General features: G+C 74.5%; 50 protein-coding genes (2 of these 50 cut by a window edge). 28 read left to right on the top strand and 22 right to left on the bottom strand.

Annotation, left to right across the window (positions count from 1 at the left end; translation table 11 throughout):
• A protein-coding gene (locus OG774_RS11755; RefSeq protein ID WP_328309593.1) for an ABC transporter ATP-binding protein crosses the window boundary here: on the top strand, positions 1-219 show its end. The gene continues 633 nt to the left of window position 1, outside the view; the window shows 219 of its 852 coding nt (coding positions 634-852); its start codon lies beyond the left edge, outside the window; it ends in the stop codon at positions 217-219.
• Between the two features lie 12 nt (positions 220-231).
• On the top strand, positions 232-1,500 hold the full coding sequence (murA, locus tag OG774_RS11750) for a UDP-N-acetylglucosamine 1-carboxyvinyltransferase (RefSeq protein WP_328309591.1): 1,269 nt from the start codon (positions 232-234) through the stop codon (positions 1,498-1,500).
• Between the two features lie 40 nt (positions 1,501-1,540).
• Here murA and OG774_RS11745 read toward each other — a convergent pair whose 3' ends face one another.
• Positions 1,541-1,837 (bottom strand): hypothetical protein, encoded by a 297-nt coding sequence (locus tag OG774_RS11745; protein ID WP_328309589.1) that lies wholly within the window; start codon positions 1,835-1,837, stop codon positions 1,541-1,543.
• Between the two features lie 168 nt (positions 1,838-2,005).
• Between OG774_RS11745 and OG774_RS11740 the strand changes: the two genes are divergently transcribed.
• Positions 2,006-4,021 (top strand): protein meaA, encoded by a 2,016-nt coding sequence (locus tag OG774_RS11740; RefSeq protein ID WP_328309587.1) that lies wholly within the window; start codon positions 2,006-2,008, stop codon positions 4,019-4,021.
• Between the two features lie 22 nt (positions 4,022-4,043).
• On the opposite strand, the gene OG774_RS11735 is transcribed toward OG774_RS11740, so the two are convergent.
• Positions 4,044-4,415, bottom strand: a complete 372-nt coding sequence (locus OG774_RS11735; protein ID WP_328309585.1) for a nuclear transport factor 2 family protein — start codon at positions 4,413-4,415, stop codon at positions 4,044-4,046.
• 115 nt (positions 4,416-4,530) lie between these two features.
• Between OG774_RS11735 and OG774_RS11730 the strand changes: the two genes are divergently transcribed.
• Both OG774_RS11730 and OG774_RS11725 read left to right on the top strand, forming a co-directional pair.
• On the top strand, positions 4,531-4,992 hold the full coding sequence (locus tag OG774_RS11730; protein WP_328309583.1) for a PaaI family thioesterase: 462 nt from the start codon (positions 4,531-4,533) through the stop codon (positions 4,990-4,992).
• A 94-nt stretch (positions 4,993-5,086) separates the two neighbouring features.
• Positions 5,087-5,767 carry an alpha/beta hydrolase gene (locus tag OG774_RS11725; RefSeq protein WP_328309582.1) on the top strand — a complete coding sequence of 227 codons (681 nt, stop codon included), beginning with the start codon at positions 5,087-5,089 and terminating at the stop codon, positions 5,765-5,767.
• 7 nt (positions 5,768-5,774) lie between these two features.
• On the opposite strand, the gene OG774_RS11720 is transcribed toward OG774_RS11725, so the two are convergent.
• Both OG774_RS11720 and OG774_RS11715 read right to left on the bottom strand, forming a co-directional pair.
• The gene (locus OG774_RS11720) at positions 5,775-6,878 is read right to left on the bottom strand and encodes a methyl-accepting chemotaxis protein (protein WP_328309581.1); all 1,104 of its coding nucleotides are present in this window, start codon (positions 6,876-6,878) and stop codon (positions 5,775-5,777) included.
• 106 nt (positions 6,879-6,984) lie between these two features.
• Positions 6,985-7,470: an NUDIX hydrolase gene (locus tag OG774_RS11715; RefSeq protein WP_328310923.1), complete on the bottom strand. Its 486-nt coding sequence runs from the start codon at positions 7,468-7,470 to the stop codon at positions 6,985-6,987.
• Between the two features lie 94 nt (positions 7,471-7,564).
• Between OG774_RS11715 and nucS the strand changes: the two genes are divergently transcribed.
• The 9 genes from nucS (at position 7,565) to OG774_RS11670 (ending at position 17,157) form a co-directional block, all read left to right on the top strand.
• The gene (nucS, locus tag OG774_RS11710) at positions 7,565-8,224 is read left to right on the top strand and encodes an endonuclease NucS (protein WP_328309580.1); all 660 of its coding nucleotides are present in this window, start codon (positions 7,565-7,567) and stop codon (positions 8,222-8,224) included.
• Positions 8,225-8,229: 5 nt separating this feature from the next.
• A complete protein-coding gene (locus OG774_RS11705) occupies positions 8,230-8,721 on the top strand; it encodes an HIT family protein (RefSeq protein WP_328309578.1) in 492 nt (163 codons plus the stop codon).
• Between the two features lie 108 nt (positions 8,722-8,829).
• Positions 8,830-10,338: an aldehyde dehydrogenase family protein gene (locus OG774_RS11700; RefSeq protein ID WP_328309576.1), complete on the top strand. Its 1,509-nt coding sequence runs from the start codon at positions 8,830-8,832 to the stop codon at positions 10,336-10,338.
• Between the two features lie 16 nt (positions 10,339-10,354).
• Positions 10,355-11,158: an alpha/beta fold hydrolase gene (locus tag OG774_RS11695; protein WP_328309574.1), complete on the top strand. Its 804-nt coding sequence runs from the start codon at positions 10,355-10,357 to the stop codon at positions 11,156-11,158.
• Positions 11,159-11,206: 48 nt separating this feature from the next.
• The gene (locus tag OG774_RS11690; RefSeq protein WP_328309572.1) at positions 11,207-12,355 is read left to right on the top strand and encodes an MBL fold metallo-hydrolase; all 1,149 of its coding nucleotides are present in this window, start codon (positions 11,207-11,209) and stop codon (positions 12,353-12,355) included.
• Complete coding sequence (locus OG774_RS11685; RefSeq protein WP_328309570.1) at positions 12,352-13,812, top strand: DHA2 family efflux MFS transporter permease subunit; 1,461 nt, start codon at positions 12,352-12,354, stop codon at positions 13,810-13,812. The genes OG774_RS11690 and OG774_RS11685 overlap by 4 nt, the downstream gene beginning before the upstream one ends.
• Before the next feature lie 60 nt (positions 13,813-13,872).
• Positions 13,873-15,657 carry a 3-hydroxyacyl-CoA dehydrogenase family protein gene (locus OG774_RS11680; protein WP_328309568.1) on the top strand — a complete coding sequence of 595 codons (1,785 nt, stop codon included), beginning with the start codon at positions 13,873-13,875 and terminating at the stop codon, positions 15,655-15,657.
• A gap of 14 nt (positions 15,658-15,671) precedes the next feature.
• A complete protein-coding gene (locus OG774_RS11675; protein WP_328309566.1) occupies positions 15,672-15,950 on the top strand; it encodes a hypothetical protein in 279 nt (92 codons plus the stop codon).
• Between the two features lie 88 nt (positions 15,951-16,038).
• Positions 16,039-17,157: an IS110 family transposase gene (locus OG774_RS11670; protein ID WP_328309564.1), complete on the top strand. Its 1,119-nt coding sequence runs from the start codon at positions 16,039-16,041 to the stop codon at positions 17,155-17,157.
• Between the two features lie 322 nt (positions 17,158-17,479).
• Here the strand turns inward: OG774_RS11670 and OG774_RS11665 are convergent, their stop codons facing one another.
• From OG774_RS11665 to mce, 3 genes are all read right to left on the bottom strand, one after another.
• Positions 17,480-18,637 carry a DivIVA domain-containing protein gene (locus OG774_RS11665; RefSeq protein ID WP_328309562.1) on the bottom strand — a complete coding sequence of 386 codons (1,158 nt, stop codon included), beginning with the start codon at positions 18,635-18,637 and terminating at the stop codon, positions 17,480-17,482.
• Between the two features lie 64 nt (positions 18,638-18,701).
• Positions 18,702-20,033, bottom strand: coding sequence for a crotonyl-CoA carboxylase/reductase (gene ccrA, locus OG774_RS11660; protein WP_328309560.1), 1,332 nt, complete (start codon positions 20,031-20,033; stop codon positions 18,702-18,704).
• 115 nt (positions 20,034-20,148) lie between these two features.
• A complete protein-coding gene (gene mce, locus OG774_RS11655) occupies positions 20,149-20,598 on the bottom strand; it encodes a methylmalonyl-CoA epimerase (protein WP_328309558.1) in 450 nt (149 codons plus the stop codon).
• Positions 20,599-20,713: 115 nt separating this feature from the next.
• On the opposite strand from mce, the gene meaB reads away from it, so the two are divergent.
• Positions 20,714-21,667, top strand: coding sequence for a methylmalonyl Co-A mutase-associated GTPase MeaB (gene meaB / locus OG774_RS11650; protein WP_328309556.1), 954 nt, complete (start codon positions 20,714-20,716; stop codon positions 21,665-21,667).
• A 23-nt stretch (positions 21,668-21,690) separates the two neighbouring features.
• Here meaB and OG774_RS11645 read toward each other — a convergent pair whose 3' ends face one another.
• Positions 21,691-22,590 carry a M56 family metallopeptidase gene (locus OG774_RS11645; protein WP_328309554.1) on the bottom strand — a complete coding sequence of 300 codons (900 nt, stop codon included), beginning with the start codon at positions 22,588-22,590 and terminating at the stop codon, positions 21,691-21,693.
• A 67-nt stretch (positions 22,591-22,657) separates the two neighbouring features.
• Positions 22,658-23,092: a BlaI/MecI/CopY family transcriptional regulator gene (locus tag OG774_RS11640; RefSeq protein ID WP_328309552.1), complete on the bottom strand. Its 435-nt coding sequence runs from the start codon at positions 23,090-23,092 to the stop codon at positions 22,658-22,660.
• A gap of 86 nt (positions 23,093-23,178) precedes the next feature.
• Here OG774_RS11640 and OG774_RS11635 point away from each other — a divergent pair, with 86 nt between their 5' ends.
• The 3 genes from OG774_RS11635 to cydC all read left to right on the top strand — a co-directional run bounded on the left by OG774_RS11635 (position 23,179) and on the right by cydC (position 28,966).
• Positions 23,179-24,612, top strand: a complete 1,434-nt coding sequence (locus tag OG774_RS11635) for a cytochrome ubiquinol oxidase subunit I (RefSeq protein ID WP_328309550.1) — start codon at positions 23,179-23,181, stop codon at positions 24,610-24,612.
• Between the two features lie 86 nt (positions 24,613-24,698).
• Entirely contained in the window at positions 24,699-25,661 is a 963-nt protein-coding gene (gene cydB / locus OG774_RS11630; RefSeq protein ID WP_328309548.1) for a cytochrome d ubiquinol oxidase subunit II, read from the top strand.
• Positions 25,658-28,966: a thiol reductant ABC exporter subunit CydC gene (gene cydC, locus OG774_RS11625; protein WP_328309546.1), complete on the top strand. Its 3,309-nt coding sequence runs from the start codon at positions 25,658-25,660 to the stop codon at positions 28,964-28,966. The genes cydB and cydC overlap by 4 nt, the downstream gene beginning before the upstream one ends.
• Here the strand turns inward: cydC and OG774_RS11620 are convergent.
• Complete coding sequence (locus OG774_RS11620; RefSeq protein WP_328309544.1) at positions 28,942-29,445, bottom strand: MarR family winged helix-turn-helix transcriptional regulator; 504 nt, start codon at positions 29,443-29,445, stop codon at positions 28,942-28,944. The two genes, cydC and OG774_RS11620, sit on opposite strands and share 25 nt — an antisense overlap.
• A gap of 46 nt (positions 29,446-29,491) precedes the next feature.
• On the opposite strand from OG774_RS11620, the gene OG774_RS11615 reads away from it, so the two are divergent.
• Positions 29,492-29,809, top strand: a complete 318-nt coding sequence (locus tag OG774_RS11615) for a thiamine-binding protein (RefSeq protein WP_274193240.1) — start codon at positions 29,492-29,494, stop codon at positions 29,807-29,809.
• Positions 29,810-29,899: 90 nt separating this feature from the next.
• Complete coding sequence (locus tag OG774_RS11610) at positions 29,900-30,856, top strand: tetratricopeptide repeat protein (protein WP_328310921.1); 957 nt, start codon at positions 29,900-29,902, stop codon at positions 30,854-30,856.
• 70 nt (positions 30,857-30,926) lie between these two features.
• Here OG774_RS11610 and OG774_RS11605 read toward each other — a convergent pair whose 3' ends face one another.
• The 6 genes from OG774_RS11605 to OG774_RS11580 all read right to left on the bottom strand — a co-directional run bounded on the left by OG774_RS11605 (position 30,927) and on the right by OG774_RS11580 (position 40,608).
• A complete protein-coding gene (locus OG774_RS11605; RefSeq protein ID WP_328309542.1) occupies positions 30,927-32,309 on the bottom strand; it encodes a neutral zinc metallopeptidase in 1,383 nt (460 codons plus the stop codon).
• A 47-nt stretch (positions 32,310-32,356) separates the two neighbouring features.
• Positions 32,357-34,585, bottom strand: coding sequence for a 1,4-alpha-glucan branching protein GlgB (glgB, locus tag OG774_RS11600; RefSeq protein ID WP_328309541.1), 2,229 nt, complete (start codon positions 34,583-34,585; stop codon positions 32,357-32,359).
• Positions 34,582-36,030, bottom strand: coding sequence for a maltokinase N-terminal cap-like domain-containing protein (locus OG774_RS11595; RefSeq protein WP_328309540.1), 1,449 nt, complete (start codon positions 36,028-36,030; stop codon positions 34,582-34,584). Before OG774_RS11595 ends, glgB begins: the two co-directional genes overlap by 4 nt.
• Positions 36,030-37,838, bottom strand: a complete 1,809-nt coding sequence (treS, locus tag OG774_RS11590; protein WP_328309538.1) for a maltose alpha-D-glucosyltransferase — start codon at positions 37,836-37,838, stop codon at positions 36,030-36,032. The genes OG774_RS11595 and treS overlap by 1 nt, the downstream gene beginning before the upstream one ends.
• Before the next feature lie 66 nt (positions 37,839-37,904).
• A complete protein-coding gene (locus tag OG774_RS11585; RefSeq protein ID WP_328309536.1) occupies positions 37,905-38,414 on the bottom strand; it encodes an FxsA family protein in 510 nt (169 codons plus the stop codon).
• Positions 38,415-38,511: 97 nt separating this feature from the next.
• The gene (locus OG774_RS11580) at positions 38,512-40,608 is read right to left on the bottom strand and encodes an alpha-1,4-glucan--maltose-1-phosphate maltosyltransferase (RefSeq protein ID WP_328310919.1); all 2,097 of its coding nucleotides are present in this window, start codon (positions 40,606-40,608) and stop codon (positions 38,512-38,514) included.
• 1,853 nt (positions 40,609-42,461) lie between these two features.
• On the opposite strand from OG774_RS11580, the gene glgP reads away from it, so the two are divergent.
• Both glgP and OG774_RS11570 read left to right on the top strand, forming a co-directional pair.
• Positions 42,462-44,999, top strand: coding sequence for an alpha-glucan family phosphorylase (glgP, locus tag OG774_RS11575; protein WP_328309534.1), 2,538 nt, complete (start codon positions 42,462-42,464; stop codon positions 44,997-44,999).
• A gap of 119 nt (positions 45,000-45,118) precedes the next feature.
• On the top strand, positions 45,119-46,030 hold the full coding sequence (locus OG774_RS11570) for a DUF559 domain-containing protein (RefSeq protein ID WP_328309533.1): 912 nt from the start codon (positions 45,119-45,121) through the stop codon (positions 46,028-46,030).
• A 52-nt stretch (positions 46,031-46,082) separates the two neighbouring features.
• Here OG774_RS11570 and glgX read toward each other — a convergent pair whose 3' ends face one another.
• The gene (glgX, locus tag OG774_RS11565; RefSeq protein WP_442873978.1) at positions 46,083-48,134 is read right to left on the bottom strand and encodes a glycogen debranching protein GlgX; all 2,052 of its coding nucleotides are present in this window, start codon (positions 48,132-48,134) and stop codon (positions 46,083-46,085) included.
• A 154-nt stretch (positions 48,135-48,288) separates the two neighbouring features.
• Between glgX and OG774_RS11560 the strand changes: the two genes are divergently transcribed.
• Genes OG774_RS11560 through OG774_RS11540 form a run of 5 tightly spaced genes read left to right on the top strand, consistent with a single transcriptional unit; the run spans position 48,289 to position 52,401 of the window.
• Positions 48,289-49,053 (top strand): ABC transporter ATP-binding protein, encoded by a 765-nt coding sequence (locus OG774_RS11560; protein ID WP_328310915.1) that lies wholly within the window; start codon positions 48,289-48,291, stop codon positions 49,051-49,053.
• A gap of 54 nt (positions 49,054-49,107) precedes the next feature.
• On the top strand, positions 49,108-49,887 hold the full coding sequence (locus OG774_RS11555) for an enoyl-CoA hydratase/isomerase family protein (protein ID WP_328309531.1): 780 nt from the start codon (positions 49,108-49,110) through the stop codon (positions 49,885-49,887).
• Positions 49,884-50,825: a class I SAM-dependent methyltransferase gene (locus tag OG774_RS11550; RefSeq protein ID WP_328309529.1), complete on the top strand. Its 942-nt coding sequence runs from the start codon at positions 49,884-49,886 to the stop codon at positions 50,823-50,825. The genes OG774_RS11555 and OG774_RS11550 overlap by 4 nt, the downstream gene beginning before the upstream one ends.
• A complete protein-coding gene (locus OG774_RS11545) occupies positions 50,825-52,045 on the top strand; it encodes a THUMP-like domain-containing protein (RefSeq protein ID WP_328309527.1) in 1,221 nt (406 codons plus the stop codon). The genes OG774_RS11550 and OG774_RS11545 overlap by 1 nt, the downstream gene beginning before the upstream one ends.
• A gap of 14 nt (positions 52,046-52,059) precedes the next feature.
• Positions 52,060-52,401: a TraR/DksA family transcriptional regulator gene (locus OG774_RS11540; RefSeq protein WP_328309525.1), complete on the top strand. Its 342-nt coding sequence runs from the start codon at positions 52,060-52,062 to the stop codon at positions 52,399-52,401.
• An 84-nt stretch (positions 52,402-52,485) separates the two neighbouring features.
• Here OG774_RS11540 and OG774_RS11535 read toward each other — a convergent pair whose 3' ends face one another.
• From OG774_RS11535 to OG774_RS11525, 3 genes are read right to left on the bottom strand one after another with little or no spacing between them, the layout of a single operon-like run.
• A complete protein-coding gene (locus OG774_RS11535; protein WP_328309523.1) occupies positions 52,486-53,055 on the bottom strand; it encodes a DUF5709 domain-containing protein in 570 nt (189 codons plus the stop codon).
• A gap of 8 nt (positions 53,056-53,063) precedes the next feature.
• Entirely contained in the window at positions 53,064-54,023 is a 960-nt protein-coding gene (locus OG774_RS11530; protein ID WP_328309521.1) for a nucleoside hydrolase, read from the bottom strand.
• Positions 54,011-54,874 (bottom strand): ribokinase, encoded by an 864-nt coding sequence (locus tag OG774_RS11525; protein WP_328309520.1) that lies wholly within the window; start codon positions 54,872-54,874, stop codon positions 54,011-54,013. Before OG774_RS11525 ends, OG774_RS11530 begins: the two co-directional genes overlap by 13 nt.
• A 22-nt stretch (positions 54,875-54,896) precedes the next feature.
• Between OG774_RS11525 and OG774_RS11520 the strand changes: the two genes are divergently transcribed.
• Positions 54,897-55,643 carry an acyltransferase gene (locus tag OG774_RS11520; RefSeq protein ID WP_328309519.1) on the top strand — a complete coding sequence of 249 codons (747 nt, stop codon included), beginning with the start codon at positions 54,897-54,899 and terminating at the stop codon, positions 55,641-55,643.
• 28 nt (positions 55,644-55,671) lie between these two features.
• On the opposite strand, the gene OG774_RS11515 is transcribed toward OG774_RS11520, so the two are convergent.
• Together OG774_RS11515 and OG774_RS11510 are read right to left on the bottom strand one after the other, a co-directional pair.
• Positions 55,672-56,904 (bottom strand): glycosyltransferase family 4 protein, encoded by a 1,233-nt coding sequence (locus OG774_RS11515; protein ID WP_328309517.1) that lies wholly within the window; start codon positions 56,902-56,904, stop codon positions 55,672-55,674.
• 75 nt (positions 56,905-56,979) lie between these two features.
• Positions 56,980-57,282, bottom strand: partial view of a 1,4-alpha-glucan branching protein domain-containing protein gene (locus OG774_RS11510; protein ID WP_328309515.1) — the 3' portion only. 1,245 nt of this gene lie beyond the right edge of the window; only the last 303 of its 1,548 coding nucleotides appear in the window; the start codon falls outside the window, past its right edge — the gene reads right to left on this strand; its stop codon occupies positions 56,980-56,982.

The following is a 57,282-nucleotide window of genomic DNA, read 5'->3' as shown; positions in this document are numbered from 1 at the left end:
GCGCTGCGCCCGGGCGGGGTGGTGGCCGCGAGCGGGCCGCCGGCCGAGGTGCTGACCGAGGAGCTCGTCACCGACGTCTACGGCCTCGCGTGCCGGGTGGTGCCCGACCCCGAGACCGGCACCCCGATGGTCGTCCCGCGGCGCCCGCTGCGCGGCCCCGCTTCCGAGAAGGGGGCCCGCACCGGCGCCGCCGACGGCGCCCTCCGGGCCGACGGGTAGCGTCCTGCCGCGATGAACGAGCACTTCGTGGTGCGCGGCTCGGGCCCGCTGTCCGGGGCCGTCGACGTCGTCGGCGCCAAGAACAGCGTGCTCAAGCTCATGGCGGCGGCGCTCCTGGCCGAGGGCCGGACGATCCTGACGAACTGTCCCGAGATCCTCGACGTGCCGCTGATGGCCGACGTTCTGCGCAGCCTCGGCTGCACGGTCGACGTCGACGGCGCCACCGTGACGATCGACGTGCCGGCCGACCTGACCTCCGAGGCCGACTACCGCTCGGTCTCGCGGCTGCGGGCCTCGGTGTGCGTGCTCGGGCCGCTTGTCGCCCGTTGCCGTCGCGCGGTGGTGCCCCTGCCGGGTGGCGACGCCATCGGCTCGCGGCCCCTCGACATGCACCAGGCGGGCCTGCGCCTGCTCGGGGCGTCGAGCGAGATCTCCCACGGCTGCGTGGTGGCGGACGCCGAGACGCTGCGCGGCGCCCAGATCTGGCTCGACTTCCCCAGCGTCGGGGCCACCGAGAACATCCTCATGGCCGCGGTCTTCGCCGACGGCACGACGGTGATCGACAACGCCGCGCGCGAGCCCGAGATCGTCGACCTCGTGACGATGCTCCAGCAGATGGGCGCCAAGATCGAGGGCGGCGGCACGTCGACGCTCACCGTCCACGGCGGCGGGGCGCTCACGCCCACGAACCACCGGGTGATCGGCGACCGCATCGTGGGCGCCACCTGGGGCTTCGCCGCGGCCATGGCCGGCGGGGACGTCACCGTGCGCGGCGTCGACCCCCACCACCTCGACCTCGTGCTCGACCGCCTCGCCCAGGCGGGCGCCGAGGTCAGCGCGCAGGGCGAGGGCTTCCGGGTCGTCATGGAGAGCCGTCCGCGCTCGGTGGACTGGGTGACGCTGCCCTACCCGGGCTTCGCCACCGACCTCCAGCCCATGGCGATCGCGCTCTCCGCGATCTCCGAGGGCACCTCGATGATCACCGAGAACGTGTTCGAGGGCCGGTTCCGGTTCGTCGAGGAGATGGTCCGGCTCGGCGCCGACGCCCGTACCGACGGCCACCACGCCGTCGTCCGCGGCGTGCGGCGGCTCTCGTCGGCGCCGGTCTGGGCGTCCGACATCCGCGCCGGCGCCGGGCTCGTGCTCGCCGGGCTGTGCGCGGACGGGGAGACCGAGGTCTGGGACGTCGCCCACATCGACCGCGGCTACCCGCTGTTCGTCGAGAACCTCGCCGCCCTCGGCGGCGGCATCCACCGGGTGGTCGCGCCGCCGGTGCGCTGATCCCGTGAGCGAGATTCGCGGCTATAGCCCCGAAGTTCGCTCACAGGGCGTGCAGCACCAGGCGGGCGTCGTTCGCGTCGCGGGGGAAGGCCAGCAGGGCCCAGCCCTCCTCGCGGTGACTGACCGTCACCCGCACCTTCTCGCGGGCCAGCTTGCCGACGAGCACGTCGGCGGCCTCGCGGGTCGGCACCACGGCGACGGTCTCGAGCAGGCCGAGATCGCCGTTCTCGTCGGGCAGCGCGCCCTGCGGGCCGCGGCCGAACGTCCAGCGCAGCAGCCCGGCGATGAAGATCATGAGCGAGATCGCCATCAGGATCTCGCCGATCGAGCCGATCATGTGTGTCTCCTCCGGACCCGACCATCCTGACCGATCCTGTGGCTGACGGCATCCCGTGGGCCGCCCCGCGGGCCGGACCCGTCGGTAACATCAGCGGGTCATCGGCCAGGTGACGCGACGCTGCCGGGTGACGCGATGCTGCCAGGTGCCGCGATGAGGAGGTCCCACGTGCCCTACCCCAGCGACGACGCCCGCGACCGGCCCTGGGTCATGCGGACCTACGCCGGCCACTCGTCGGCGCGCGCGTCGAACGAGCTCTACCGGCGCAACCTGGAGAAGGGGCAGACCGGCCTGTCGGTCGCGTTCGACCTGCCCACGCAGACCGGGTACGACCCCGACGCCGAGCTGGCCAAGGGTGAGGTCGGCAAGGTCGGCGTGCCCGTGTCGCACATCGGGGACATGCGGGCGCTGTTCGACCGGATCCCGCTCGACGAGGCCAACACCTCGATGACGATCAACGCCACGGCGATGTGGATGCTCGCTCTCTACGTCACCGTCGCCGACGAGCAGGGCGCCGACCGCGCGAAGCTCGCGGGCACCACCCAGAACGACATCGTCAAGGAGTACCTCTCGCGCGGGACCTACGCGTTCCCGCCCGGGCCGAGCGTCCGGCTGATCACCGACATGATCGCCTGGACCTACACGAACGTCCCCAAGTGGAACCCGATCAACATCTGCAGCTACCACCTGCAGGAGGCCGGGGCGACGCCGACGCAGGAGGTCGCCTACACGCTGTCGACCGCGATCGCGGTGCTCGACGCCGTCCGCGACTCGGGCCAGGTGCCCGAGGACGACTTCGGCCAGGTCGTCGGGCGCATCTCGTTCTTCGTCAACGCGGGCCTGCACTTCATCGAGGAGATCGCGAAGCTGCGGGCGTTCTCGCAGCTCTGGGACGAGCTCTGCCGCGAGCGCTACGGCGTCGAGGACGCCAAGATGCGGCGCTTCCGCTACGGCGTGCAGGTGAACTCGCTGGGGCTCACCGAGGCCCAGCCGGAGAACAACGTCCAGCGCATCGTGCTGGAGATGCTCGCGGTGACGCTGTCGAAGGACGCCCGGGCCCGCGCGGTGCAGCTGCCGGCGTGGAACGAGGCGCTGGGCCTGCCGCGGCCGTGGGACCAGCAGTGGGCGCTGCGGATGCAGCAGGTGCTGGCCTACGAGACCGACCTGCTCGACCACGACGACATCTTCGCGGGCTCGCACGTCATGGAGGCCAAGACGGCCGCCATCGTCGAGGGGGCGCGCGCCGAGATGGCGAAGGTCGCCGAGATGGGCGGCGCCGTGCCCGCCGTCGACTCCGGCTACATGAAGTCGCAGCTCGTCTCGTCGCTGGCGCAGCGGCGGATGCGCCTGGAGTCCGGCGAGGACGTGGTGGTGGGCGTCAACAAGTTCACCTCCACCGAGCCCAGCCCGCTGCAGGCCGAGGGCGCCGAGGCGATCTTCACCGTCGACAGGTCGGTGGAGGACGAGGCCGCGAAGGCCGTGCAGGAGTGGCGCTCGGGGCGCGACCAGGTCGACGCCGACGCCGCGCTCGACCGCCTGCGCGAGGCCGCGACCACCGACGAGAACCTCATGGAGGCGACGCTCGCGTGCGCCCGCGCCGGGGTCACCACCGGCGAGTGGGCGGGGGCGCTGCGCGACGTCTTCGGCTCCTACCGTGCGCCGACCGGGGTGTCCGCGGCGTCCTCGGGCGCCGGCGAGGCGCCCGAGGACCTGGCCGCGGTGCGCGCCCGCGTCAAGGCGACCGCCGAGGAGATGGGCACGGCGTCGCTGCGCATGCTCGTCGGCAAGCCGGGTCTCGACGGGCATTCCAACGGCGCCGAGCAGATCGCCGTGCGCGCCCGCGACGCCGGCTTCGAGGTGATCTACCAGGGCATCCGCCTCACCCCCGCCGAGATCGTCGCGGCGGCCGTGCAGGAGGGCGTGCACGTCGTGGGCCTGTCGGTGCTGTCGGGCTCGCACCTCGAGGTCGTCCCCGCCGTGCTCGACGGGCTGGCCCGCGCGGGCGCCGAGGACATCCCGGTGGTCGTCGGCGGCATCATCCCGCCGAAGGACGCCGAGCAGCTCCAGCGCCTCGGCGTGCACCGCGTCGTGACGCCGAAGTCCTACTCGCTGACCGGGATCATGGGCGAGTTCGTCGACGTGATCCGCGAGGCGCACGGGCTGGACGCGCCGGCGGCCGTGTGAGCCGACGCGTCCCCGCCCGAGGTCACCCGGGCACGCGGTCGAGGAAGCCGTGGACGCGCTCGAGACGCCCGTCCCCGGCCACCTCGGCGACGTCGAACCCGATCACCACGGGCTCTCCGTCCTTGTTGCCCGCGGGTCCGAGGTGCCAGGTGAAGCGGACGACGTCGTGGTGGGCGTCGAGCACCTCGCCGGGGGAGAACTCCAGGCCGGCGAGCTGCTCCTGGGCGCCCGCGATCAGGGCGTCGACGCCGTCGTGGCCGCGGACGTCGGCCATCGGGTCGACGTAGCGGGCGTCGGGCGTGAACGCCGCGGCGATCGCCTCGCGGCGCGCGGCGGGGTCGGTGGCGTTCCAGGCGGCGAGGTAGCGCTGGACGAGGGCGGTGGTGTCGGTCATAGGGTCCTCCTCGGTGAGTTGCTGACGGGGAGAACCCTGACCGCGGCGCGGTAGCCGGGTCGATGACCTCGTAGGTCATGGACGATCAGCGCCCGGTCCCGCGAGGCTCTCCACCATGAGCGACGACCTGATCGCGTCCATGCCCTTCGCCGCCGAGCTCGGGATCCGGCTGGAGACCGCCGGCGCCGACGAGACCGTCGCCGTCCTGCCCTGGTCCGACGCGCACACCACCGCCGGCGGCCTGCTGCACGGCGGCGCCCTGATGACGCTGGCCGACACCGCGGGCGCCGTCTGCGCCTTCCTCGGGCTGCCGGCGGGGGCGCGGACGGCGACGACGCAGTCGGGCACGCACTTGCTGCGCGCGGTATCGGGCTCCTCGGGCTCCTCGGGCTCCTCGGGCTCCTCGGGCTCCTCGGGCTCCTCGGGCTCCTCGGGCTCCTCGGGCGGCGAGGTCCGGGCGACGGCCCGTCCCGTGCACTCCGGGCGCACCCAGATCGTCGTGCAGACCGACGTCACCGACGACCGGGACCGCCTCGTCGCCCGGACGACCCAGACGCAGGCCGTGCTGCCGGCCTGACCTCGGCCTTCCGGGGACCGGAAACGGTGCCGTGTGCGTGGTGTGGCCTGGGCCACGATCCGCGGGGACCGATCCCGGCGACCTCGGAGGACCGATGCCGCGCCCCACCCTGCTCCTCGTCCACGGCGCCTGGCACGGCTCCTGGTTCTGGGAGCCGCTGATCTCCGAGCTCGGGGAGTTCGACGTGCGCACCGTCGACCTGCCCAGCTGCACCGGCGGCCCGGACGAGCTGGGCGGCCTGGAGGACGACGCGGAGACGGTGCGGGCGGCGATCGCGGGGATCAATGGCCCGGTCGTCGTGGTCGCGCACTCCTACGGCGGGCTGCCGGTGTCGGAGGGGGTCTCCGGCACGGCGGGCGGGCAGGTCACGCACCTCGTCTACCTCTGCGCCTTCATGCTGGACGCGGGGGAGTCGTTGCTGGCCGCCGCCGGCGGCACCCCGCCGCCGTGGTGGGAGGTGCACGAGCGGCACATCGTCGCGAGGACCCCCGAAGCCGTCTTCTACAACGACCTGGACCCCGCCACCGCGGCGTCGGCGGCCGGAAGGCTCGGGCTGCTGAGCCGGGCCGCCACCGAGACGCCCCTGACGCGGGCCGCCTGGCACGACATCGCGAGCACCTACGTCGTCTGCGACCGCGACGCGGCGATCCCGTCGTTCGCGCAGGAGGCGATGGCCCAGCGGGCCGGGACCGTCGTGCACCTCGACGCCGGGCACTCCGCGGCGATGTCCCGGCCGCAGGAGGTGGCGTCGGTGGTGCGCGGGGTGGCGACCTGAGCCGCCGTCAGCTCTCCTCCTCGTCGTCCTTGGCGGCGCCGCGCTTCTTGAGGAAGCCGAAGCCGGGGATGCCGTCGATGGCCTGACGCAGGTCCTTGGTGACGTCGAGCAGCTCGTGGAGGTCCGGTCCGACGCGGTCGAGGGTCGCGAGGATCGGCATGATGTCGGTGACCATGTGCTCGGTGAACTGGGGCATCTCGTCGACGAGCTTGATCAGCGCGTCGACCTCCTCCGGGCTGAGCTCGTCGACGAACCGGCCCGCGAGCGGCGCGGCCCGTTCGAGCATCGGCTGGTAGAGGCCGAGCAGCTCCTGGGCCGACCGGCTCGTCTCCCCGGCGCCCTCGACGATTCCCCGTGCGCCGTCGGTGATCTCCTTGGCGTCGCCCACGACGCCCTCGGCGCCGGACGTGATCGACCGGGCGGACTCGACGACCTCGTTCGCGCCACTGGTGATCGAACGGGCGGAGGTGACGACCTCGTCGGCGCCGCTGGTGATCGAGCGGGCGGAGGTGACGACCTCGTCGGCACCGGACGTGATCGAGCGCGCCGAGGTGACGACCTCGTCGGCGCCGGACGTGATCGAGCGGGCGGACTCGACGACCTCCTCCGCGCCGCCGGTGATGCGACGGGCCGACTCGACGACGTCGTCGGCGCCCAGCGTGATCTTGCGGGCGCTGCCGACGACCTCTTCGGCCCCGGACGTGATCGACCGCGCGCTGCCCACAACCTCCTCGGCGCCCGCGGTGATCGAACGGGCGCTGCCGACGACCTCCTCGGCGCCGGAGGTGATCGACCGGGCGCTCCCGACCACCTCGTTCGCGCCCTCGGTGATCCGCCGGGCCTCGCCGAGGACGCCGTCGACGCGCTCCATGACGCCGTCGACCCGGACCACGATCCCGTCGGCGCGGTCGACCAGCCCGTCGACGCGATCGGCCAGCGTGCCGAGCACGCCCACCAGCCGCGTCACCTCCTCGAGCAGCGCGTCCACCCGCCCCGGCAGCCGCGCGCCGACGTCGACGACCTCGCCGACCCAGCCGAGCACCGACCGCCCGGTGTCCACCACCTCGCCCGGGGAGGGCACCGCCAGCGGACCGAACCGCACCAACGCCATGTCCCCACTCTGCCCGCGCGTGCGGGCGATCACGCCGAAGTCGCTCGCGAGGATGTGGATTTCCTGGCGTTCAGTGCCAGCGTGGACGCAGGGCTTGCACGGGGGTCTAGAGCGAACGGAGCAACAGGAGGGCGTAGGCGGCGAGGGTCTGGGCGTCGGTGACCTCGCCGTCGCGGGCCCGGCGCTCGAACTCGGCGCGCGGGACCCAGGCGAAGCGCATGTCGGCCTCGGTGTCCTCGCGGGCCGGCTCGCCGGCGGTGAGGTCGGTGGCGAGGTAGGCCCGCCCGCGCTGGGACGACAGCCCGGGAGCGACGTCGAGCAGGCCCAGGTACGTCCACGTGGCCGCGGTCAGGCCGGTCTCCTCGCGGAGCTCGCGGGCGGCGAGCTCCGGGGCGGGCATCGCCGCGCGATCGGGCGCGGTGCCCTGCGGGAACTCCCAGCGCCGTAGACCCAGCGGGTAGCGGTACTGCTCGACCATGGCCAGCCGGTCGCCGTCGAGGGCCACGACCAGCGCGTAGTCGGGCTTGTCGACCACCCCGTAGACACCTCCCGCCCCGTCCGCGCGGCGGAACGTGTCCTCGCGCAGCGTCATCCAGGGGTTGGCGTAGACCTCGCGGGTGCTCGTCGTGACGGGGTGCTCCACACCCCGGGATGATCCACGTCGGCCGTCTCCTAGTGTTCGGGGCGTGCGCCTCGTCATCGCCCGATGCACGGTCGACTACGACGGCCGCCTGACCGCGCACCTGCCGAGCGCGTTGCGGCTGCTGCTGGTCAAGGCGGACGGATCGGTCAGCGTCCACGCCGACGACCGCGCCTACAAGCCGCTGAACTGGATGAGTCCGCCGTGCTGGCTCGTGGAGGAGCCCGGCGTGTGGACCGTCAAGAACAAGGCCGACGAGACGCTGACGATCACCCTCGAGGAGATCCAGCACGACTCGTCCCACGAGCTCGGCGTCGACCCGGGGCTGGTGAAGGACGGCGTCGAGGCGCACCTCCAGCAGCTGCTCGCCCAGCACGTCACGACGCTGGGGGACGGGTGGACGCTGGTCCGGCGCGAGTACCCCACCGCGATCGGGCCGGTCGACCTGCTCTGCCGCGACGCCGACGGGGGTTCCGTCGCCGTGGAGATCAAGCGCCGCGGCGAGATCGACGGCGTGGAGCAGCTGACCCGCTACCTCGAGCTGCTCAACCGCGACCCGCTGCTCGCCCCGGTGGCCGGCATCTTCGCGGCGCAGCAGATCAAGCCGCAGGCGAAGGTGCTCGCGAACGACCGCGGCATCCGCTGCGTCACGCTCGACTACGACGCCCTGCGTGGGGCCGTCGTGGACGAGTTCCGGCTGTTCTGACGCCCGTGGGTGGCCGTCTCTCGCGCGCGCTCGCCCGGCGCCTGGGACGGCGCCGTCTGCGGGAGCACCTGCCCGCCGAGGTCGACGGCGAGTGCGTCTTCTGCCGCATTGTCGACGGGCGCGGCGCGGCGAGCGTCGTGGCGTCCTCCGACCGTGCCGTCGCGTTCCTGGACCTGCAGCCCCTCGTCCCGGGCCACGTGCTCGTCGTGCCCCGGGCGCACGCCGCGCACCTCGCCGACGTCGAGGACGTCGACGGCGCCGCGTTGTGGTCGCTCGCGGCGCGCGTCGCGGCGGGCCTGCGGGCTGCGGGCCTCGCCGACGGCGTCAACCTCCTGCTCGCCGACGGCGCGGTCGCCTGGCAGACGGTGTGGCACGTCCACCTGCACGTCATCCCGCGCCGGCGCGGTGACGGGCTGCGCCTCCTGGCTGCCTGGACCCGTCCGGAGCGGACGCGCCTCGACGCCACCGCCGAGCAGATCCGCGCCGCCCTGACCTGAGCGCGGATCGAGTGCGTGGCGGTACGGACACTGGGTGTCTGCGACGGCACTCCGCTGACATGGCTCAAACGGTCGCGCCTGACGGCTACCGGTGCGTAGATTCGCGCCATGACGAGCACCCGCGACGCGGTGTCGGTCCCCGCGAGCGAGCAGCCGGACACCTTCGACTCCCTGGATCCCCGCAACGGCCAGGTGATCGCCAGCTACCCGCGCCACACGCCCGAGCAGGTCGGCGAGGTCGTCGCGCGGGCGCGGCGGGCGTCGCGGTGGTGGAACGACCTCGGGTTCGACGGCCGGGCCCGCAAGCTCGCGGCCTGGCGCCAGCTGCTCGACCGCCGGCGCGACGAGCTCGCCGCCGTGGTCAGCCGGGAGACCGGCAAGCCGCTCGACGACGCCCGGATCGAGGGCATCCTCGCGCTCGACCACCTGCACTGGGCGGCCAAGAACGCCGCCAAGGTGCTCGGCCCGCGCAACGCGGCGGCCGGCCTGCTGATGGTCAACCACAAGGCCAGCGTCGAGTACCCGCCGATGGGCGTGGTCGGCGTGCTCGGCCCCTGGAACTACCCGGTCTTCACGCCGATGGGCTCGATCGTCTACGCGCTGGCCGCGGGCAACACCGTGGTGTTCAAGCCCAGCGAGCTCACCCCGGGTGTCGGGAAGTGGCTGGTCGACAGCTTCGCCGAGGCCGTCGGCGAGGACGCGGTGTTCCAGCTGATCACGGGCGAGGGCGAGACCGGGGCCGCGCTGTGCCGCGCCGGCGTCGACAAGCTCGCGTTCACCGGGTCGACGGCCACCGCGAAGAAGGTCATGGCCACCTGCGCCGAGACGCTGACGCCGGTGCTCGTCGAGTGCGGCGGCAAGGACGCCCTGCTCGTGGACGCCGACGCCGACCTCGACGACGCGGCCGCGGCCGTCGTGTGGGGCGCGATGTCCAACGCGGGCCAGACCTGTGTGGGCGTCGAACGGGTCTACGTCGTCGACGCGGTGGCCGAGAACCTCCTCGACCGGGTCGCCGCCCGCGCCGCCACCATCGCGCCCGGCGGGGCGCCGGACGCCCACTACGGGCCGATCACCATGCCCTCGCAGCTCGGCGTCATCTCCGGCCAGATCGACGACGCGGTGTCCCGGGGCGGGCGGGCCGTGGTCGGCGGGCGCGACTCCGTGCGCGCGCCCTACGTCGAGCCCGTGGTGCTCGCCGACGTACCCGAGGACTCCTCCGCGATCACCGACGAGACCTTCGGGCCGACCGTGGTGGTCAACCGCGTCCGCGACATCGACGAGGCCGTCGACCGCGCCAACGCCTCGCGCTACGGCCTGGGCGCATCGGTGTTCGCCAAGGCCCGCGGCCACGAGGTCGCCCGCCGGCTGCGCGCCGGCATGGTGTCGGTGAACGGGGTCATCGCCTTCGCGGGCATCCCGTCGCTGCCCTTCGGCGGCGTGGGCGACTCCGGCTTCGGGCGCATCCACGGCGTCGACGGGCTGCGCGAGTTCACCCGGCCGCTGGCGATCTCCGAGCGCCGCTTCCGCAGCGTCAACGTCATGACCTTCGACCGTCCGGGCTGGGTCGTGAAGGTCCTCGCCGGGCTGGTCAGCGTGCTGTACGGCAGGCGGCACTGACGGGCATGCTCCCGCCGTGGAGCACCTGACCGACCTCGCGCCGGGCTTCCGGACGCGGGTCCTGGACGACGGCACCACGAGCGGCGACGCCGTGCCGCTCGTCCTCCTGCACGGCACACCGTTCGACGCCGACGCGTGGGATCCCCTCCTGCCCCTGCTCGCCGGCCGGCGCGTGGTGCGCTTCGACGCCCGCGGCCACGGTGTCGCCGCGGCGGTACCGGTGGCCGACTACCGCCGCCTCGCCGCGGACGTCGTCGCCGTGCTCGACCACCTCGACATGACGGAGGCCCACGTCGTCGGCCACTCTTGGGGCGGCGAGACCGCGCAGCGGGTCGCGGTCGACCACCCGGACCGCGTCGCCCGGCTGTCGCTGCTGTGCACGCGGGCCTCGCCGTTCCCGCCGTTCACGGCCCTCGCCGCCACGCTGCGCGCGGGTGGGGCGGACCTCGAGAGCATGCTCGGGCGGTGGTTCACCGACGCCGAGCGCGCGGAGCCCGACGGCGTCGCCGCCACCGTGCGCCGCCGGCTGCGGTCCGCCGACCCACAGCGGTGGGCGGAGGCCCTGGAGATGATCGGCACCTTCGACGACCTCGGGGATCTGGCGGGCATCCCGGTGCCGGTCGACGTCGTGGCCGCCGAGCTCGACGGGGTGTCGCCGCCGGAGCACATGACCCTGATCGCCGACGCGGTGCCGTCCGGCGCCCTGCACGTCCTCGCCGGGGCCCGTCACCTCGTCCCGCTGCAGCGACCCGAGGAGGTCGCGCGGCTCGTCCTCGCACCCCGGACGGGTGCAGGACTGGAACACCGGGTGCCCGAGTAGCGATGCTTGTCCGGAGACGGTCGGACGGCCGCCCCGGAGAGGACCGCGATGCCCGGCGAGCACACCCTCGGCGACCTCGTCGAGATCGACGACCGCACCGTCCTCGTGATCGGCCAGGAGCTCGACGTCGCCCACGAGCAGCCGGACGTCGGCCACGCGCTCGTGCACCGGGCGGGGGAGTACCTGGTCCTCGTCGACACGGGCGTGACGGAGGCCTTCCGGGCCGCCCTGCGCACGGCGGTCGACCGGGTCGGGCCCTGGTCGCGGCTGCTGCTGCTCACCACGCACGGCCACACGGACCACGTCGGCAACAACGACCTCGTCGACGAGCTCGCCGCCGAGCGCGGCGTGCCGGTGGAGCACTGGGTCCCGGCGCGCGACCTCGAACAGATGCGCGACCCGGTCACCTACTGGGAGCACGCCTTCGACCGGATCGCGGGCGTCGCGCCGCTGCCGGCACCCCCGGCGCTGTCGGCAAAGAAGATCGTCTCGCTGTTCCAGCCGCTGCACCCGTTCGGCGCGACGACACGGGCCTACGAGGAGCGCCCGCTCGAGCGCCTGACGCTCGGCTCGGCGCGGATGACGGGCTGGTCGTTCGGCGACGGCGCGGTCCGGGTGCTGCGCAGCCAGGGGCACACCGCGGGCCACGTCGTCGTCCACCTGCGCGATGCCGGGCTCGTGCACCTCGGCGACGAGGCCAACGGCGGCTGCGGGGCGATGCCCGACGCCGACCAGCTCAAGCTGCACACGGTGCTCGGCGCCGTCGCCACCGCCGTGGCCGAGGGCGCGGTGTCGATCGTGACCCAGGCCCACGACGCCGCCGTCCGGCGCGGTGACGAGGCCGTCGCCCACCTCGACGAGCTCGTCGACCAGGGCGTCGCCCTGCAGGACGCCGCCCTCCACGTCACGGCCGGCCACGAGCCGGTCGATCCGCACCGGTTCCTCGACGACTTCACCCGGAAGATCTCCGAGGTCGGCGGTGGCGGGCCGAACCCGAACCCCGTGTTCACCGGGATGATGGCGGTGAACGTGCTCGCCGAGCTCGGTCTGCGGCCCGACCGCGGTCGCGACGACCACCCGTGGTCACGCCCCGACCGGACCGATCCCGAGCCGGTCGCCGGGATGCCCCACGGTCTCGCCCTGCTCCTCGCCGTGGCCGCGATGGTCGGCTGGAAGCTGCGGGGGCGCGACAAGTGACGACACCCGTGACCGAGGGGTCGCCCAAGCGGTGGCTGGTCCTCATCGCGATGACCGGCTCGCTGTCGATGATCATGCTCGACCAGACGGTGGTGTCGGTCGCCCTGCCGACGATGGGGCGCGACCTGTCGCTGGACGCGGCCGGCCAGCAGTGGGTGGTCAACGCCTACGTGCTCGCCCTCGCGGCGCTGGTCGCCCTCGGGGGCAAGGCCGCGGACCTGCTCGGGCCGCGGCGCGCGTTCCGGTCCGGGGTGACGCTGTTCTTCCTCGCCTCGGTGGGCTGCGGGCTCGCCCCGGCGGGGGAGCTCGGCGAGGCCACGATCATCGCCTGCCGGACGTTGCAGGGGGCGGGCGCGGCGCTGATGGTGCCGGTGTCGGGCGCGATCGTCATCGCCTCGTTCGGCCCGGGGGAGCGCGGGCGCGCGATGGCGATCTTCGCGGGCATCAGCCAGATCTTCGTGGCGCTCGGGCCGCTCATCGGCGGGCTGCTCACCGAGTACGTGTCCTGGCGCGCCGTGTTCTTCCTCAACGTGCCGGTCGGGATCGCGACGCTGGTGCTCGTGGCGATCGCGCCGGTCCCCGCTGCTCGCGTCGCGGGCACCCGCATCCGGCCCCTCGACGTGGTGCTCGTCGTGGCGGGCCTCGCCGCGACGACGTTCGGCATCCAGCTCGCGGGCACCGACGGCCTCTCGTCGCCGCTGGTCCTGGCCCTGGTCGTCGGTGGTATCGCGGCCACGGGCTGGTTCGTCGTGCGCCAGGTGCGGGCGACCGACCCGCTGATCCACGTCCGGCTGTTCACCGACCGAGCCTTCACCGGTGACGCCGCCGTCATGGGGTTCGTGCAGTTCGGGCTGCTCGGCCTGGTGCTCTACAGCTCGATCTACCTGCAGGAACTGCTCGGCTTCGGGCCCATGCAGGCCGGGCTCGCCGTCCTGCCGCTGATCCTGCCGCTGACCGTGGCCGCCCAGCTCGGGGGTCGCTGGTTCGACCGCGCCGGCGTCCGCGGTCCGGTGCTCACCGGGCTGGTCCTCTGCGCGGTCGGGACCGTCCTCTGGCTGCTCGCGCTGCCGGGCCTCGACTACGTCCTCCAGACCCCCGGGATGGCCCTGGTCGGTATCGGGCTCGGGCTGACGCTGTCCCCGACCAACACCGACGCGCTCGCCCGTGTCGGCGTGGGCGAGCGCACCCAGGCCTCCGGGGTGGTCCAGACCGTCCGCCAGCTCGGCGGCACGCTCGGCATCGCGGTGATCGGCGCCGTGGTGATCGCGGCCGACGGGGAGACGCCGGGGCAGACCGCCGCCCCGGCCGGGATCGCCGCCGGGTTCTGGGTCGCGGCGGTCGCGTTCGCCCTCGCCGCGCTGGTCGGGGCGATCCTGCTGGCCCGGCGCGACACGCCCTTGGCTACCGGAACGGTCAAGCTACCCGCGAGTAGAGACCCATCCCTCGGGTCGGGGTGAGACGCCGCCACGCATGGCAGGATCGCGCCCGGACAATGACCGTCGGCAGGAAGGTCTGACGTGGCGCGCGAATTCGCCCGGGTGGGAGTGGTCGGTCTCGGCACCATGGGGGCGGGCATCGTCGAGGTGTTCGCCCGCGCGGGGATCGAGGTGGTCGCCGTCGAGGTCGAGGCCGCCGCCGCGGACCGCGGCCGCGAGACCCTCGAGGCCTCGACCCAGCGGGCCGTGGACCGCTCCAAGCTCGCCGTCGAGGACCGCGAGGCGCTGCTCTCCCGCGTACGCGTCACCACCAACCTCGACGACCTCGCCGACGCCGACCTCGTGGTCGAGGCCGTCCCCGAGCGTCTCGAGCTCAAGGCCGAGGTGTTCGGCGCGCTGGACAAGGTGTGCGGCCCGGAGACGATCTTCGCGTCCAACACCTCGTCGCTGTCGATCACCGAGCTGTCGGTGCGCACCGAGCGGCCGCACCAGGTCGTCGGCATGCACTTCTTCAACCCCGCGCCCGTGCAGGCGCTGGTCGAGGTCGTGCGCACGGTCGTCACCGACCCCGAGGTGCTCTCCGACGTCACCGGCCTGGCCGTGAAGCTCGGCAAGAGCCCGGTGGTGTGCGGCGACCGCGCCGGGTTCATCGCCAACAACCTGCTCTTCACCTACCTCAACCAGGCCGTGGGCATGTTCGAGGCCCACTACGCCGGGCGCGAGGACCTCGACGCGGCCATGCGCTTCGGCTGCGGCTACCCGATGGGCCCGCTCGCGCTGATGGACCTCATCGGCCTCGACACGGCCTACGAAATCCTCGACACGATGTACAAGCAGTCGCGCAACCAGCGCCACGCGCCGGCCCCGATCCTCAAGCAGATGATCACCGCCGGTCTGCTGGGTCGGAAGTCCGGGCGCGGCTTCTACACCTACGCCGCCCCCGGGTCGCCCGAGGTCGTCGCGGACTCGCTGACCCCGCCCCCGCCCGGCCAGGAGCCCGGCGACCAGCGCTCGATCTCGACGGTCGGCGTCGTCGGCACCGGCACGATGGCCACCGGCATCGCCGAGGTGTTCGCCAAGGCCGGTTACGACGTCGTCGTCCGCGCGCGCACCGAGGCCAAGGGCGAGGGCGTCGTCGCCGGCATCCGCAAGTCGCTGGACAAGGCCGTCGTCAAGGGCAAGCTCGAGGAGTCCGCGCGCGACGAGACCCTCGCCCGCGTCCGCCCCACGACGAGGTTCGACGACCTCGCCGGCGCCGACCTCGTCGTCGAGGCCGTCGCCGAGGACCTCGAGGTCAAGCAGGCCGTCTTCGGGGCCCTCGACGACGTCTGCAAGCCCGGCGCGATCCTCGCCACCACCACCTCGTCGCTGCCGGTGGTCGAGTGCGCGGCGGCGACCCAGCGCCCCGACGACGTCATCGGCATGCACTTCTTCAACCCGGCGTCGGTGATGAAGCTGGTCGAGATCGTCAGCCCGATCACGACCTCGCCGGACGTGACGTCGACCGTGCGGGCGGTCACGGCGAAGATCGGCAAGCACCCGGTGCTCTGCGGCGACCGCGCCGGGTTCATCGTCAACGCGCTGCTCTTCCCGTACCTCAACGACGCGACGGCGATGCTCGAGGCGAACTACGCCACCGCCGACGACATCGACTCGGCCATGAAGAACGGCTGTGGCCTGCCGATGGGCCCGTTCGCGCTGCTCGACGTCGTGGGCCTGGACGTGTCGCTCGCGATCGAGCGGTCGCTCTACCTGGAGTTCCGCGTGCCCGGATTCGCCCCGGCGCCGCTGCTCGAGCACCTCGTCACCGCCGGCCGCCTGGGCCGCAAGACCGGCCAGGGCTTCCGGGACTACCAGAAGAAGTAGGTCTCCCGCGCCCGATGGCCCGCCGCTCGCGTCGCCACCCCGCCCGCCCCGCACCGGCACCTCCGCCGCTGCGGGGCGGCTGGGTGCGCGAGGAGGACGGCTGGCGGGTGCGCTCGATCAGCGGGACGGCCGCGACCAAGACCTACCGCTGTCCGGGCTGCCATCAAGAGATCGTGCCCGGGACGCCGCACGTGGTGGCGTGGCCCGCCGACGAGGTCGAGGACGACGACAACGTCGAGCGCCGGCACTGGCACACCGGGTGCTGGCGCCGGGGGCGCGGGCGTTCCGGCTAGCCCGTATGGAGGCCCGGCGCCTCGCTCGTAAGTTGGCGCGGGTCGCCGTCGCACTCGGTGACGGTGCCGCAATTACGGGAGGCGCCGGGTGTTGGCAGAGCGTACGTGGGTCGGTCTGGACGTCCATGCTCGTTCGGTCGTGGGGTGCGCGATCGACGACGAGGCATGCGAGATCCGCACCCAGCGGGTGGCACCGCAGACCGAAGCGATCGTCGATTGGGTCATGGCACTGCCGGGGCCGGTGGCGGTGACCTATGAGGCCGGCCCGACCGGGTTCGGCCTGGCCCGGGCGCTGGCCGCGGCCGGGGTGCGCTGCGAGGTGGTCGCGCCCTCGAAGCTGGAACGCCCGGCCGGAGACAAGGTCAAGACCGATCGCCGCGACGCCGAACGCCTGGCGCGGCTGCTGCGTATCGGGGAGCTGCCCGCGGTGCGGGTCCCCAGTGAGGCCGAGGAAGCCGCCCGGGACCTGGTGCGCGCCCGCGAAGACGCCCGCGGCGATCTGATGCGTGCGCGGCACCGGCTCTCCAAGCTGCTGCTGCGCCAGGGCATCGTCTGGGACCGCAGCGCGTGGACCGGCGAGCACACCGACTGGCTGCGCCGCCAGCACTTCGACCGGCGCGGGGTGCAGCTGGCCTTCGACGAAGCCCTCGATGCAGTGTTCAGCGTGCACGCCCGCCGCGACCGGCTCGACACCGCGATCGAAGAGATGGCCGGGACCGACCCGGCGTTGGCCGGGCCGGTGGGACGGCTGCGCTGCCTGCGCGGGGTCTCCACGCTGACCGCGGTCGGGCTCTGCGTCGAGGTCGCCGACTGGCACCGCTTCACCGGCTCGACCATCGGCTCCTACCTCGGGCTCGTGCCCTCAGAGTTCTCCTCCGGGGCCCGACGGGTCCAGGGCCCGATCACCAAGACCGGCAACGCCCACGCCCGCCGGCTGCTGGTCGAAGCCGCCTGGCACCACCGGCGCCCGCTGCGTCCCAGCCGGGAACGAGCCCGGCGCGCCGACGGTCAGCCCGCCGGGGTGCGGGCGCGCGCCGAGGCCGGCAACCGCCGCCTGCACCAACGCTGGTGCCGTCTCGAGCAGCGCCGCAAGCGCCCGACGGTGTCGGTGGTCGCCGTCGCTCGTGAGCTCGCCGGCTGGTGCTGGAGCCTCGCAGTGCTCGACCAGGACCCGCTCGACGAGCACCAGCATCACGCGGCCGCCTGACACGCGGCCGCCCCCACAAGCCCCGGCGGGCGCCGGGTGCGGATGCAGGCAGCGCGAGGAGCGACCCGCGAGTTAGCTATGAGCAGCTCCGCCCGACCCTCATCGAGCGGGGCGACGCTCGCCCCTAGACCCGCGGAACGCTCCCGACGAACACCCGGTCATGCGGTAACCAACCCGCGCATATCAGCCAGACCGCGCGTCGAGCCGGCACGCCTCCAACCCACCCGGCCCCGCCGGACCCACAACGCCCTAACCAGCCACGATGCCTCCCATCGAGGGCCCACCACCCCTGCCTACTTGACAGAAGTGCCCTCCATATCAGCTAGCGCGAGGGCGCGCCCGTGCGCTGCTCGGGCGCCTGGGCCCCGCCGAGGTCACCGCCGTGCCCGTTGCCGGCCTCGCCGTGCGGGGTCGGTGAGGGACGCGCGGGGGAGGCCGGCGGGTCGGGCAGGACCGGACGCTGCTCGGTGGCGCCCTCGTCGGGGAACGCGTCGACGGTGGGCAGGGCACCCAGGGCGGCGCGCAGGGTGGCCAGCTGCCCACCCACGCGGTCACGCAGGCGCCGCATCTCGGCGACCTCGACGTCGGCCTCGCGCAGCCGGCGGCGGGCCTCCTCGGCGGCGTCCTGCGCGTACTTCTCGGCGCGCTCCTTCGAGGCCTGCTCGTCGGCCTCGAGCTGGCGCATCGCCTCGCGGCGACGGGCGGCCATGGCCACCGAGAAGTCGGTCTCGACCTGCTCGCGGGTCGCCCGGCCCTCGGCGTCGAGGCGGTCGCGCTCCTGCTCGGACTCGGCGCGCAGACGCGCGGCCTCGGCCCGCGCCCCGTCCATGAGCACGCGGTGCTCGTCCTCCATCGCCCGGCGGCGCCGGTCGTTCTCGGCGAGGCCCTCGTCGTAGCGGGTGCGCGCCCGCTCGGCGTCCGCCTCGGCCCGCTCGTGCAGCTCGCGGGCCTGCCGGCGGGCCTCGTCGAGCGTTTCGCGGGCCTGCTCCTCGGCGTCCTGCACCGTGGCGCGGGCCTGCTCCTCGGCCTGCTCGACCGTGCGGCGGGCGCGGTCCTCGGCACCGGCGACGACGGTGCGCGCGTGCTCGTCCGCCTCGCCGGTCTTGCGCCGGGCGTACTCGTCGGCGTCCGCCCGCACGCTGCGCGCCGCCTCGGCGGCGTCGTCGCGCATCGCACGGGTCTCGTCCTGGGCCAGGCGCAGCATGCGCTGGAGGCGCTCCGAGAGCCCCTCCATGGTGTCCGGCGGCGCGGAGAGCCGGTCGACCTGGGCCCGCAGGTCCTCCACGTAGGCGCGGTGGTGGTCCAGCGCGCGGGCGAGCTCGGTGGCCTGGGCCACCGCGGCGTCGCGGTCGGCGGTGAGGATCCGCAGGTCGGCCTCGACGCGGTCGAGGTGCTCCTCGACCTGGCCGCGGTCGTATCCGCGGCGCACGACGTCGAAGCCGGTCCCCAGCGGCAACAGCTCGTGCTCGTCGGACGGCATGCGGGTCACGGTACCGGCGGCGCGGGGGCCGCTCCACGTACGGGTGAGCCCGAACGGATGGTCCTCACTCCCCGCGGAAGCGGTTGATCGAGGACTCGTGCCGCGCGCGCTTCTCGGTGTCCGTGACGCCGAGGCCCTCCTCGGGGGCGAGGCAGAGGACGCCGACCTTGCCCTGGTGGTTGTTGTGGTGGACGTCGTTGGCCGCCTCGCCGGTCTCCTCCAGCGCGTAGGTCTTCGACACCGTCGGGTGGATCTTCCCCTGGGCCACCAGGCGGTTCGCCAGGTAGGCCTCCTTGTAGTTCGCGAAGTGCGACCCGATGATCCGCTTGAGGTTCATCCACAGGTAGCGGTTGTCGTACTGGTGCATGAAGCCCGACGTGGAGGCGCAGGTGACGATCGTGCCGCCGCGCTTGGCGACGTAGACCGAGGCGCCGAAGGTCTCGCGGCCCGGGTGCTCGAAGACGATGTCCGGGTCGTCGCCACCGGTCAGCTCACGAATCTTCGAGCCGAACCGCTTCCACTCGCGCGGGTCCTGGGTCTCGGGGTCGGACCAGAACTTGTAGCCCTCGGCGGAGCGGTCGATGATCAGCTCGGCGCCCATCTTGCGGCAGAGCTCGGCCTTCTCGGGGCTGGAGACGACGCAGACCGGGGTCGCGCCGCCGTTGAGGGCGAACTGGGTGGCGTAGGAGCCGAGGCCGCCCGACGCGCCCCAGATCAGGACGACGTCGCCCTGGGTCATGTTGGCGCCGTGGGGGCTGACCAGCTGGCGGTACGCCGTGGAGTTCACCAGGCCGGGGGACGCGGACTCCTCCCAGGTGAGGTGCTCCGGCTTCGGCATCAGCTGGTTGGTCTTCACCAGCGCGACGTCGGCGAGGCCGCCGAAGTTCGTCTCGAAGCCCCAGATGCGCTGCTCCGGGTCCATCATCGTGTCGTCGTGGCCCGCGGGGCTCTCGAGTTCCACCGAGAGGCAGTGCGCGACGACCTTGTCGCCCGGCTTCCACATCTGCACGCCCGCGCCGACCTTGAGGACCACGCCGGAGAGGTCGGAGCCGACGACGTGGTACGGCAGGTCGTGGCGCTTGGCCAGCTCGGAGATGCGGCCGTAGCGCTTGAGGAAGCCGAAGGTGGACACCGGCTCGAAGATCGAGGTCCACACGGTGTTGTAGTTGATCGCGCTCGCCATCACGGCGACGAGGGCCTCACCGGGCGCGACCTCGGGCGTCGGCACCTCGTCGAGGTGCAGCGACTTGCGCGGGTCCTTCTCGCGCGAGGCCATCCCCTCGAACATGTCGGCCTCGTCGGCGTGGACGGTGATGCCCCGGTAGGACTCGGGGACCGACAGACCGGCGAGGGCGGCGGTGTCGTCGGCGAGGATGGCGTCGCGGATGTCCTGCACGGTTGTTGCCTCCGGATGTGTGCGGTCGCCGCAGGCTACCGGTGGGTAACGTTTCTGGGGACCGGGGTGTGAGCGGGTCGGTGGCTCGGTGGTCGGCTGGTCAGTGTTCGACTGCTCAGTGCTCGGCCGCGGGCTCGACGAGCTCGACGAGGACGCCGCCGGCGTCCTTGGGGTGGACGAAGTTGACGCGGGAGCCCGCGGTGCCGCGGCGCGGGGCGTCGTAGAGCAGGCGCAGCCCCTTCTCCCGCAACGCCGCGGCGCTGGCCTCGACGTCGGTGACGCGGTAGGCCACCTGCTGGAGCCCGGGGCCGTTGCGGTCCAGGAACTTCGCGATCGTCGACGACTCGTTCGCCGGCGCCAGCAGCTGCACCGCCGGGCCCGCGTCGTCGCCGGGCGCGTGGAGCATCGCCTCGCGCACCCCCTGTTCCTCGTTGACCTCCTGGTGGGTCGCGACGAGCCCGAGGTTCTCGGCGTACCAGGCGATCGCAGCGTCGAGGTCGGCGACGGCGATGCCCACGTGATCGATCGTCGTGATCCCGCTCGCGCTCAGGTCGTCGGATGGCATGGCGCGCACCCTAACCATCTGAATCGAACTGCCGACCCCGTGACGCAGCGCACGCTTGATTTCCCAAGCTGCGTCCGGCGATGCGGTCCGGTCGCGGTGGGTAACGTGGCGCGCCGTGGATCTGGACCGTCTGGTGGCCGACGCCCGCGAGGGCACTCCGCGGGCGGTGGGCCGGCTGATCTCGCTGGTCGAGGACGGCAGTCCCCGACTCCGGGACCTGGCCGCCGCCCTCGCCCCGCACACCGGGCGCGCCCGTGTGGTGGGCCTGACCGGCTCTCCGGGCGTCGGGAAGTCGACGACGACGTCCGCGCTGGTCTCCGCCCTGCGGGCCGACGACCGGCGGGTCGGCGTGCTCGCGGTCGACCCCAGCTCGCCGTTCTCGGGTGGCGCGCTGCTCGGCGATCGGGTCCGGATGGGTGAGCACGCGACGGACCCGGGTGTGTTCATCCGATCGATGGCCACCCGCGGCCATCTGGGTGGTCTGGCGGCCGCGACGCCGCAGGCCCTGCGCGTCCTCGACGCCGCCGGGTGCGACGTGATCCTGGTCGAGACGGTGGGGGTGGGCCAGTCCGAGGTGGAGGTCGTGGCCCTGGCCGACACGACGGTCGTGCTCCTGGCCCCCGGGATGGGGGACTCCGTCCAGGCGGCCAAGGCCGGGATCCTCGAGGTGGCGGACGTGTTCGTGGTCAACAAGGCGGACCGGGACGGCGCGGACGCCACCGTGCAGGAGCTCCAGCACATGATCTCGCTGAACCGCCGCGAGGTCGACGGCCCGTCCTGGCGCCCGCCCGTGGTGCGCACCGTGGCCGCGTCGGGGCAGGGGATCGACGAGCTCGTCGCCGCGCTCGACCGGCACCGCACCTGGGCGGTCGACCACGACCTCCTCGCCGAGGGCCCCCGCCGCCGGGCCCGCGCCGAGATCGAGGTCATCGCCCTGGCCGACCTGCGGACGCGCATCCGGGACCTGTCGGGCTCGGCGACGCTGCCGGCCCTCGCCGAGCGCGTGGTCGCCGGCGAGCTCGACCCCTACGCCGCCGCGGACGAGGTCGTGGCGTCGGTGCGGACCTGAGGACCTGAGGACCTGGGGGCCCGTCACTGCAGGCCCGCGGCCGGGAGCGCCGCGGAGAGCCAGGGGATGACGACGGCGACCGTCGGCACGACGACCACCGCAGCCGCCGTGAGGTAGACGCCGGTGGCGAGGCGGCGGTCGCCGCAGCGCAGGGTCCGCACACGCTCGAGCCTGGCGGCGACCTCGGTGTCGCCGGTGACGACGAACGCCTCGAGCGCGCCGGCCATCGCGGTGTCCGAGGACCTCGCACGGGCGGCGTCGTCGGCGAGCATCTCGAGCAGCAGGCCCACGGCGTCGCGGGCCTGCCGGCTGCGCACGAGCACGGGGAACGCCTGGTGGAGGGCGACGAAGCTCTCGCGGACGAGGTCGTGGCGCGCGTCGAGGTGGGCCTGCTCGTGGGCGAGCACGGCGCGCAGCTCCTCGGGCGCGAGGGTGTCGAGCGCCGCCTCGGTGACCACCACGCGGGGGGCGCGCCCGGGCACGCAGTAGGCGAAGGGCACGGCGCCGTCGAGCACGCGCAGCACGGCGCGCGCCCCGGGGCTGCCGACCGTGGCGCTGCGCTCGGCGCGGTCGAGCAGGTCGAGCATGTCCCGGTGCCGGGCGCGGCGCCGCCGGGTGCGCACGCCCAGCAGGACGAGGACGACGGCCAGGCGCAGGACGATCAGCCCGGCGATGGTCGCGGCGACGGCGACGGCGACCAGCAGCGGGGTGCCGGTGCGCTGCTGCGGGCCGAGGGCGCGCAGCAGCTCCTCGGGCGCGGCGAGCGCGCTGCCCACGGCGGCGAGCACGGCCGCGAGCGCGACGGCCTGCCACAGCACGATCGCGGCACGCGGCACCCGCGCCGGCCAGCGGGCGCGGGCCAGCGCAGAGGGGACGGGGCCGGCCAGCACGAGGGCGAGCACGGCCAGCCACACCGAGGCCATGGTCGGTCAGTCTGGGCCCGGAGGACACGGAGCGCAGCAGCGCCGGACCATCAGTGTGCGCCCGCGATCACGAGTCGGCGGCGCGTTCGTCCCCGTCGACGCGTGGTTGGGGCACCTGCGGCATCGCCGGCATCTCGGCGGCCGGGGCCGGCCCGGTCTGCAGGGCCGCGCGCAGGGCGGCGGCCTCCTCCGGGCCCACACGGTCGACAAAGGCCACGAGGGCGGCCGTGCGGTCGTCGCCGACGTCGCCCAGGGCGTCGAGCATGAGCGAGGCCGTCAGCTGCTCGCGGGTGGACGCCGCGGCGTAGCGGTAGGCCTTGCCGTCACGCTCCTGCCGGACGACGCCCTTCTTCGCGAGGCGCCCGAGCACCGTCATCACCGTCGTGTAGGCGAGCTCCCGTTCGAGCCTGTCGTGCACCTCACGCACGGTCAGGGGGCCGGGAGCCGCCCACAACTGCCCCATCACTGCGCGCTCCAGCTCACCGAGGGCCACGACACTCATCCTAACCGTGAATCCCCTTGCCAACGCAACCCGTCGTACTACGCTTGGTCGTAGATACGACGTCGTGTCGTAGGTGGGAGGTCGTCATGACCGCACTGGAGCTGTCCCGACTGCAGTTCGCGGTCGTGACCGTGTACCACTACCTGTTCGTCCCACTGTCGATCTCGCTGGCGACGCTGACGGCGCTGCTGCAGACGTTCGCGTACCGCAGCAAGGACCCGCGCTGGCAGCGGTTGACGCTGGTCGCGGGCAAGCTGCTCATGATCACGTTCGCGGTCGGGATCGTCACCGGGCTGGTGCAGGAGTTCCAGTTCGGGCTCTCGTGGTCGGACTTCGCCCGCTTCTACGGCGACGTCTTCGGTCCGACGCTGGCGATCGAGGGGATGCTCGCGTTCTTCCTCGAGGCCACGTTCCTGGGGCTGTGGTGGTTCGGGGCCGACCGGCTGCGCCCCGCCCTGCACCTGGCGACGATCTGGATCGTCGCCGTCGGCACCCTGATCTCGGCGTACGTGATCCTCGCGGCCAACGCCTTCATGCAGAACCCGGTGGCCTACACGCTCGACCCGGTCACCGGCCGGGCCCGCCTCGGCGACTTCACCGACCTGCTGACCAACCAGGTCGTCCTCGCCGCCTTCCCGCACACGATCGCCGGCGCCTTCCTCGGCGGCGGGGCGCTGCTGCTGGCGATCGGGGGGTTCCGGCGCTGGCGCTCGGCCGGGGGCGACGCCACCGGGCAGTGGCGCCTGCTCGTGCGCGTCGGCGCCTGGACGACGCTGGTCTCGGGAACGGCCGTCGCGCTCACCGGCGACCTGCTGGGCAAGGTGATGACCAGTGTGCAGCCGATGAAGATGGCGGCCGCGGAGGCGCTCTACGCCACGCAGGCGGGGGCCCCGTTCTCGCTGTTCGCCGTGGGCGCGCCGGGGGACGAGGAGCCGTTCTTCTCGCTCGACGTGCCCTGGCTGCTCTCGTTCCTCGCGACGGGCGACCCGACGGCGACCGTCCAGGGCATCGACGACCTGCAGGCCCAGTACGTCGCGCAGTTCGGGCCCGGCGACTACGTCCCCGTGGTGCCGATGGCCTACTGGAGCTTCCGCTTCATGATCGGTTTCGGGGTGGTGGCGACGATCGTCGCGGCCTGGGTCCTGTGGCGGATGCGCCGGGGGCGGGACCTTTCGCCCGGTGACCGTGGGCTGTTCGCGCTGGTGGACCGCTGGTTGCTGCGCGGGCTCTGGGTCGTCCCGGTCCTGCCTGCCCTCGCCGCGACCGCCGGCTGGCTGTTCACCGAGACGGCCCGCCAGCCCTGGCTCGTCTTCGGCCTGTTCCGCACCGCCGACGGGGTCTCGCCCGGGCTGACTCCCGTCGAGATCGTCGCCTCGCTGGCCGGGTTCGCCGCGGTCTACGGCCTGCTGGCCGTCGTCTGGGTGCGGCTCGTGCTGCGGGTGGCCCGCACCGCCTCCGACGAGCCCGATGAGCCCGCAGCGGCCGTCGAGCCCGACCGTCCCCTCGTCCCGTCCTACTAGTCCGTCGCGCCAAGGAGATGCGCACGTCAGCGCTCCTCCGTCGCGCTGTCCTGCGACCTCCGGCGCGCAACTGAAAGGTGCCCGCGATGGACCTCCCCACCCTGTGGTTCGCCCTGGCGGTCACCTGCTGGGTGCTGTTCTTCGTGCTCGAGGGCTTCGACTTCGGCGTCGGGGTGCTCGCGGGCGCGCTGGGTCGCGACGACCACGAGCGCGGCGCCGGGGTGACGACGATCGGCCCGGTCTGGGACGGCAACGAGGTGTGGCTCGTGGCCGCGGTCGGCGTCACGTTCGCCGCGTTCCCCGACTGGTACGCCGCGCTGATGAGCGGGCTCTACCTGCCGTTCGTGCTGATCCTGCTCGCGCTGGCCGCGCGCGGGGTGGCTCTGGAGTTCCGGTCCAAGGGCGGCACCGCACGGTGGCGCGCGGCGTGCGACGCCGTGCTCGCGGGTTCGTCGCTGCTGGTCGCGGCCCTGTGGGGCGCGGTGCTCGGCGTCCTCGCGACCGGTCTCGCGCTCGGCGCGGACGGGGAGGTCGTCGGGTCGGGCCTCGGGCGCTCGGTGGCGCCGCTGGTGTCGACGCCCGCGCTGCTGGGCGCGGCGCTCGGTCTCGCCGTCGCGCTGGTGCAGGGGGCGACGTTCCTGGGCCTGCGCACCACGGGCCCGCTGCGGGCGCGGGCGCGGGTGGCGGCGCTCGGGGCGCTGGTGCCGGTGGCGGTGCTGGTCGCGGTGGTCGCGCCCCTCGGGCTGGTGGCCGTCGGGGTGCTGGCCGTCCTGGTGGCCGCTCGGCGCGAGGTGCTGGCGTTCGCGACGACCTCGGTGGCCGTGGCCGGCGGCGTCGTCGCGGTGCTCGCCGCGCACCTGCCCGTGGTGCTGCCGAGCACCCTGGACCCGGCGTTCTCGCTGACCGTCGCCGGGGCGGCCGCGAGCCCCGGCGCGCTGCGGCTGATCACGATCGCCGCGGTGCTCGTGCTGCCCGGCGTCGTGGCCTACCAGGCGTTCTCGTACTGGGTGTTCCGCCGGCGCGTGGCCAGTGAGCGGGTGGCGACGTGAGGGGCCCCGTGGATCCGCGGCTGCTGACGCTCGCCCGTGGGGCGTGGCCCGGCGTGACCGGGCTGGTGCTCGTGGGGGTCGCGCAGGCGGCCGGGACCGTGGCGGCGGCGCTGGCGGCGGCCACGGTCGTCACGGCGCTGGTGACGGGCACCGAGGGCGTCCCGCGCGGCGCGATCGCCGTGCTCGCCGGTGTGGTGGTCGTGCGCGCGCTGCTGGCCTGGCTCGAGCCGTGGCTCGCGGCGCGCACGGGGGAACAGGTGGTCGAGCGCGAGCGTGAGCGGTTGCTCGACCGCCTCGGCCACGACGACGCGCCCGCCGTCGTGGGGCTCGCCGGGCACGGCGTCGACGCGCTGCGCGGGTGGTTCACCGCGACGCTGCCCGCGCTCGTGCTCGCGGTGGTGCTGCCGCCGGCGGTGCTGGTGGTGCTCGCGCTCGCCGACCCGACGTCCGCGCTGGTCGTGGCCGCGACGCTGCCGTTGGTGCCGGTGTTCGCGGTGCTGCTGGGGTGGGCCGCGCGGGCCCGGGCGCGCCGCGAGTGGGCGGCCGGCGAGCGGCTGGCCGGGCACTTCCTCGACACCGTCTCCGGCCTCGCCACGCTGCGCCTGTTCGGGCGGGGGCGGCGGGCCGTCGACTCCGTCGCCGCGCTCGGTGAGCGGCACCGTGAGGCGTCGGTGCGGGTGCTGCGGGTGGCCTTCCTGTCCTCGACGGCCCTGGAGCTGCTCGGGACGCTGTCGGTGGGGCTCGTCGCGGTCGGGGCCGGTGTGCGCCTGGTCGAGGGCACGATGGCGCTCTACCCCGCCCTCGTCGCGATCCTGCTCGCGGGCGAGGCCCACCGCCCCGTACGCGAGGCCGGCGCGCGCTTCCACGACACCGCGCGGGCGACGGCGGTGCTGGACGAGCGGGACGCGGTGCTCGCGTCGTCCTCGGTGGCGCTCGAGCGGTCGGTGTCGGAAGGTCGTGCGCGCGTGGCCGTGCGGGACCTGGTCGTCCGGCACCCGGGGCGTGTCGCGGCGACCCCGTCGCTCGCCCGTCTCGACGGCACCGGGGGCGAGCTGCTCGTCGTCGCCGGGCCCTCGGGCGTCGGCAAGACGACGCTGCTGCGCGCGCTGGCCGGCACGCTCGACGACGCCGCGTCGGTCGAGGGCCGAGTGGAGGTGCGCGGGCGCCTCGTCGTGCTCGGCCAGCATCCGCAGCTCCCGCACGCCGCGACGGTGGGCGAGGCGCTGGGCGCGGGGTCGCCGGCCCAGCTGCGGCGCCTGGGCCTCGACCTGGACCCCGCGGCACCCCTCGCCGAGGCCGGCCGCTCGCTGTCCTCGGGGCAGCGCCGCCGACTGGCCCTCGCCCGGGTGCTCGGCGAGGCCGCCACCGACCCCGCCGGCACCGTCGTCCTGCTCGACGAGCCCACGGCGCACCTCGACGCCGCGAGCGAGCAGGCCGTCGTGGCCGAGCTGCGGGCCCTGGCGCAGGCGGGGGCCCTCGTGCTCGCCGTCGCCCACCGTGACGCCCTGCGCCGCGCCGCCGACCGCGTGGTCGACCTGGCGGGCGCGGGGGCTGTGGGAGCGAGGGACGCCCTCGCTGCCTGCCACGCAGGCGAGGCGTCCCTCGCTGCGGCGCGCGTCGCGGGCCCCGGAGGAGCGAGGGACGCCCTCGCTGCTCCGGCCGCAGGTGAGGCGTCCCTCGCTGCCTCATCTCGGCGTGGGCTCCCGCGCGCGATCGCGCTCGGTGCCGGGGCAGCGCTCGCTGGGGTGGCGCTGACGGCGTCGGCGGCGTGGCTGATCGCGCGGGCCGCGGGTCAGCCGCCGATCCTCACCCTGTCGATCGCGGTCGTCGCCGTGCGGGGCTTCGCCATCGCGCGCCCGCTGCTGCGCCACCTCGAGCGGGTCGCGGCGCACGCCGACGGCCTCGGCCGGATGGTGCGCTGGCGCCGGGACGTCGTCGCGGCGCTCGCCGAGCGCGTGCCCGGCGCGGTCGCCGGCCGTCGGGGCCACCTGCTCGCCCGGGTCACCGACGACGTCGACGTGCGCCTCGACGGCCTCGTGCGCGGCGTGCTGCCGCTCGCCGTGGCCGCCCTCGCCCTGCCCGTGCTCCTCGGCGCGGCGACCCTGATCGGGCCGGGCGTGGCCGGCGCGCTCCTGCCGGGGCTGGCGCTCGCGGTGATCGGCGCGCCCCTGGTCGCCGCGGGGCTGGCGCGCCGCCACGGGCCCGCGGTCGAGCGCGGCACCGACGACGTGCGCGCAGCGGTGGTCGAGACCCACGCCGCTCGCGACGAGCTCGCCGCCCGCGGCCCCGAGGCGTTGCGCGCCGTGCCCCGCGCGCGGGCGGCCGCGCTCGCCCGGGCGCGCCGGGGCGACGCCGCCGGTGGGGCCGTCGCCGCCGCGCTCGCGCAGCTCGGCCTCGGCGCCGCCGCGATCGGCGCGGCCCTCGCCGCCCCGGCGGCGGTGTCCCCGGAGCTCGCCGCGGTCGCGGTGCTCGCCCCGCTGGCGCTCGGCGAGACCGTCCTCGCGCTCCCCGCGGCGGCCGCCGCCGTGGTCCGCGGGCGAGGCGCCCGCACCCGGCTCGCCGCCTTGAGCGCGCCGACCCCACCGGCGAGCGAGCCCGAGCACCCGGTGGACGCCCCGCGCCGAGGACGCCTGGTGCTCCGCGACGTCACCGCCGGCTGGGGACCCGTGCCTGCCCTGCGCCACCTCGCCCTCGACCTCCCCGCCGGCCACCGCGTCGGCATCACGGGCGCCTCGGGCTCGGGCAAGTCGACGCTCGCCGCGGTGCTCACGCGCCTGCTCGACCCGGCGGCCGGGAGCATGACGCTCGGCGGGGTGGACGCCGCCGCCGTGCCCGGCGACGCCTGGCGGCGCGCGGTCGCCCTCGTCGGCGAGCACGACCACGTCTTCGCGACGACCCTGCGCGAGAACCTGCGATTCGCGGCCCCGACGGCCGCCGACGCGGACCTCGTCGCCGTCCTGCACCGCGTCCGGCTCGGCGACTGGTTCGCCGGCCTGCCCGACGGCCTCGACACCTGGCTGGACGGCGGGCGCATCTCCGGCGGCGAGCGCCGTCGCCTCGCCGCCGCCCGGGCGCTGCTCGTCGACCCCGCCGTGCTCGTGCTCGACGAGCCGACCGAGGGCCTCGACCCGGCCACCGCCCGCGCCCTCGTCGCCGACCTCGTCGACGGGGCGGCGGACCGCACGGTCGTCCTGCTCGCCCACCGGGGCGAGGGTCTCGACCTCGTCGACGAGGTGGCCCGTCTCGAGGACGGGGTGCTGCAGACCGTCTGGGGGAGCGTTCAGGCGAAGTCGCCCGCGGCGTGACGCACGCTGGCCAGCAGGCTCGTCAGCATCTCGGTCTGGCCCTCGTCGAGCCCGACCAGCCCGAAGTCGACGGCCGTGACCGACGCCGTCGCCGCGGCGCACAGATCGCGGCCGGCGTCGGTGATCTCCACGAGCGTGGTGCGCCCGTCCGTCGGGTGCGGCCGGCGGACGACGAGGCCGGAGCCCTGGAGACGGTCGACGATGTTCGTGATCGACGTGGGGTGCAGCTGCAGCCGCTCACCCATGATCCGCATCGGCAGCGCCCCGGCCCGCGAGAACCGCAGGAGCACCAGCGCCTCGTAACGGGCGAAGGTCAGGCCGTGCGGACGCAGGGCCGCGTCGACCGCCTGCTGCAGGATCTGCTGGACGCGCATGACGCTCGTGACCGCCGCCATCGCGCGCGGCTCGCCGATCCGCTCGTTCCAGAGGGACGCGGCCCGCGCGATCGGGTCGAACGGCAGCGGTGCGGACGCGGTCATGGCGTCGGTGAATTTATCAGCGGATCGCACGTGGCAGGCTGGACGCGTGATCGTGGCGTTCAGCGTCTCCCCGTCCGGTGTCGGTGTCGACGGCTCGCCGAGTGAGGACGGGTCGGTCTCCGAGGCCGTCGCGGCGGCGGTGCGCGTCGTGCGCGAGTCCGGCCTCCCGCACGAGACCTCCTCGATGTTCACCTCCGTCGAGGGGGAGTGGGACGAGGTGATGGACGTCGTGCGCCGCGCCACCGAGGCGGCCGGGCGCTACGGGTCGCGCGTCTCGCTCGTGCTCAAGGCGGACATCCGCCCCGGCCACACCGGGCAGATGCAGGCGAAGATCGCGCGCGTCGAGGAACGCCTGCAGGGCTGACCACGAGGGCTCGCCGCACCTGGCAGACTCGACCTCGTGGCACGTCCCGATTCCCACCAGGCGGCCCAGGCCGCAGCGCTCTCGTCCGCGATGGCCGGAGCCGTCGATCTGTCCGGCCTCAAGGCCCGCGCCGAGCAGCGCACCCCCGCCGGCGGCGCCCCGCAGCGTCCCGCCGACCCCGCGGGCGGCGGTGGCCCGCCCGCCGCCGGTGGCGGCGCCGCGCCGGCCGTCGTCCTGGACGTCACCGAGGAGACGTTCCAGGCCGAGGTCATCGAGCGCTCGATGCAGGTGCCGGTGGTCGTCGACCTCTGGGCCGAGTGGTGCGGGCCCTGCAAGCAGCTCTCGCCGGTGCTGGAGAAGCTCGCGGCCGAGGGTCGTGGCGCGTGGATCCTCGCGAAGATCGACGTCGACGCGAACCCGCGCATCTCGCAGGCCTTCCAGGTGCAGTCCATCCCGCACGTCGTCGTCGTGGCCGGCGGCCAGCCGGTGACGTCGTTCAACGGCGCCCAGCCCGAGCCGCAGCTGCGCCAGTGGATCACCCAGCTGCTCGACGCGCTGCGCGACCAGATGCCCGGCATCGCGGAGGCCGAGGCCCGCGCCGGCGGCGAGGTCGACGCCGAGCCCGTCGAGGAGCCCGAGGACCCGCGCATCGTCGCGGCCGAGGAGGCCCTGGAGCGCGGCGACTACGCCGCGGCTGCCCAGGCCTACGAGCAGATCCTCGCGAGCGAGCCGGCCCACGCCGAGGCGGCGGCCGCGCTGGCGCAGGTGAAGTTCCTCGAGCGCGCCGAGTCGGCCGACCCGTCGGCCATCGGCCGTGCGGACGCCGCGCCCGACGACGTCGACGCCCAGATCGCTGCCGCGGACGCCCAGGTGGCCGCCCAGGACGTCACCGGTGCGTTCGACCGGCTCGTGCAGACGGTCGCGCGCACCGCGGGGGACGACCGCGACCGCGCGCGCACCCACCTCGTCGAACTGTTCGAGCTCTTCGGCACCGAGGACGAGCGCGTGACCACCGCCCGCCGGGCCCTGGCGCGCGCCCTGTACTAGCCCGCTCCGGCGGCGCGAACGGGGACTTTGCGCGCGTAGAAGCAGCGAACAGCGCGTTCGCTGCGTCCAGTCAGACGCCGCGCAGGCACGCGTCCGCGCCGCCGGTGACGCCGGTGCGGAAGACGCGGATGCGCTCGTAGCCCGTGCCCGCGGCCGCGACGCCGTCGGTGCCGCGCGAGGCGGTGTCCTCGCTGAGCAGCAGGGTCACCGACTCGTCGAGGTCGCCGGGGGACAGGCCGAACGCGCTGTCGCCCGTGCCGACGGCGGCGCTGTAGGCGCCGGCGAGGCAGAGCGCGGCGCGCCCGCCCTCGGGCCCCGTCGTGGGCCGCCCGAGCGCGGCGAGCGCGGCGGACCCGAAGCGCGAGGCGAGCAGCGTGCCCGTCGAGAAGTCGCCGATGCGGGCGTGGTCGGCCGCGAGCGTGCCGCCGGTGTCGATGCGCACCGCCGACGGCTCGCCCTCACCGCCGCACCAGGCCACGGGCCCCTGGACCTCGCCGTCCGTCCCGGGGCAGGTCGGGTCGCCGCGCTCGGCGCCGGGGACGGTCCACTGCCCGCCGCGACGGCGGACCTCGTCGCCGAACCACCGGTCGAGGTCGGGGACCATCGCCCGGATCAGCTCCTCGACACCGAGGTTGCCCCCGGAGCTCTCGTCGGCGGCGGAGCGGAACGACTGCTGGGTGAAGACCCGCTCGCGGCCCATCGACGCGCAGACCGCGGGGTCGCCGTCGAAGCCGTCCTGGAACGACGAGACCCGGTCGAAGGCGTTGCCGTGGGCGTCGGCGTTGCGGGGCGAGGTGCCCACCGGGTCGCGGAAGGTGATCAGCGCGCCCATGGCCCCGTCGATGCCGGTCGCGCCCGTGCGCAGGTCGGGGAGCGCGCCGTCGCGGACGCGGCGCAGGAACACGCCCGCGTAGCAGTCGGCCTGCGCCTCGAGCAGGATCGTCGGCGCCGCGGCGAGGGCGCCGTCCTGGTCGAGCCGGCCCTGCACGCTGTGCCCGAACTCGTGGGAGAGCACGACGACCACCGCCGCGTCCCCGAACTCGCGGCGCAGCTGCGGCAGCAGGTTCGTCCGGTCCCACGCGATGACGTCGGAGCGCGGGCAGTAGAACGCGGTGCCCTCGATCTCCCGGGGGTTGGGCAGGCACGGCACCGGGCGCTCGCCGCGGCCCTGCGGGTCGACCGAGAAGTAACCGGCCAGCGGCGGGAACGCCCGCCCGCCGGCCAGCGGCGGGAACGCCTCGCCCCAGAATCCCTCGAGGTCGCGCATCGTCGCGGCCGCGAGGCGGTCCTCCTCGCTGCCGTTGGTGCCCGAGATGAACGACGGGTCGGCCCCGATCGTCACCTCGCGGCTGGGGATCGCCCGCCCGTCGACGGGGAACGCGCACGCCGAGGTCAGCAGCACGGCCAGCACCGAACACGTCACGACCAGCGCTCGCCCGAGCGATCCCCGCACGGCCGACATCATGCCCGGCCCGTCGGCGCCGCGCGTGCGGATCCGGGTCAGGGGGCCGGGGAACTGCGGTCGAGGGCCAGCCAGATCACCCCGGACGCCGGGAGGGTGACCTCCGCGGACGCCGGACGTCCGTGCCACGGGCTCGACGAGGCGATGACGGCGCCGTAGTTGCCGACCCCGCGTCCGCCGTACACGTCGGCGTCGGTGTTGATGACCTCGCGCCAGCGACCCGCCTGCGGCAGGCCCACCCGGTAGTTCGGGTGGTCGACGCCGGCGAAGTTCACCAGGCACGCCACGGCGTTGCCCTCGCGGTCGTGGCGCAGGAACGACAGCACGTTGCCCGTGGCGTCGTTGGCGTCGATCCACGAGAAGCCCGCCGGGTCGACGTCGAGCTCGTACATGGCCGGCGTCGACCGGTAGGCCGCGTTGAGGTCGCCCACCAGCCGGCGCAGGCCCCCGTGACGGGGGTCGTCGAGCAGCTCCCAGTCCAGCGAGCGCTCCTCGGACCACTCGCGGACCTGGCCGAACTCGCCGCCCATGAACACCAGCTGCTTGCCCGGGTGCGCCCACATGTAGCCGAAGAGCGCGCGAACGCCCGCGGCCTTGCGGTCGTCGTCACCGGGCTGTCGCGTCCACAACGAGCCCTTGCCGTGCACGACCTCGTCGTGCGACAGGGGCAGCACGTAGTTCTCGCTGTACGCGTACGTCATCGAGAACGTCATCTGGTTGTGGTGGTAGCCCCGGTACATCGGGTCGCGCCCGATGTAGTCGAGCGTGTCGTGCATCCAGCCCATGTTCCACTTGAAGCCGAAGCCGAGCCCGCCGAGGTGGGTCGGGCGCGTGACACCCGGCCACGCCGTCGACTCCTCGGCGATCGTCACGACGCTCGGGTGGTGCTTGTAGACGGTGGCGTTGACCTCCTGGAGGAACGACACCGCCTCGAGGTTCTCGCGGCCGCCGTAGCGGTTGGGGGTCCACTCGGTGCGCGAGTAGTCCAGGTAGAGCATCGAGGCGACGGCGTCGACGCGGAGACCGTCGATGTGGAACTGGTCGAGCCAGTACAGGGCGTTGGCGACCAGGAAGTTCCGCACCTGGGAGCGCCCGAAGTCGAACACGAGCGTGCCCCAGTCGAGCTGCTCGCCGCGGCGCGGGTCGCCGTGCTCGTAGCAGGGCGTGCCGTCGAAGCGCGCCAGCGCCCACTCGTCCTTGGGGAAGTGGGCGGGCACCCAGTCGACGATCACGCCGATGCCCGCGCGGTGCAGGCGGTCGACGAAGTAGCGGAAGTCGTCCGGGGTGCCGAAGCGCGAGGTCGGCGCGTAGTACGAGCTGACCTGGTAGCCCCACGAGCCGCCGAACGGGTGCTCGGCGACGGGCAGCAGCTCGACGTGGGTAAAGCCGGTCTCGGTGAGGTACTCGGCGAGCTCCTCGGCGAGCTCGCGGTAGCCGAGACCCTGGCGCCAGGAACCCGGGTGCAGCTCGTAGATGCTCATCGGCTCGCTGTGCGGGGCCGAGGCGTCGCGCGCGGTCATCCACGCCTGGTCGGTCCACTCGTGCGTCGACGTGGTGACCACGGACGCCGGCGTGGGCGGCAGGTCGGCGGCGTAGGCCATCGGGTCGGCCTTGTCGAGCCAGTTGCCGTCCGGGGTGAGGATGCGGAAGCCGTAGCGGGCGCCGTCGCCGATGCCCGGGACGAACAGCTCCCAGACGCCGGAGCCGAGCGCGCGCATCGGCGTCGCCGTGCCGTCCCAGCCGTCCCAGTCGCCGCACACCCGCACGCCGCGGGCGTGGGGCGCCCAGACGGCGAACGACGTGCCCTCGACGGGGCCCGCGGGCGTGGGCCACCGGCGGAAGTGCGCCCCGAGCGCGTCCCAGAGCCGCTCGTGGCGGCCCTCGCCGATGAGGTGCAGGTCGACGGGCCCGAGCACCGGGGAGAACCGGTACGGGTCGTCCGCGATCGTCTCGACGGTCTCGCCGGTGGTCTCGTCGGTGCGCCGGGTCGCGAGGCGGTAGCGCGGCAGCGGCCCGGGCACGCCGGCGGCGAACACCCCGGCCGCGTGCACCTCGGCGAGCGGGTAGCGCCCGGCCGTCGGGCCGTCGTCGATCACCACGTCGACGGCGTCGGCGCCGGGACGCAGGGCACGCACGATCACGGTGCCCGGCGACTCGGGGTCACGGTGCGGGCCGAGCACCGAGTGGGGGTCGCGGTGCGAGCCCTCCATGAGCAGGTGGACGTCGAGGTCCGAGGGCGCGGGGGTCAGCGGACGGGACCGGGTCATCGCTGGCTCCGCCCCACGGGCGTGAGCAGCCGGCGCATCGACCGGAGCGGGATCGACACCCACCCCGGCCGGTTCCGGGTCTCGTACAGCACCTCGTACACCGCCTTGTCCAGCTCGTAGGCCCGCAGCAGCTCGGGCGTGTCCCGGGGATCGGTCCCCGCGACCTCGGCGTAGCCGTCGCAGAACGCCGACCGGTTGCGGTCGGCCCACTCCTGCGCGCGGTGCCCGAGCTGTGGATCGGGATCGTCGGTGGCCTGTTCCCGTTCGGAGAGCTGGTGGAACGCGGCGTAGTCGAACGAGCGCAGCATCGCGGCGACGTCGCGCAGCGGGGAGTCGGGACGCACCCGGTCGGCCAGCGGCTTCGACGGCTCGCCCTCGAAGTCGATGACCAGCCAGCCGGTGGGCGTGCGCAGCTCCTGGCCGAGGTGCAGGTCGCCGTGGATGCGCTGGATCGTCGTTGGGCCCGCCTCGCTCACCCCGCGGAACACGGCGGCGATGGCGTCGCGCTGCTCGGCGACGCCCTCGACGGCGGCCGCGGCGCGGTCGAGCCGCTCGAGCATCCAGGCCTGGACCTCGCCGGCCACCTCGGCGTCGAGCGGGCGGGTGCCCAGCGCCGCGGCGAGCTCGCGGTGCACCGCGCCGACCGTCTTGCCGATCCGGTGGGCCTCGCCGGCGAAGTCGCCGCCGACCTCGTCGGCGCGCAGGTCGGCCTCGGCGAGCAGGTCGCGCACGCTGGTCAGGGCCATCGACCAGCCGTCGGCCGAGTTCGCCGCGTACTCCTGCAGCATCGCCACCGTCATCGGCTCGCCGTCCAGCGAGCCCTCGATCGCCCCGAGCAGGGGCGCGACCTCGGCGCTGCCCTCGCGGCGCAGGGCCCGGTGCAGCTCGAGGTCCGGGTTGAGCCCGGTCGTCGCGCGGCGGAAGAGCTTGAGGATGGCGCGCTCGCCGTAGATCACCGAGCTGTTCGACTGCTCGCCCTGCAGCGGGCGCCCGGGGCCCACGATCACCGGCTCGGTGTCGGGCTCGGCGACGAAGCGCAGCGGCTCGCGCGTCGCGTTCTCGGTGATGAGCGCGAGGAACAGCCGGCTGATCCGTCCGTCGGCGAGGCCGTCGTAGACCACGTCGTCGCCGCGGTCGGCCGGGCGCCGGCCGATCACGGCGTGCTCGAGGTCGCCGGGCGGCTGGTGCTGCGCCCCGAGGACCAGCTGGTAGCGCTCCTCGGCGGCCCCGTCGGCGAACGACACGGTGATCACCGCGTGCTCGACGGTCGGCGTCTCACCGGGCTGGGAGATCACGGAGTGGGAGGCGGTGCGCACCCCGGAGACCTTGCGGCCCTTCGCGGGGAACCAGCGCTGCGTGGGCAGCCAGGCGATGAGGGCGTCGTGGAGTCCGGCGAGCGGGTCGGCGGACCCGTCGGGCGTCCCGTCGGGCGTCACTGGGGTCATCAGCGCTCCTCGGCCGGGTGGATCGCGAACCAGTAGAAGCCGTGGCCGGGCAGCGTCAACAGGTAGGAGAGCTCACCGATCGGCGGGAAGGGCACCCCGCCGGTGAGTTCCGTGGGGACCATGCCCTTCCAGGCGATGAGGTCTAGCTCCACCGGTTGCGGGAAGCGCGACATGTTGTTCACACACAGCACGACATCCCGGGTGCCCTCTTCGTCGGTGTGCTCACGCAGGTAGGCGAGGACGCTCGGGTTCGTGCCGCCGAGCTCGTGGAACGAGCCGAGGGCGAACGCCGGGTGCTGTTTGCGGATGTCGATCATGCGGCGGTTCCAGTGCAGCAGGCTGGCCGTCGAGTTGGACTGCGCCTCGACGTTCACCGCCTGGTACCCGTAGACCGGGTCCATGATCACCGGCAGGTTGAGCCGGCCCGGGTCGCACCTGGAGAAGCCGGCGTTGCGGTCCGGCGTCCACTGCATCGGGCTGCGGACCCCGTCGCGGTCGCCGAGCCAGATGTTGTCGCCCATCCCGATCTCGTCCCCGTAGTAGAGGACGGGGCTGCCGGGCAGGCTCAGCAGCAGGGCGGTGAAGAGCTCGAGCTGGTTGCGGTCGTTGTCGAGCAGCGGGGCCAGGCGGCGGCGGATGCCGATGTTGGCCTTCATCCGCGGGTCCTTGGCGTACTCCGCGTACATGTAGTCGCGCTCGTCGTCGGTGACCATCTCGAGCGTCAGCTCGTCGTGGTTGCGCAGGAAGATGCCCCACTGCGCGTTCGACGGGATCTCCGGCGTCTGCGCCAGGATCTCCGAGATCGGGAAGCGCGACTCCCGCCGCACCGCCATGAAGATGCGCGGCATCAGCGGGAAGTGGAACGCCATGTGGCACTCGTCGCCGCCGATCTCGGCGTCACCGAAGTACTCGACGACGTCTGACGGCCACTGGTTGGCCTCGGCCAGCAGGACGCGACCCGGGTACTCGTCGTCGACCACCTTGCGCACCCGCTTGAGGAACGCGTGCGTCTCGGGGAGGTTCTCGCCGTTGGTGCCGTCGCGCTCGAAGAGGTAGGGCACCGCGTCGAGGCGGAACCCGTCGATCCCGAGGTCCAGCCAGAACCGCAGCGTGTCGAGCATCGCCTCGCACACCGCAGGGTTGTCGAAGTTCAGGTCGGGCTGGTGGGAGAAGAACCGGTGCCAGTAGAACTGCCCGCGCTGGGAGTCGTAGGTCCAGTTCGACGCCTCGGTGTCGATGAAGATGATCCGGGCCTCGGACCAGCGCGTGTCGTCGTCCGACCAGACGTAGAAGTCGCCGTAGGGCCCCTCGGGGTCGCGGCGGGACTCCTGGAACCAGTGGTGCTGGTCCGAGGTGTGGTTCATCACGAGGTCGGTGATGACGCGGATGCCCCGGGCGTGCGCCTGGTCGAGCAGCTCGACGAAGTCCTCGACGGTGCCGAACTCGCCGAGCACCTTGCGGAAGTCGCGGATGTCGTAGCCGCCGTCACGCAGCGGCGAGTCGTAGAACGGCGGCAGCCACAGGCAGTCGACGCCGAGCCAGGCCAGGTAGTCGAGCTTGTCGATCAACCCGCGCAGGTCGCCGAACCCGTCGCGGTTGGAGTCGGCGAACGCCCGGACCAGCACCTCGTAGAAGACGGCGCGCTTGTACCAGTCCCCGTCGACGGGCAGCGTCCGCGCGTGCCGGAACGCCGCGGCGCTCGGTTCCTCGACGGCGTGGGCGCCCTTGTCCTCGGTGTGGTCCCGGACGTGCGCGCCCGACTCCTCGTTCGCCACCGTGCCCGCCTCGGCGCTGACTCCCTCGTTCATCAGGCGTCACGCTAGTGGTCCAGCCCGGCCACGCGCGGCACCGGGCGGACAGCGGCTCGACGACCGTCAGGAGTCGGGGTCGTCGGCGGGCCGGGCCTCGATGACCGTGCCGCGGAACGAGCGGGTGCCGGCCGGGTCCGGACGCGCTCCCCAGGTCGGACCCGCGGCCCCGCCGGGGCCGCCGACGCCGGCGACGGTGACCGTCGGGCCCATCCGTGCGCTGCCGGCGCGCACCGCGCGGTCGGCGGCGCGGCGGGCGAGCGCCCGGCGCACCGGCGGGACCAGCAGGACGAGCGCGGCGAGGGTGGACAGCAGGCCGGGCACCACCAGCAGGACGCCCGCGAGCGCCACGTACATGCCGTCGGCGACCTCGGCCTCGGCGGGCCGCCCGGAGCGCGCCGCGCGGCCGAGCTCGACCAGCGAGCGCCGGCCCTCGTGACGCAGGGCCCAGAAGCCGACGACCGCGGACAGCACCAGGACCCCGAGCAGACCCCAGAACCCGATGGCCTGCCCGACCAGGACGAGGACGGTGATCTCGACGGCCAGACCGACCGCCAGGGCGACGAGTACGCGCACGGTGGACCTCCCAGGGCTCTCGTCCGGTCCAACGCCCGGCGCCCCCGGATCGTGCCCGATGCGCCCGGTTCTCAGCGGGCGCACAGGGTGGGGGGACCTAGCGGCGCAGCACCGAGATGACGTGCGCCACGTCGCGCCAGGGCTCGAGGCGCACGTAGTTCGTCTCGCCCCACTCGAACGTCTGCCCGCTGACCTCGTCGTACGCGCCGAACCGGTCATGGCGCTCGAGGCCCAGGGCCGACATGTCGAGGTGCAGGTTGCCCTCCTCGATGCCGAACGGGTTGAGCGTGACGACGCACAGCACCGTGTCCCCGGTGAGCGGGTCGGTCTTCGAGTAGGCGAGCAACGCCTCGTTGTCGGTGTCGTGGAAGCGCACCGTCCGCAGCTGGCGCAGCGCGGGGTGGTCGCGGCGCAGCTGGTTCAGGCGCGTGATCCACGGCTCGAGGCTGCGCCCTTCGGCCAGCGCGCCGGCGAAGTCGCGGGGGCGCAGCTGGTACTTCTCCGAGTCCAGGTACTCCTCGCTGCCCGGGCGCACGGGCTGGTGCTCGAAGAGCTCGAAGCCCGCGTAGACGCCCCAGCTCGGGCTCAGCGTGGCCGCGAGCGCCGCCCGGATGGCGAACATGCCCGGGCCGCCGACCTGCAGCGACTCGTGGAGGATGTCCGGGGTGTTGACGAAGCAGTTCGGTCGGCACTCGTCGAGCCGGTCGCGGTGCAGCTCGAAGAACTCGCGCAGCTCGTCGCGGCCCGTGCGCCACGTGAAGTACGTGTAGCTCTGGCTGAAGCCGGCCTTGGCCAGCCCGAACAGTCGCGCCGGGCGGGTGAACGCCTCGGCCAGGAAGATCACGCCCGGGTCCCGGCGGTGCACCTCGGCGATCAGCCAGTTCCAGAAGTTCGGCGGCTTCGTGTGCGGGTTGTCCACCCGGAACACGCGGACGCCGTGCTCCATCCAGTACAGGACGATCCGCAGGACCTCGGCGTAGATGCCCTCGGGGTCGGTGTCGAAGTTGACCGGGTAGATGTCCTGGTACTTCTTCGGCGGGTTCTCGGCGTAGGCGATCGTCCCGTCGGGGCGGATCGTGAACCACTCCGGGTGCTCGAGGGCCCAGGGGTGGTCCGGCGCGCACTGCAGCGCCAGGTCCAGGGCCACCTCGAGGCCCAGCTCGTGGGCGTGGGCGACGAATGCGTCGAAGTCCTCGATCGTGCCGAGGTTCGGGTCGATCGCGTCGTGACCGCCCGCCGCCGAGCCGATGGCCCACGGGGAGCCGACGTCCTCGGGCCCCGGGGTCAGGGTATTGTTCGGCCCCTTGCGGTTGACCGTGCCCACCGGGTGGATCGGCGGCAGGTAGGCGATGTCGAAGCCCATCGCGGCCGCGCGGTCCAGCTCGCGGGTGGCGGTGGCGAACGTGCCGTGCACCGGCCTGCCCTCGGCGTCCCAGCCGCCCGTGGAGCGGGGGAAGAACTCGTACCAGGCGCCGCTGAGCGCGAGCGAGCGCTCGACCTGGACGTGGTGGGTCTCGCCCTCGGTCACGAGCTCCCGCACCGGGTACTCGGTCATGGTGCGGTGCACGGGCACCGACAGCGCGAGCCCGACGCGCTGGGGCAGCTCGAGGTCGGTGTCGCGCAGCTCCGCGGCGGCCTTGGTGAGGGTGCGGGCGAGGTCGAGCACCGGGGGCATCGCGATGCCGCCCGTGCGCTCGCTCGCGGGGTCGTCCTCCGCGATGCGGGGGGTGTCGCGCAGGCGCTGCTCGATGCCGTCGGCCGCCCGCTCGAGCAGGCGGGCGCCGGACTCGAGGTCGTTGGAGAGCTCGGCGGCACCCTGGCCGGCCCGCGTCTTGACGTCGACGGCGTGGCGCCACGTCGCCCACGGGTCGCTCCACGCGTCGACGCGGAAGCTCCACAGGCCCTCGGTGTCGGGGACCACCTGGCCGGCGAACCGGTCGGTCAGCGGGCCCGTCGGCACCATGCGCGTGCTCCGCGGGGCCTCGTCGCCGCACGGGATCGTGGCGTCGGGGTCCTGCCCGTGGCTCTGCGCGCCGCAGCGCTGCCAGACCAGGGTCGCCGCGACGGCGTCGTGGCCCTCGCGCCAGACCGTCGCCTCGACCGGGACGACCTCGCCGACGACGGCCTTCGACGGGAACCGCCCGCCGGAGACCTCGGGCGTGACCTCGTCGATCCCGAGCCGGCCCTGCGGCAGGGCGTGCCGATCGATCGCGTCGGCGGGGATGCCGGCGCGGGGGGCCGGTGCCGGGGCGGTGGTGGCCTCCGTCGTCGCGGTGTCGGCGGGGGTGGTGGTCGTGTCGGGGCCGGCGGCGGGCGCGGCGGCCGTGGGCGAGACCGCGTCGGCGTCCGTCGCGGGGGCGCCTGCCGGCTCCTCGGCGGGGACGTCCGCGCCCTCGGGGTCGGTCACGGTCACGTCGCCGGGGGCGTCGCCGCCGCGGGGGTCGGTGTCGGCGGACGCCGCGGTGTCCACGGCCGGGACCTCGTCGCGCGGGTGGTCGGGGGCGAGGCCCGAGCCGCCCTGGTCGGCGGCGTGGTCGGCGGGGTCGTCGGCGGGGTGATCGGCGGGGTCGACCGGCAGCGGTCCGATGCCGAGGGGGTCGTCGTCGTCCGGGACGACGTGGCGACCGTGTCCCGAGGACACGGTCGTCGCCGGCGGGTCGACGGGGTCGGGCGTGCTCGAGGAGGGGGTCGGGTCGGCACCGTTTCCCGAGGACACGGTCGTCGCCGGCGGGTCGACCGGATCGGGCGTGGTCGGCGCGGGCGAGCCGGGGCCCGAGGTGTCCGGCCACGGACGCGTGCGGGGCGGAGTGGTGTTCTCCGGGGCGCTCGCCGGGGCACTCGCGGACTCCTGGGGGCGGTCGCCGGACCGCGAGGCAGCCCCGGCCGCGAGACCCGCGACGCCCAGGCCTGCGGCGCCCGCGGCGGCGGTGCCCCAGCCCGGGCCGGAGGCGGTCGCGTCGTCGGTCGGGCGGTCCGTCGGGGAGGCCGCCGGGGAGTCCTGCGGGACGTCCCCGGTGGTCACGGTCGCCGTCTCTGGCTCGTCGTTCGTGGGAGCCGCGGAGCCGACCGGCGCGTAGGGCGTCCGGGGCATGAACCAGGACGCGTCGTCGGCGGGGGGCTCGGGACGGTCCGTGCCGGGCCGGTCCGTACCGGGACGGTCCGGGGTAGGACGGTCCCCGACCGGAGGGGTCACACGTCCGGTCGTCTGGTCGTGATCGCGGTCCGACGACGAGGTCATGCCTGGTCCGCTACCCGCAACCGGCGGAATCGATGCGGACGGCCGGTCGGGGTGCGACGAGGGGCGCGTGGTGGGCCGGCCGGTGGCGACGCCCCAGGGCGGGGTCGCGGGCCGGCGCCACGGCGGCAGGGTCGGGGTGGGGGAGCCGCCGGTCTCCGTCCCGGCCGGCATGCCGGGCATGTCCCCGCCCACGGCGTGGAAGCCGTTGGCGGGCGTCACCGGGTCGTCCGACGCCGCGCGCGTGGGGCCGTACGTCCCGAACGGCGGGACGACGGGGCGCTCGGTGGGCCGCGCCGATCGCTCCACCGGCGACGGGAAGCCTCCCGACGGAGGCCCGGCGGGGCGGCCGGGAATCGGGAAGCCGCCGGACGGCGGGCCGGTGGTGCGCCCGGGCATCGGGAACGGGCCGGTGGTGGGCCCGTGCGGGCGGGCGTCGGGCGGCGGCGGAGGCCCGACCTCGACGTCCTCGGCCGACCCCCAGCCCCGGCGCCTGCGGCGCCAGGAGCCCGACGGCGGGCCGGTCTCGACCTCGCTGGTCTCGCTGCCGGACTCCGTCGCGAAACCGCCGAGGAAGGGCGGGCTGCTGGCGCCGTCGGACCCGACGGCGGCCTGCTCCCCGGTGACGTCGCGGGGCGCCTCCGACGAGGTTTCGGGCGGGGCCTCGTCCCGGCCCTGCGCCTCCGCGGAACGTCGTCCGAACCGCCACCATCTCCCCAACGCGCTCACGCCACGCAGCGTAGTCATGGGATCGATCCAGGGAAGGTGGGGCCGCACGGCGCGTCGCGGGTCGAGCCGTAGGCTCCGGCCACGTGAAGGCTCTGCGTCGCTTCTCTGTCCGTGCCCAGCTCCCGGCCGCTCTCGCGCCCCTCCAGGAGCTCGCGATGAACCTGCGCTGGACGTGGCACGGGCCCACGCAGGACCTGTTCGCGGGCGTCGACGAGGCGGTCTGGCGCTCGTGCGGCGGCGACCCCGTCCGGATGCTCGGCGAGGTCCGTCCCCAGCGCCTGGCCGAGCTGGCCGAGGACGCCGGGTTCGTCGGCCGCGTGCAGGAGCGCGCCGAGGACCTGCGCGCCTACCTCCGCGAGCCGCGCTGGTACCAGGGCCGCGCCTCCGAGGGCCTGCCGTCGGCGATCGGCTACTTCTCGATGGAGTTCGGGGTCAGCGAGGTCCTGCCGAACTACTCGGGCGGGCTCGGCATCCTCGCAGGCGACCACCTCAAGGCGGCGAGCGACCTCGGCGTGCCGCTGGTCGCGGTCGGCCTGCTCTACCGCTCGGGCTACTTCCGCCAGTCGCTCTCGCTCGACGGCTGGCAGCAGGAGCAGTACCCGGCGCTCGATCCCCAGGGCCTGCCGCTGCACCTGCTCGCGGACTCCTCGGGGGAACAGGTCCTGATCGGCGTCGCGATGCCCGGCGGCCGGACGCTGCGCGCGCGGGTGTGGGTGGCGTCGGTCGGCCGCGTGCCGCTGCTGCTGCTCGACGCCGACATCGAGGAGAACGACCCCGACCTGCGCCAGATCACCGACCGCCTCTACGGCGGCGACGCGGAGCACCGCATCCGCCAGGAGATCCTCGTCGGCATCGGCGGCGTGCGCGCGGTCCGCGCGTTCTGCGGGCTGACCGGGCACCCGGCCCCCGAGGTGTTCCACACCAACGAGGGCCACGCGGGCTTCCTGGGGCTCGAGCGCATCCGCGAGCTCGTCGCCGACGCCGGCCTCGACTTCGAGCAGGCGCTCGCGACCGTCCGCGCCGGCACTGTCTTCACCACCCACACCCCGGTGCCCGCGGGCATCGACCGCTTCCCGGTCGGCCTCGTGGAGCACTACTTCACCGCCGACATGCTGCCGGGCACCGAGCCGTCGCGGGTGCTCTCGCTGGGCCGTGAGCCGGCCGGCGACATGTTCAACATGGCGCACATGGGCCTGCGCCTCGCGCAGCGCTCGAACGGTGTCTCGCAGCTGCACGGCGAGGTCTCGCGCGGGATGTTCCAGTCCCTGTGGGGCGGGTTCGACGCCCCGGAGGTGCCGATCGGCTCGGTGACCAACGGCGTCCACGGCCCCACCTGGACCGCCCGCGAGATCGGCGGCCTCACCGCCGGGGCCGAGGCCTCGGGCAGCCCGGAGCTCTTCGGCGTCTCCGACTCCCTGCTCTGGGAGCTGCGCGGGACGCTGCGCCGGCGTCTCGTCGAGGAGGTCCGCCGGCGGGTGCGGGCGTCGTGGCTGCAGCGCGGCGCGTCCGAGCCGGAGCTGGCCTGGACCGAGCGCATCTTCGACCCGGACGTGCTCACCATCGGCTTCGCGCGCCGCGTCCCGACCTACAAGCGGCTGACGCTCATGCTGCGCGACCCCGAGCGGCTCAGGTCGATCCTGCTCGACCCCGAGCGCCCCGTGCAGCTCGTGATCGCGGGCAAGTCGCACCCGGCCGACGAGTCGGGCAAGGCCCTGATCCAGCAGATGGTCCACTTCGCCGACGACAACGGCGTGCGCCACCGGATCGCGTTCCTGCCCGACTACGACATGTCGATGGCGCGCTACCTGTACTGGGGCTGCGACGTCTGGCTGAACAACCCGCTGCGCCCGCTCGAGGCGTGCGGCACGTCGGGGATGAAGTCCGCGCTCAACGGCGGGCTCAACCTGTCGGTGCGCGACGGCTGGTGGGACGAGCTCTACGACGGCCGCAACGGCTGGGCGATCCCGACCGCCGACGGCGTCGACGACCCCGACCGCCGCGACGACATCGAGGCGAACGCCCTCTACGACCTGCTCTCGACGCAGGTCGCCCCGCTGTTCTACGACCGCGGCGCCGACGGCGTCCCCGACCGCTGGACAGCGCTCGTGCGCCACACGCTCGCGACGCTCTCGCCGAAGGTGCAGGCGACGCGGATGGTCACCGACTACGTCGAGCAGTGGTACGCGCCCGCCGCCCGGTCCGCCGCGCGCGTCGTGGCCGACGGGTGGGCCGGCGCCAAGGAGCTCGCGACCTACCGCGCGCGCCTCGACGCCGCCTGGTCGTCCGTGACCGTCGCCGAGGTCGACGCCTCGGGCGGCGCGGACACCCCGGTGCTCGGGGCGCCGATGACGGTGCGCGCGGAGGTCGTGCTCGGGGGCCTCGACCCCTCCGAGGTGCTCGTCCAGGCCGTCGTGGGCCGCGCCGACGACGCCGACGAGCTCTCGGAGTCGACCGTCCAGCCGATGACCTCGATCGGCCCGGGCCACGACGGCTCCCACCGCTTCGAGGCCGTCGTGGCCCTGCCCCACGCCGGCGTCCTGGGCTACACGGTGCGCGTGCTGCCCCGCCACGACCTCCTCGCCGCCCCCGCGGAGCTGGGTCGGGTCGTGCTGCCGGCGTAGCAGCAAGATCTCCGATCGTGGAGCGATCGTTCCGCTGAGCGGAGCGTTCGCTCCACGATCCCGGATCTTGCTCGGATCCGGCATGGATCCGGGGACCGCGCGGCTGCGTCGAACGGGACGTGAGCACCGACGCGCAACTCATCACGCTCCGCCGGCTGATCCGCCGCCAGTACGGGGTGGTGAGTCTCGACCAGGCGGGAGCTGCCGGCTACTCGCGCCAGGCGGTGGCCCGCAAGGTCGCGGCGAAGGCGTGGTTCCCGGCCGGCCCGCGGGTGTACCAGGTGGCCGAGCACGACGAGACCCCGCGGTCCCGCGCCGTCGCGGCCCTGTTGTCGCTGGGCCCCGACGCCACGCTCGTCGACACCTCCGCCGCGTGGTGGTGGGGGCTGCACGACACGGCGCCCGGCCGACCCCGTGCCGCGGTGCCGCCGGGCCGCCGTCCGCGCCCGCGTGACGACGTCGCCGTCTCCCGCCGCGTGATCGACCCGCTCGACCGCACCCGGGTCGGCGGCGTCGCCGTGACGACGAGGGCGCTCACGGTGCTCGACGCCGCGACGGTCCTCGGTCTCGAGGAGGGCGCGCGCGTGGCGGACCGCGCCCTGCAGAGGGGGTCGGTGAGCCTCGAGAGCCTGCGGGACACGCACACGAGGACGGCGGGACGCCGCGGAGCGGTGCTCGGTGCCGCACTCATCGCCCTCGCGGACGGTGGCGCGCGGTCGTGGGAGGAGCGGGCGCTGCACGGGGGGCTGGACCGGGCGGGGATCACCGGGTGGTCGGCGAACACCGAGATCATCCTGCCCGGCTACGGCCGCGCGCTCGGTGACGTGGTGTTCGAGGAGGAGAGGGTGATCGTCGAGGTCGACGGGTGGGCGTACCACCGTGACCTGCGCGCGTTCCTCGTCGACGGGCCCCGTCAGTCGGCGTTGGCCGCCGAGGGCTGGGTGGTCCTGCGCACCCACTGGTACGAGCTCCGCGAGGACGCGGCGACGTTCTTCACCCGTCTCCGCAGGACGTTGCGGGCAAGATCTTGATACGTGGAGCGAACGCTCCACTCAGCGGAACGCACGCTCCACGAACATAGATCTAGGACGGCACCGCGCGCAGCACCAGGGCCGTGTGGGCCGGGACGGCGAGGGGCTCGCCGGCGGGCAGGGGGTCGGTCGTCTCCGGGGCGCCGCCGGGCGTGCCGGCGTCGAGCACCGGGGTCCAGGCGGCGTCGCCGAAGGCGGCCGGCAGGAGGACGTCGACGGGGGCGTCGCCGGCGTGGAGCACGAGCAGCAGCGAGGGCGCCGCGTCGACGCGGACCACGAGCGTCCGGCCGTGGGCGTGGAAGTCGGGCTCGGTGAACTCGCGGCCGTCGGGGTGCAGCCAGGCGATGTCCGGGGCGGCGCCGTCGGGGTCGGTGTCCGCGCGGCCGTAGAAGAAGTCGGTGCGGCGCAGCGCCGGGGTGGCGCGCCGCAGGGACAGCGCGCGGGCGATGAAGTCGACGAGCTCCGGGGAGTCCCACGCGCGCCAGGACGTCTCGTCGTCGAGCGAGTAGACGTTGTTGTTGCCGTGCTGGGTGTGGCCGAGCTCGTCGCCACCCAGCAGCATCGGTGTGCCGGCCGAGAGCAGCAGGGTGGTGAGCAGGTTGCGCGCCTGCCGGGCCCGCAGCCCCAGGATCGCCGGGTCGGAGGTCGGCCCCTCGACGCCGTGGTTGGCGCTGCGGTTGTCGTCGGTGCCGTCGCGGCCCTGCTCGCCGTTGGCCTCGTTGTGCTTGTGCTCGTAGGACACGAGGTCGGCGAGGGTGAAGCCGTCGTGCGCGGTGACGAAGTTGACCGACGCGGCCGGGGTGCGGGCGGGCCAGTACAGGTCCGAGGAGCCTGCGATGCGGGTGACGACCGCCGAGAGCGGGCCGTGGCCGCGCCAGAAGTCGCGCACGTCGTCGCGGAACCGCCCGTTCCACTCCGCCCACCCGGGCCCGAAGCCGCCCACCTGGTAGCCCTCGCCGGTGGCGTCCCAGGGCTCGGCGATCAGCTTGACGGTCGAGAGCACCGGGTCCGAGGTGATGTCGGTGAGCAGCGGCGCGGCCGGGTCGAAGCCGCCGCCGCGGGGTCGTCCCAGGGTGGAGGCGAGGTCGAATCGGAAGCCGTCGACGCCCATCGTCGTCACCCAGTGGCGCAGGGAGTCGACGACCAGGCTCCGGACCAGCGGCGACGCGGCGTCGAGGGTGTTGCCGCAGCCGGTGAGGTCGACGTCGCGGCCCCGCGCGTCGAGGGCGTACCAGCCGGCGGCGTCCAGGCCGCGCCACGACAGCGACGGGCCGTCGGCGCCGCCCTCGCAGGTGTGGTTGAACACGACGTCGAGCACGACCTCGAGGCCCGCGGCGTGCAGGGTCGCCACCATCGCCCGGAACTCCTCGACCTCGCGGCCGGGCGTCGAGGCGTAGCGCGGCTGCGGGGCGAGGTAGGCGAGCGTCGAGTAGCCCCAGTGGTTGGTGCGCCCGCGGGAGAGCAGGCTCGGCTCGTCGGCGTGGGCGAACACCGGCAGCAGCTCGAGCGTCGTCACGCCGAGCCCGACGAGGTGGTCGATCACCGCGGGGTGGGCGAGCCCGGCGTAGGTGCCGCGGAGGTGCTCGGGGACGGCCGGGTGGCGCATCGTGAGGTCGCGGACGTGGGTCTCGTAGATCACCGTGTCCGGCCACGGCACCCCGGGACGCGCGCCCGTCATGGGCTCCAGCGGCGCGGTGACGATCCCGTGCGGCACCGAGCCCGCCGAGTCGTGGTCGTCGGGGCGGGCCGAGAACGGGTCGGTGCCCTCGAAGGCGCGCGCGGCCGCCAGCGAGGTGACCGAGCCCTCGACGCGTCGCGTCCAGGGGTCGACGAGGAGCTTCGCGGGGTTCGTGCGCACCCCTCGTCCCGGCTCCCACGGGCCGTGGACGCGCAGGCCGTACGGGTCGCCCGCGGCGACGCCGTCGGCGGTGCCGCGCCACCACCCGTCGCCCGAACGGCCCAGCTCGATCCGCCGTTCACCGCCAGGGCCGGGGAGGCAGAGCTCCACCGCCTCGACGCTGGGCCCGGCGGGCACGCACGCGCGCAGCATGTCGCCCTCCAGGTGGGTGCCGCGCTCGCCGACGTCGATCGGGGTGGTGGACATCGGAGGGGATCGTGCCCGATCGGGGGCGGGCCGTCGCCCGAAGCGGAGTGTGATCCGACAGGATGGTCGGCGACCGAGGTGGACACCGGCGCGAATCCACGGGGTGACCCAGCGAGTGACCGAGCACGTGCCCGATCCGGACACCGTGATCCACATGACCGGCGTGGGCGTACGGCGCAGCGGCAACGACCTGCTCGCCGACCTCGACTGGACCGTCGAGCTCGACGAGCGCTGGGTGGTGCTGGGACCGAACGGGGCCGGCAAGACGACGCTCCTGCGGCTCGCCGCGGCCGAGATGCACCCGACGACGGGCACCGTCGAGCTGCTCGGGGAGCGGCTCGGGCGTGTCGACGTCTTCGAGCTGCGGCCGCGGATCGGGCTGGCCAGCGCGAGCCTCGCCGGCCGCGTCCCCACCGACGAGACCGGCCAGGACGTCGTCCGCAGCGCCGGCTACGGCGTCCTGGGCAGCTGGCGTGAGCAGTACGACCCCGAGGACGACGCGCGCGCCGCGGGCCTGCTCCAGGCCATGGGCGCGGCGGCGCTGTCCGGACGGGCGTACGGGACGTTCTCGACCGGCGAGCGCCAGCGCGTGCTCCTGGCCCGCGCCCTGATGACCGACCCCGAGCTCCTGCTGCTCGACGAGCCCGCCGCGGGCCTCGACCTCGGCGGGCGCGAGGACCTGGTGGCGCGTCTCACGGCGCTGGCCGCGGACCCCGAGGGTCCGGCGACGGTGATGGTCACCCACCACGTCGAGGAGATCCCGCCCGGCTGCAGCCATGCGCTGCTCCTGCGCGAGGGCCGGGTGGTCGCCCAGGGCCTGCTCGACGACGTGATGACGTCGGAGAACCTGTCGGCGACGTTCGGGCAGCCGCTCGAGCTCGCGAGCCGCCGCGGTCGCTTCACCGCGATCCGGAGATAGGGTCGCGGCCGGTCCGGATCAGATCGTCGGCCCACAGATCGAGGAGGCTCACCGGTGACGGAGTTCGTGCGGCTCGAGGTCGAGGGCGGGGTGGGCACCATCCGCCTGGACCGGCCCCCGATGAACGCGGTGAACCGGCAGCTGAACCTGGAGCTGGCCGAGATCTCGGCCGAGGCCGCGGGACGCACCGACGTCCGCGCGGTCGTGGTCTACGGCGGCGAGAAGGTGCTGGCCGCCGGGGCGGACGTCAAGGAGATGGCCGCGCTCACCTACTCCGAGATGGCCGAGCGCGCCCACGAGCTGTCGAACGGGTTCGGCGCCGTCTCGACGATCCCCAAGCCGGTGGTCGCCGCGATCACCGGCTACGCCCTCGGCGGCGGCTTCGAGCTGGCGCTGTCGTGCGACCGCCGCATCGCCGGCGACAACGCCAAGGTCGGCCAGCCCGAGATCCTCCTCGGGATCATCCCCGGCGGCGGTGGGACGCAGCGCCTCGCGCGGCTCATCGGTCCCGCGAAGGCCAAGGACGTGATCTTCACCGGCCGGATGTACAAGGCCGAGGAGGCGCTGGCGCTCGGGATGGTCGACGAGGTCGTCGCCCCCGACGAGGTCTACAGCCGCGCCCACGCGTGGGCGACCCAGTTCGTCAACGGCCCGACGCGCGCGATCGCCGCCGCCAAGGCCGCCATCGACCGCGGGCTCGACACCGACCTGCGCACCGGCCTGAACCTCGAGAGCGAGATGTTCGCGGCGCTGTTCGGCACCGAGGACCAGACGATCGGCATGCGGTCGTTCGCCGAGAACGGGCCCGGCAAGGCCCAGTTCCTGGGCCGATGAGCGTGTCCCACCCGTCGCAGGCCGAGGTCGACGCGGCCCGCGACGATCCCAAGCTCGCGAACGTCCTGTACCACGACTGGGAGTCGGTCTCGTACGACGAGAAGTGGTCGATCTCGTTCGACGAGCGCTGCACGACGTTCGCGGTGGACCGCTTCCGGGCGGTGAGCCCCGGAGCAGAGACCTACGACCACGCCCTCGAGGTGGGCTGCGGCACCGGGTTCTTCCTGCTCAACCTGATGCAGGGCGGGATCGCGCGCCGGGGGACGGTCACCGACCTCTCGCCGGGGATGGTCGAGGTGGCGACGCGCAACGCGGCGAACCTGGGCCTCGACGTCGAGGGCCGGGTGGCCGACGCCGAGACGATCCCGGTGCCCGACGCGTCCGTCGACCTCGTCGTCGGGCACGCAGTGCTGCACCACATCCCCGACCTCGACACGGCGTTCCGCGAGATCCTGCGGGTGCTCAGGCCGGGCGGGCGGTTCGTCTTCGCGGGCGAGCCGACGCGGCTCGGCGACCTCTACGCCCGCAAGCTCGGCCAGGCGACGTGGTGGGCGACGACCCGGTTCGCGCCGTCGTCCTGGCTCAAGCCGCAGGCCGAGCTCGACGAGTCGTCGCGGGCGGCGGCGCTCGAGTCGGTGGTCGACCAGCACGTCTTCGACCCCGACCGCCTCGAGCGCTACGCCCACGCCGCGGGCGCGGTCGACGTCCGGGTGGTCACCGAGGAGCTCTCGGCGGCGGTCTTCGGCTGGCCGGTGCGCACGTTCGAGGCCGCGGTGCCGCCCGGGAAGCTGGGCATGGGGTGGGCGATGTTCGCCTACCGCACCTGGCAGCGGCTCTCGTGGGTCGACGAGCACGTGCTGTCGAAGGTCGTGCCCCGCTCGCTGTTCTACAACGCGCTGGTCACCGGGGTGCGGCCGCCCGATCCCGTCCGGGTGTAGTGGCCTACGCCTTCACCCCCGACGACGTCGCGTACCTGGCGTCGTCGGCGGGGCGTGAGGCCGTTCTCCGGGCGTCGGAGCTGGTCGGCGACGACCGGCTGCGGGCGGTGACGGTGCTGCGCGAGCGTCTCGGCGACCGGGCCGCGCCCGTGCTCGAGACCGCGCTGCTGCAGGCGCGGGTCCGGAGGCGCGTCCCCGACGGCTGGCTGCTCACAGCGGACGCCGCCGAGCAGGCCACCGCCGCGCCGGTCGCCGCCCACCGGGCGTCCCGGCTCGCGGGCCGCGACGTGCACGACGTGACCTGCTCGGTGGGCGCGGAGCTGGACGCCCTGCGGCACACGGCCTCGCGGCTGGTGGGCTCCGACCTCGACCCGGTGCGCCTGGCGATGGCGCGCGTCAACGTGCCCGGCGTGCCCCTGGTGCGCGCCGACGCCCTCGCGCCGGTAACCCGGGGCACGGTGCTCGTCGCCGACCCGGCGCGCCGCACGGCCTCCGGCCGCCGGACGTGGCGCCCGGCCGACTTCGTCCCGCCGCTGGATGGGCTAGCCGAGGCGGCCGGGATGTGTCAGCGGCGTGGCGCCGCTGACGTTGAACGTCCGTATCGCCACGCACACGAACTGGTGGTGTCGACGGCCCCGGGCCTCGATCCGGCGCTCGTTCCCTGGGCGACCGAGGTCGAGCTCGTCAGCCTCGACGGCCGGGTCCGCGAGGCGGCGCTGTGGTCCGCGGGGCTCGCGACGACCCGCCGGCGGGCGACCGTCCTCTCGACGCGCGGCCCGGACTGGGAGGTCACCGACGCCGAGGACGACGACTGCCCGGTGGGCCCGGCGGGCGAGTGGATCGTCGACCCCGACGGCGCCGTTGTGCGCGCCGGGCTGGTGCGCCAGTACGGCGCGCGGCACGGGCTGTGGCGGGTCGACGAGCACCTCGCCTACCTCACCGGCGACGCCCCGCCGCCGGGCATCCGGGCGTTCCGGGTGCTCGAGCACGGACGCTACAGCGAGAAGACGCTGCGCACGACCCTGCGCCGGCGCGGCGTGGGGCGCGTCGAGATCCTCGTCCGCGGCCTCGACATCGACCCGAACGCCCTGCGGCCCCGCCTCAAACTGGCGGGCTCGCAGGAGGCGACCGTCGTCCTCGCCCGTCTCGAGACCGGGCCGGAGGCGTACGTGTGCGAGGCGGTGAGCGACCGGGTATCCGCGACCTCCGACCCACGATGAGGAGGCACCAGCCCATGGACGCCGAGAAGGCCCGCCGCGTACTGAGTGAGGAGCGCGACCGGCTGCGTGAGATGGGCTCGTGGTCCCGCGAGCACGCACCCACCGTGGCCGTGCAGCAGGAGGGATCGCTGGGGCAGCACCCGGGCGACTACGGCTCCGAGGTCGAGGAGTCGATGGAGCGCCAGGGTCTCGCCGACGAGAGCAGCCGCCAGATCGCCGACATCGACGCCGCCCTCGCCCGTCTCGACGAGGGCACCTGGGGTCGTTGCCGTGTGTGCGGCGCGGACATCGACGACGAGCGTCTCGAGGCGCGCCCGCAGGCCGACACGTGCCGGGAGCACGCCGAGGCCGCGTGACGCCGTGCCCGCGGCCCGGTCCTCGCGAGGACCGGGCCGTGGGTGCGCTCAGGGTTCAGAGGTCAGGGCTCAGGGCTCAGGGGCTCAGAGCGAGGTGTCGGGGACACCGCTCGCGGGATCGACCTCGTCGTCGCGCAGACGCACCTCCGGGCCCTCGAGACGCTCGCCGGGGTTGGCGCCCAGCGTCCGGTCGGCGTCCTCGGGGTCGACGATCTCGTCCTCCTCGAGGTCGTGCATCGCGGCCTCCTCGGCGGACGCGGCACCGCCCGAGATGCCGGCGTCGACGGCGGCGAGGGACCGGCCCGGTACCTGGTCGGGGTCGGGCTCCGCGGCGGTGAGTCGTCCGGATCGACCCTGTCCGGCTTCCGAGCCGATCTCGCCCTCGGAGAGCTCCGGCCCGGGCGCGGTGGCCGCGCCGCCGGTGTCGTCGGGGATCTCGCGCGCGAGACGCTCGTCCACGGTCTCGCGCTCGCGCTGTCCCGCGGGGGTGGTGTCGGGGTCGTCGAGGCCGAAGGGGCGGTTCGGGGAGACGTAGCCGGCGTCGAGGCCGTCGGTGCCGGGCTCGCCGTCCAGGGACTCGCCCGACTCCAGCTGGATGCTCGCGCCCAGGTCGGGCGACTCGGGGACGTCGTCACGGTGCTCGGGCTCGGTCATGGGTGTGGCTACCCGACCGGTCGCCCGGCCATGTCGTCACCGGTCAGGCGCCGGAACAGGGCGTCGCGGACCCCGTCGACGTCGGTGCCCCGGGGCAGCGCGACGTCGACGGTCCGGCCGCCGGGAGCCCGGCCCCGGCGGTCGGCGTGCACCGTTCCGCGTCCGGGCCCGAGCGACGTGTCGACCTCGACCTCCAGCGGCACCGTCGCCAGCGTCCCGGGGACGATCGCCTCGAGCAGGGCGACCGCGTCGTGGATCGGGACGCGGTCCACGCCGAGTGCCTCACCGTGCGCGTAGACGTCACGGGTCGCGGCCAGGGCCTCGCCGACCGGCCCGGACGCGGCGAGCGCGTCGAGCCAGGCGCGGTCGACGGTCACCTCGTGGGTGAGGTCCAGGGGCACCAGCGTCGTCGGCACCCGTTCCTCGACGAGGACGCGACGCGCGGCTTCGGGGTCGGACCAGACGTTGAACTCCGCGGCGGCGCTGACGTTCCCGCCGGCCCCCACCGAGCCGCCCATGACGACGAGCCGGCCGATCCGTTCGGCGAGGTCGGGGCGGGTCGCGAGCAGGAGGGCGACGTCGGTCAGCGGGCCGATCGCGGCGAGGACGACGGGCTCGGCGCTGGTCTCCAGCACGCCGGTGATCACGTCCAGAGCCCGTCCGGCCGGCTCGGGACCGAGCGGCCCGAAGCGCTCGGCGATCCCGCCCAGCCCGTCGTCGCCGTGGACATCGGCGGCGCGCTGCGTCGTGGGGTGGATCAGCGGCCGGTCGGCGCCCACCCCGAGCGGCACATCCCCGCGCCCGAGCATCCCGAGCAGGCGGCGCGCGTTGGCCGTCGTGGTCGGCAGGTCGACGTTGCCGAAGACGGCGGTGACGGCGCGCAGGTCGACCTCGGGGGCGTGCGCGGCGAGCGCGAGCGCGTAGGCGTCGTCGACGCCGGGGTCGGTGTCGACGATCAGCGGGGCCACGGGACGTCGATCTCCTCGTAGGTCGGCAGCGACGGCTGGGCCCCGGGACGCGTCGCGGTCAGCGCGCCCGCCCGGCACGCCCGCGTCAGGGCGGTCTCGTCGTCGACGCCGGTGGCCAGCGCGATCGCGAGCGCGGCGGTGAACGCGTCGCCGGCGGCGGTGCCGTCGACGGCGTCGACCGGCGGCGAGGCGACGTGGGCGACGACCCGCCCGCGGCGGCGCAGCTCGGCCCCCGCGGCGCCGTGGGTGATCGCGACGGCGACGACGTCCTCGAGGTCGGCGTGCGCGGCGAGGGCACCGTACTCGCCGGCGTTGACGCAGAGCAGGTCGAGCCCGGCGAGGACGTCGCCGGCGACCGCCCGGGCCGGCGCGGCGTTGAGGACCGTGAACCCGGACGCCGCCATCGCCGTCGCGACGGGCTCGTCGGGCACCTCGAGCACGGTGAGCACGACGTCGGCGTCGAGGGCGGCGGGGTCGACGGTCAGGGTCGCGTTGGCGCCGGGGTCGACGACGATCGTGGTCTCGCCGTCGTCGTCGACCTGGATCATCGCGGTGCCGGTGGGCGCGTCCCGGACTCGGCGGACGGACCCGAGGTCGACCCCACCGGTCCGCAGCAGCGCCAGGGCCTCACCGGCGAGAGGGTCGGTGCCGACGGCGGCGAACAGCCGCACGCGGGCGCCGAGCCGGGCGGCGGCGAGGGCCTGGTTGGCGCCCTTCCCGCCGGGGACGCGGGTGACGCTGCGCGCGGTGAGGGTCTCCCCGGGCGCCGGCAGCTGCTCGACGCGGGCGACGAGGTCGAGGTTGACGCTGCCGACCACGGCGACGGTCGGGCCGGATCGGGGGGACGCCACGGCGCGATCGTAGGGTCACACCGTGAGGTCGGACCCGCGCCAGCCGCGACTGCTCACCTGGGCGTCCCTGCGGTGGATCGTGCGCCACCGCGCGTGGTCGCCGTTCTACCTGGTGCGGTACTGGCGGATGATCAAGGTTCGGGTGCGCCAGCCGCACATCGTGATGCACGGGCTGGTGTTCCTGGGCAAGGGCGTGCGGCTCGAGGCCCGCGCGGGGTTCGGGCGGCTGGAGATCGGCCGCTTCGTGCACATCGGCGACAACACCCGCGTGCGCTGCCACGAGGGCTCGCTGCGCATCGGGGACAAGTCGGTGTTCGGCAACGAGAACACGATCAACTGCTACCTCGACATCGAGTTCGGCGAGGCCACGCTGCTCTCCGACTGGATCTACGTCTGCGACTTCGACCACCGCTACGCCGACGTGCACCTGCCGATCAAGGACCAGGGCATCGTCAAGTCGCCGGTGCGCATCGGGCCGGAGACGTGGATCGGGACCAAGGTGACGGTGCTGCGCGGCGCGCGGGTCGGGCGCGGCTGTGTGCTCGGCGCGCACGCCGTGGTGCGCGGCGACGTGCCCGACCACTCCGTCGCCGTCGGCGCCCCGGCCCGCGTGGTCCGCGACCGGATGGCCGACTACGAGGCGGCGGCCGCCGACCGCGCCGCGCTGGCCGACATCGCGCGCAAGACGGCCCTGGCCGCGGGGCAGGCGGTGGCCTCCCCGGACGGCGCGCCGGGCACGTCGGCGGGCGAGCCGGCCGTACGTGAGTGATGTTCACGGCTATAGCCGTGAACATCACTCACGGGGTGCCGAAGACGTTGCCCGTCGGGATCTTGGGGCGGCCGAGGGCGCGCGGGGGACCGGGTCTCGTCGTGGCATGGATGGCGGCCGTCTCGGCGGCGATGGAGGGCCAGGCGAAGTCGGTGTCGAGGCGCCGGAGGGCGGCGTCGGCGCGCACGCGGGCGGCCACGGGGTCGTCGAGGCAGCGGATCACCGCGGCCGCCAGTCCCGGCACGTCGCCGGGAGCGAAGGACAGGCCGGTGACGCCGTCGACGACCACCTCGCCCAGCCCACCCGCGCGGGACGCGACCAGCGGCGCGCCGGCCGCGGCGGCCTCCAGCGCGGTGATGCCGAACGGCTCGTAGCGGCTGGGCAGCACGGCCGCGTCGGCGCCGGCGAGCAGGTCGCGCAGCGTGGCGTCGTCGACGTGGCCGAGCAGGCGCACCGCCCGTCGCACCCGCGCGACCCGGGCCCGTTCGGCGAGCCAGTCGGAGCACGAGCCGGTGCCCGCGACGAGCAGCTGCGTTCCGGGGTGGGCGCGGCGGATCGCCGGGAGGGCGGCGACGAGGTCGTGCACGCCCTTCTCCCACTCCAGGCGCCCGACGTAGACGAGACGCGGCGGGCCATCGCGATCCGGCGCAGCACGGCCCGCCCACCCCGAGGGGTCGATGCCGTTGTGCACGACGGCGACGTCGTCGGGGTCGAGGTCGAAGAGTCCCGAGACCTCGGCGCGCATGGCCTGCGAGCATGTGACGACGGTGTCGGCGCGGCGGGCGAGCCACCACTCCACGGAGTGCACCTGCTGGTTGAGCGGCTGCGAGAGCCAGCCGCCGTGCCGGCCGGCCTCGGTGGCGTGGATCGTCGCGACCAGCGGCGCGCCGGTGAGGTCCGCGAGCGCGATCGCCGCGTGGGCGACCAGCCAATCGTGGGCGTGGACGACGTCGGGCGTCCAGTCCCGCAGCAGGCCGGCCGTCGCGCGCAGCATCGCGTGGCCCAGCCCGAGGGTCCAGGCGACGAGGTCGCGGACGAACTCCAGGTGCGGCGGGTCCTCGGCCACGCGCAGGACGCGCACGCCGTCGACGCGCTCGACCGCCGTCGGGTGCGTCTCGGCGTCGGTGCCGGCGGGGTGGCGGGAGACGACGACCACGTCGTGCCCCGCGTCGCCCAGGGCCGTCGCCAGCGCGTGGACGTGGCGCCCGAGACCGCCGACCACCACCGGCGGGAACTCCCAGGAGAGCATCAGCACCCGCACGCCTGAGCTCCTCCCAGCGATTCGAGTGCGTGGCGCTACGGACACTCAGTGTCTGCGGCGCCACGCCGCTGACGTTCAGGCGAGCGACCCTACTCCGGAGTAGGTAGGGACAGCGCGGCGGTCGTCCGCGGGCCGCCGGCGCAGGGCCCGGGCATCGAGGCGCCCGAAGACGTCGTCCTGGGCGGCGAACCCGGCGGCCCGGGACGCCGCGAGGTCGTGCCGGCCGGCGGGCAGCAGGTCGGTCAGCTCGCGGACGCGGTCGCGGTGCTGCGCCGCGCGACGACGGGCGTAGTGCGCCGCGGAGTCCTTGGTGACCATGAACGCCCAGTCGCTCGAGAGCGCCAGTGCGGCCTGGGTCGCGAGGGTGTCGAGGGTGGC

It is taken from the genome of Actinomycetospora sp. NBC_00405, assembly GCF_036044095.1.
Classification (GTDB): domain Bacteria; phylum Actinomycetota; class Actinomycetes; order Mycobacteriales; family Pseudonocardiaceae; genus Actinomycetospora; species Actinomycetospora callitridis.
Note: the sequence above shows the minus strand (reverse complement) of the source record. Positions and strands in the feature narration are given on the sequence as shown.

What these genes read in the sequence shown, in the direction of transcription:
- OG774_RS11735 (WP_328309585.1), bottom strand. Translation starts at nt 4,415, where the DNA reads ATGACCGACACCACCGCCCTCGTCCAGCGCTACCTCGCCGCCTGGAAC.
- OG774_RS11675 (WP_328309566.1), top strand. Translation starts at nt 15,672, where the DNA reads ATGGCCCGCCGCTCGCGTCGCCACCCCGCCCGCCCCGCACCGGCACCT.
- OG774_RS11715 (WP_328310923.1), bottom strand. Translation starts at nt 7,470, where the DNA reads ATGACGCTGCGCGAGGACACGTTCCGCCGCGCGGACGGGGCGGGAGGT.
- OG774_RS11595 (WP_328309540.1), bottom strand. Translation starts at nt 36,030, where the DNA reads ATGACCCCAGTGACGCCCGACGGGACGCCCGACGGGTCCGCCGACCCG.
- OG774_RS11700 (WP_328309576.1), top strand. Translation starts at nt 8,830, where the DNA reads ATGACGAGCACCCGCGACGCGGTGTCGGTCCCCGCGAGCGAGCAGCCG.
- OG774_RS11725 (WP_328309582.1), top strand. Translation starts at nt 5,087, where the DNA reads ATGCCGCGCCCCACCCTGCTCCTCGTCCACGGCGCCTGGCACGGCTCC.
- mce (WP_328309558.1), bottom strand. Translation starts at nt 20,598, where the DNA reads ATGCCATCCGACGACCTGAGCGCGAGCGGGATCACGACGATCGATCAC.
- OG774_RS11690 (WP_328309572.1), top strand. Translation starts at nt 11,207, where the DNA reads ATGCCCGGCGAGCACACCCTCGGCGACCTCGTCGAGATCGACGACCGC.
- OG774_RS11745 (WP_328309589.1), bottom strand. Translation starts at nt 1,837, where the DNA reads ATGATCGGCTCGATCGGCGAGATCCTGATGGCGATCTCGCTCATGATC.
- OG774_RS11560 (WP_328310915.1), top strand. Translation starts at nt 48,289, where the DNA reads ATGACCGGCGTGGGCGTACGGCGCAGCGGCAACGACCTGCTCGCCGAC.
- OG774_RS11535 (WP_328309523.1), bottom strand. Translation starts at nt 53,055, where the DNA reads ATGACCGAGCCCGAGCACCGTGACGACGTCCCCGAGTCGCCCGACCTG.
- OG774_RS11640 (WP_328309552.1), bottom strand. Translation starts at nt 23,092, where the DNA reads ATGAGTGTCGTGGCCCTCGGTGAGCTGGAGCGCGCAGTGATGGGGCAG.
- OG774_RS11620 (WP_328309544.1), bottom strand. Translation starts at nt 29,445, where the DNA reads ATGACCGCGTCCGCACCGCTGCCGTTCGACCCGATCGCGCGGGCCGCG.
- OG774_RS11730 (WP_328309583.1), top strand. Translation starts at nt 4,531, where the DNA reads ATGAGCGACGACCTGATCGCGTCCATGCCCTTCGCCGCCGAGCTCGGG.
- treS (WP_328309538.1), bottom strand. Translation starts at nt 37,838, where the DNA reads ATGAACGAGGGAGTCAGCGCCGAGGCGGGCACGGTGGCGAACGAGGAG.
- glgX (WP_442873978.1), bottom strand. Translation starts at nt 48,134, where the DNA reads ATGTCCACCACCCCGATCGACGTCGGCGAGCGCGGCACCCACCTGGAG.
- OG774_RS11635 (WP_328309550.1), top strand. Translation starts at nt 23,179, where the DNA reads ATGACCGCACTGGAGCTGTCCCGACTGCAGTTCGCGGTCGTGACCGTG.
- OG774_RS11645 (WP_328309554.1), bottom strand. Translation starts at nt 22,590, where the DNA reads ATGGCCTCGGTGTGGCTGGCCGTGCTCGCCCTCGTGCTGGCCGGCCCC.
- OG774_RS11550 (WP_328309529.1), top strand. Translation starts at nt 49,884, where the DNA reads ATGAGCGTGTCCCACCCGTCGCAGGCCGAGGTCGACGCGGCCCGCGAC.
- OG774_RS11665 (WP_328309562.1), bottom strand. Translation starts at nt 18,637, where the DNA reads ATGCCGTCCGACGAGCACGAGCTGTTGCCGCTGGGGACCGGCTTCGAC.
- OG774_RS11540 (WP_328309525.1), top strand. Translation starts at nt 52,060, where the DNA reads ATGGACGCCGAGAAGGCCCGCCGCGTACTGAGTGAGGAGCGCGACCGG.
- cydB (WP_328309548.1), top strand. Translation starts at nt 24,699, where the DNA reads ATGGACCTCCCCACCCTGTGGTTCGCCCTGGCGGTCACCTGCTGGGTG.
- OG774_RS11610 (WP_328310921.1), top strand. Translation starts at nt 29,900, where the DNA reads ATGGCCGGAGCCGTCGATCTGTCCGGCCTCAAGGCCCGCGCCGAGCAG.
- glgB (WP_328309541.1), bottom strand. Translation starts at nt 34,585, where the DNA reads ATGACCCGGTCCCGTCCGCTGACCCCCGCGCCCTCGGACCTCGACGTC.
- murA (WP_328309591.1), top strand. Translation starts at nt 232, where the DNA reads ATGAACGAGCACTTCGTGGTGCGCGGCTCGGGCCCGCTGTCCGGGGCC.
- OG774_RS11720 (WP_328309581.1), bottom strand. Translation starts at nt 6,878, where the DNA reads ATGGCGTTGGTGCGGTTCGGTCCGCTGGCGGTGCCCTCCCCGGGCGAG.